The sequence below is a fragment of the Mesorhizobium sp. M0306 genome, assembly GCF_040321655.1.
GTDB lineage: Bacteria > Pseudomonadota > Alphaproteobacteria > Rhizobiales > Rhizobiaceae > Mesorhizobium.
The window spans coordinates 57,672-113,992 of sequence record NZ_JAMYRY010000021.1; the positions used below are offsets into that span (position 1 = coordinate 57,672).

A 56,321-nucleotide genomic window follows, 5' to 3' on the forward strand; every position below is an offset into this window, starting at 1 on the left:
CATGACCGAGGCGAAGCCGGAAGCAACGGTGATCGTCAAGGGCAATTGCGGCATTCCCGAATTTCGCGGTGCCGAGATCTACTATTCCGGCACACCCGAGCTGATGGCTGACTATGTGCGCCTCGCCGTCGATGGCGGCGCCAAAATCGTCGGTGGCTGCTGCGGCACCTCGTTCCAGCACCTTGCCGCCATGCGCAAGGCGCTCGATGCGCACACCAAGTCGGATCGCCCGACCGTCGAGCAGATCGTCGAACGCATCGGCCCGATGCGTAATAAGCAGGCGACGGTCAACGTCGCCGAGACCAGCGAAGCCCGCCGCGAACGGCGCCGCGGACGTGCCTGACGCTTTCGGCTGCGACGCGGTCCGCGAAGCGGTGCAGCCACGAAAAAAAGGCCGGCAAGGTTTCCCTCGCCGGCCTGCCTCACCCGCCCGTAGGCCGGCTCCCCCTATCAGAACGATCCCATCTGAAAGAAACCGGCCGTCATTGCCACTACCGGTTACCGCCGAGCGCCGAGGCAAGGCGCACAAGCGAGAGGAACTCGGACCGGTATCCAAACGGGTCGGCTCCTCTGGCGGCGGTGGCAATCTCCATGATCTTGTCGTAGCCGAACTTCGCGGTCGCATCCTCGTCGCGCAGCTTCTGGCCGAAGGCAGCAACGGCAACGGAGAAACGCTGGTCGGTGCTGGCCTGGTCGAACGACGCCACTTCGTTGGCTGACGTCACCGGCGTGGTGATCAGCTTCGAAGTGTCCTCATTCGGCAGCTTGTAGCGGATCTTGACGAAGGCATATTCGTCAGCATTGGCGACGCCGCCATTGTTCACCGAGGCCTGGCCATAGCGCAGCTGATCAATCTGTTCGCCGCCGCTGCCCTTAGGCGTGATCTCGTAGATCGCGGTGACCGAATGGCCTGAGCCGATCTCGCCGGCGTCGACGCGGTCGTTGTTGAAATCCTCGCGGTTTAACGCACGGGTCTCGTAGCCGATCAGCCGGTACTCCGAGACCTTGTTCGGGTTGAACTCGACCTGGATCTTCACGTCCTTGGCGATGGTGAACAGTGTCGAGGAGGCATCCTCGACCAGCACCTTCTCGGCCTCCGCCAACGTATCAATATAGGCAGCGGTGCCATTGCCGTTCTGTACGATGGTCTGCATCATCTGGTCGTTCAGATTGCCGCGGCCGAAGCCGAACACCGACAGGAACACGCCTGTCTTGCGCTCCTTTTCGATCAGCCGCTTCAGATCGTCATCGTCGGTCTGGCCGACATTGAAATCACCATCGGTGGCGAGCATCACCCGATTGATGCCGTCCTTGACGAAGGATTTCTGCGCCAGCCTGTAGGCTTCCTTGATGCCGGCCTCGCCTGCCGTCGAGCCGCCGGATGTCAGATTGTCGATGGCAGCGAGGATCTTGTCCTTTTCCGAAGCCTTGGTGGGCTCCAGCACGGTACCGGCATCGCCCGCATAGGTGACGATCGAGACGGTGTCGTCAGGTCTCAGCTTGTTGACCAGCAGCCGGAAGGCCGACTGCAGGAGCGGCAGCTTGTCTTGCTCGTTCATCGAGCCCGACACATCGATCAGGAAGACCAGATTGGCCTTGGGCTGCTCGGCCGGCTTCACGTCGAAACCCTTGATGGCGACATGCATCAGCTTGGTATGCTCGTTCCACGGCGTCGGCATGACGCTGACGGTCGAGTTGAACGGCGTCGAGGCGGAGTCCGGGCCTTTCCAGTCATAGGGGAAGTAGTTGACCATCTCCTCGACGCGCACCGTATCGGCCTGCGGGACAAAACCTTCCTTCAGCGAGCGCCGCACGAAGGAATAGGAAGCGGTGTCGACATCGATAGAGAACGTCGAGACCGGGTCTTCGAGTGCGGCATGCACCGGATTGGTCTTGAAATCCTCGACGCGGTCGCGGTTTTCCTCTTGCGGCAGCATCTGGTCGGCCGGCGCAGCGGCAGGCTGCTGTGCCATCAGCTTGGACTCGGCGACCGTGCCAGGCATGCGTCCGACCCGCCCACCGCCATCGACTGCCGGAGCCGCGGAGCTTGCACCCCCATCCAGCGCGAACTCGCCGCTCTGCGCCGGTTCGGGTGCGTTGCGGCTGAGCACATCCTGCTGCGTCAGCCCGCCGACTGCGGTCGATTCCGCCTTCGGCGGCGATGTCGGCGCCACAAGCGCCTCGCCGGTGTCGCGGCTTTCACTGTCGGCGTCCACCTTCTTCTGCTTGTCCGCTTCGGCAACGACCGGCGGTTTGACGGTCGCCGGCTTGTCAGCCAGCGTTTCGGTGATCTTATCGTCCCCGCCGAATTCGGGCCCGCCGAATTTGGATTCCCCCAACATATAGATGGTGGCATATCCGGCGATCGGCAGGGCAACGAGCCCGGCAATAGCCGGCGTGGCGAAGAGTTTCTTTTGCATGATTTCGCTCCAGAGCCTTTGTGCTCGCTCTGTGAGACGAAGCCCGCCTGCCGATCCTTGGGAGGCCGGTAAAGTTTTTTCTTCCATGTCATAGGCGCGCAGCGCGGCCTGGAGGGCACGCGCCTTTGCATCCGCGTCGGGCGCCGGTGCTGCGATATCGCGCAGCCTGTTCAGTTGATTGTCGTCGACCATGGTCACACTTCCCCGGCTGAACGCATCAGCGTCTTCAACCGTTTCTTCGCCTCATGGATGTGCCAGGAAACCGTCGTCTCCGAGATCGCCATCGCCTCGGCGGCGGCTGCGTGGCTGAGCCCTTCGCCATAGACCAGCAGCACCGCGTCGCGCTGCTTGTCCGGCAGCTTGCGCACCGCTGCCCAGAGCGCCTCGGCCGGGTCTTCCGCCTCGGACGACGCCTCTCCTGAAATCAGTGCATAAGCGCCATAGGCATCGGTCTTGACAGTCTCGCGGGCGGTCTTGCGCATCATGTCGCGCGCGGCATTCAACGTCATGGTGTAGAGCCATGTCGTGAAGGCGCCGCTGCCGTGATAGTCGCGGATCGCCCGGCCGAGCCGAACGCACACTTCCTGGGCGATATCCTCGGCGTCGGCCTTTTTCCCGCACCAGCGATAGGCGGCGCGATAGACGAAACCGTAGTGCCTTTCGAGCAACTTGCCGAAAGCACCCCGGTCTCCGCCCTTCGCCCGCCCGATCAGTTCGGCGTCGGAGGCTTCGCTTTCGTCCAGCATCATCGCCAACATTTGCCTGTTGGACGAAGGCTAATGGCGGTTCCTTGGGGCGATGGAAAGAATTTTTTGGCGGGCTGTCACGTCGTAATGGTTGGCGTGCCTTGGCCGAGCGTCTCCGCAAACAGCGTCGTCAGCCGCTTCCAGTGGCGTTCGGCGCCGGCTGCATCGAAGGCACTATGGTCCGGCATGCACCAGCCATGCGCCGTACCGGCATAGTTCTCTATGACATGGTCGACTTCGGCGGCGCGCAGTGCTTCGGCCAGCCGCGCCGATTGCTCAGGCGGAAAGCTGCGGTCCACACCGGCAGTGCCGATATAGACCCTTGCCTTGACCGAGGCGGCCTTCCGGTGCGGACTGTCGGCGGCGTCACCAGCCAGATTACCGCCATGGAAACTTGCCGCGGCAACGATGCGATCGGGATAGCTGGCCGCGGCGTTCAGCGCCCGCGCTCCGCCCATGCAGTAGCCGACAATGCCGACCGGCCCGGTTAGGCCCTGGGCAGCGAGCACATCGAGGAAAGCGCCACTGTCGCGGATCGTCATCTCCTGGGTCGTGCCGCCGAGGAGACCTGTGATGGCGGCCTTGCTCCTCTCGTCGCCGAACGCAGTCTTGGGATCGAACGGACCGTAGGGCGCATTGCGGTAAAAGAGGTCCGGCACAAGCACCGCATAGCCCTCGCCCGTAAGCCGCTCCGCCATCTGATCGAGCGCCGGTCGCGGACCGAAAACGTCCATGTAGAGGATGATCGCTGCCTTGGCTGGGGCCGCCGAACGGAACAGCCGGGCCTTGGCAATGCCGTCGCTTGTCTTGATCTGCATCGCTTGCGTGGCCATCATCCGCTCCGTTGATCTGACGTGCGATAGATACCCGCTGCGACCGTTGCGGCAAGCTGTAATGAGGCGATCTGCTTCAAGATTTCGTGCGGCATTCGGCGACGCTACAGACGCGCGAATGCTGCCATGTGAAAGGCCTGAACCTCGGCCGGATAGCGATAATCGGCACCGTAAGGACAGGCGTTGCGATCGAGGCAGCCGCCGGTCCGGCAAGGCGCGCCGTTTTGCCCGCGCACATGGGCAAGACAGGTTTCATGTGCAAACCCATCCGCAGAATAAGCCTCGACCGGACAGGATCTCAGGCAAGGTTTTGCGACACATGTGTCGCAAAGGTGGATCGCCTCGTGAGGCTCTGAAAGTGCAATCCTATCTTCGAACAGCAGCGCGCCGCGATAGGCATGCCAGAGCCCGTATTGCGGATGCATGAGAATGCCGAGCGGCGACGGCTTCAGCCCCTCCGCACGCATCGCCCATTGCTGGAACGGCAGATAAGGCCTGTCGGACGGCGACACCGCGCGTGCCCCGAATCTTTCGGCCACGGCGCCGATCACTTCGCGAGACCAAGCGTCGAGCGGATCGTCGATCGGCTGTGACTGTCTTTCCAGCCAGCGCAGGAAGTGCGGCCAGGGTGCGGCACCTGCCTGGCCGACCAACAGGGCGGATCTGGCGGCAGCGCCGGAGAGACCGCTAGGTGTTTCCTCACCGCTCGCAAAATTGAAATCGCCGCGCAGGATGAGGCCGTGGGCGGAAAGCGCAACCGCGACTGTTTCAGTCATGCCGCGCTCGGGGATCATCCCTTCTTGTCCGGGTCGGAGAAGGCACTCCGCCAGACTTCCTTGTGGATGATGTTGGCGACTTTAGCCCCGCCTGATTCGGGCTCCTTTCAGGTGAAGGCGTCGGCCATCGACGCCTTCTTCGTCGCGATATAGTCCTTCAGCCCATCGTCGATGCCCGGATCGAGATACGGTGCCTCGTAGCTTTCCAGCCAGCGGCGGGCCAGTTCGTTGGCGCGCTGCGGCGCGGTCTTTTCGCCTTCGGCCAGCCACTGCTCGTAGGAATTGTTGTCGGCGATATTGGAGCGGTAGAACGCTGTCTGGAAATTCGCCTGGGTGTGATCGCAGCCGAGATAGTGGCTGCCCGGGCCGACCTGGCGGATGGCATCCATCGCCTGGCCATTTTCCGACAGGTCGACGCCTTCGGAGAACTTCTGCGTCATGCCGAGCTGGTCGATGTCCATCATGAACTTTTCGTAGCAGGAGGCGAGACCGCCCTCGAGCCAGCCGGCCGAATGCAGCACGAAGTTGGTGCCGGCGAGGATCGTCGAGTTCAGCGTGTTGGCGCTCTCATAGGCGGCCTGCGCATCGGGGATTTTCGAAGCACAAAGCGAGCCGCCGGTGCGGAACGGCAGGCCGAGCCTGCGGGCAAGCTGCGCCGCGCCATAGGAAACCAGCGACGGCTCCGGCGTGCCGAAAGTCGGTGCGCCCGACTGCATAGAGATCGACGAGGCGAAGGTGCCGAACAGCACCGGCGCACCGGGCCGGATCAGCTGTGTGAACGACGCGCCGGCCAGCACTTCGGCGAGAACCTGGGTCAGCGTACCGGCGACCGTCACCGGGCTCATCGCACCGGCAAGGATGAAGGGCGTGACGATGCAGGCCTGGTTATGGCGCGAATAGACTTTCAGCGCCCCCAGCATGGTCTCGTCGAAGACCATCGGCGAGTTGGCATTGATCAGGCTGGTCAGCACCGTGTTGTTCTCGACAAAATCGTCACCGAAAACGATCTTGGCCATCGCCACCGTATCTTCAGCGCGCTCGGGCGCGGTCACCGAGCCCATGAACGGCTTGTCCGAATATTTGATATGGCTGTAGACCATGTCGAGATGGCGCTTGTTGACCGGCACGTCGACCGGCTCGCAAACCGTGCCGCCCGAATGGTGGATCGACGGCGCCATATAGGCGAGTTTCACGAAATTCCGGAAATCCTCGATCGTGGCATAGCGCCTGACGCCGTCGAGATCGCGCACGAAGGGCGGTCCATAGACCGGCGCGAACACTGTCGCATTGCCGCCGATCTGCACCGAGCGCTCGCCGTTGCGGGCGTGCTGGGTATAGACGGACGGAGCGGTCTTCAACAGCGAGCGGCAGAGGCCCTTGGGGAAATGCACCCGCTCGCCCTTGACGTCGGCGCCCGCCTCTTTCCAAAGCTGCAGTGCCTCGGCGTCGTCGCGGAAGATGATGCCGATCTCTTCCAGCACCGTGTCGGTGTTCTTTTCGATCAGCGCCAGGCCTTCCTCGTCCAGCACTTCATAGACGTTGATCTTGCGCTTGATATAGGTGAGCTGTGTGCCGGGGCCGCCGCCCGAACGTGCAGCCCGGCGCGCTGCGGCGCCACCGCTGGCAGCGCGCCCGCGCCGTGCGTTTGACGCTTCCTGATCGACCGGCGCGTTCTCACTCATAATCGTTCTTCCCTGGCTTTCGTTATGGCCTGATTTGCTTTGGCCGGGCTCTTGTTCCGGCCTGAAATCCGTTTGCGGCCGCATATTGCGGTCTCTGGCCGGATCGTAGCCATGCACCCTATTCGAAACGGCCCGCCAGCGCCAACGCCTGTCGCAAAATCGACAAGAATTCCAAGAGATTTACGGTCGCTTTCGTTTTGCGGGAAGTCGCAAATCAGCTATGGACAACCGGCCCGCGCAGGTTAGGTATTGACGCGATATTTTTAAGCTGCCGCGATAGTTGTAGCCGGCAAGGAGCCTGAGAAAAAATGGCCGACGACGAGATCATCCTTTCGGAACTCTCCGACGACGAGTTGGTGCAGCAGATGCACGACGATCTTTATGACGGGTTGAAGGAAGAAATCGAGGAAGGCACCAATATCCTTCTCGAGCGCGGCTGGGCGCCTTACAAGGTGCTAACCGAGGCTCTGGTCGAAGGCATGCGCATCGTCGGCGAGGATTTCCGCGACGGCATCCTGTTCGTTCCCGAAGTGCTGCTATCGGCCAACGCGATGAAGGCCGGCATGTTCATCCTGCGTCCGCTGCTTGTCGCGACCGGCGCGCCGAAGCAGGGCAAGATGGTGATCGGCACAGTCAAGGGCGACATCCACGACATCGGCAAGAACCTGGTCGGCATGATGATGGAAGGCGCCGGCTTCGATGTCATCGACCTCGGCATCAACAATGCGGTCGAAAAATATCTCGATGCCATTGAAAAACACCAGCCCGACATCATCGGCATGTCGGCCCTGCTGACGACGACGATGCCTTACATGAAGGTCGTCATCGATACGTTGAAGGAAAAGGGCATTCGCGACGACTATGTCGTGCTGGTCGGGGGCGCGCCGCTCAACGAGGAATTCGGCAAAGCCGTCGGCGCCGACGCCTATTGCCGCGACGCCGCGGTGGCAGTCGAGACCGCCAAGGACTTCATGAAGCGCAAGCACAACGTCCGCGCTTCGGCCTGAGTCAATAAATTCGGCACCGACGAGAAAAGCCGCGCCTTGCAGTGCGGCTTTTTTATTCCCAAATGTTTGAAATCGTGCAGATCAGGGTTTCTTGACGGTATCGTCAACCGCCTTCGCAGTGGATTTGATATCCTTACCGACGCCGCGCACCGTGTTGGCGCAGGCCGAAACAGCCAAGGCGCAGACGAGAATAGCGATTGGCGCAACGCGGAACAATTTCATGATTGGTGTCTCCCTCAGCATATAAATTCGCTGGACAGCAACGAAGATGGATTAGACTGGTTCCATGACTACCGCGCGAAAACAACAATCCGATCAAGGCGACAGGCTGCTCGTCATCGCCTGCGGGATGATTGCGCGCGAAGTTCTGGCGGTCAAGGAGCAGCTCGGGCTCGACCATCTCGACCTGACCTGCCTGCCGGCGGAGTTCCATTTCTATCCGGACCGCATTGCGCCGGCCATGGACAAGGCAATCGCCAAGGCCAGGGCCGACGGCTACAAACACATCTTCGTCGGCTATGCCGATTGCGGCACGGGTGGCCTGCTCGATCGGATCTGCGAGAAGCACGGTGTCGAGCGCATGGCCGGGCCGCATTGCTTTGCCTTCTACCAGGGCATGGATGCCTACGCGAAGGTCGCTGGCGACGACATGATGTCGTTCTACATGACCGATTTCCTGTGCCGGCAATTCGATGCCTTCTTCATGAAGCCGCTCGGCCTCGACAAGCACCCGGAGCTGATCAAGGACTATTTCGGCAATTACGAGAAGCTGATCTATATCGCTCAGACCGACGACCCGGAACTCGACAAGGTCGCCGAAAAGGCGGCGAAAATGCTCGGCCTCGCCTATGAGCGGCGCTCGACCGGCTATGGCGACCTGACGAAGGAATTGGCTGGGGCCTCAGCACATTCGTAAAAGAAATAGCGTCCTCTAAGCGTTTGCCGGAGGCTGCCGGTCATTTTCGCCCACCGACTCACCGATCCGATGTGACATCGATAATGCGCCCGGTTTCAAGGCGGATCGGCCCCCGCGCGGTTGGATCTTTAAGCAATATTTCGGCAAGCATTGCATCGACATTGTCGAAATTACCTTGCAGAATTGACGGATCACTTAGCTCCCAATACTCCCCTTCATCGACGACATAGAGACTGGAGAACAAGCGAGTAATTTCGCGTAGAAACCTGATGATCTCGATATGAGCGCCTGAACCTGCAAACTGAGTTTTACAATATTGTTGAACGAAGAGGTGCTTGTCGAACTCAAGCCGCAGCGGTTCCGAATTGGGATGCGGTTGAAGCTCTATTCCAAACACGGGGCCAATATAGTCCGAGTTTCGTTCATCAATGACTCGATTGAGCGTCTTCTCGCGCTCATCGATCTCGCGCACCGGCCAGTCTCGCGCAGTGGCGAACGCCTTGGCTTCGTGCAGCAAAGCAGCATATTGCTCGTGACCCCGTAACTGTCCTTCAAAGTGGATTGTTACTCCCAACTACCTCTCCCAGTGACGCGCAGTCCTGACGAATACCTGCGCTCTTATTCCGCCACAAGCCCGGCGAGCACATCGGCAAAGCTCGTCTTGCAGACGAAACCCAGCCGGTCCTTCGCCCGCGACGCGTCATAGACCCGATCGATCGACGAAAACATCGTCCAGCCTTTCTTCGTGTAGAGTGCGGGATAATCCGGAAAATAGCGCGCGACGACCGACGGTGCGTTGGCGATCAATGCCGCGCAATCGTCGGGCTGGAACGGTGTTAGCGCCGAAATGATGAAGATGTCGAAGTCCAATTGCGGCGCTTTCTCCAGAGCAGCGATGTGGGCGTCGGCTGCGTCCTCCACCGTCAGCCGGCGGAACAACAGCTCATTGGCCTTGGTGTTGGCATCCGACTGTTCGATCACATGAGCCATGTCGTCTGCCTCGGGAAAAAACCGGGCGGTGCGCAACACGATCACCGGCAGGCCGAACTGCAAATGATAGAGCCGGCAGAGGTGTTCGGCTGAAAGCTTGGTGACGCCGTAGATGTTGCGCGGTTCAGGCGACATGTCTTCCGTCAGCCATGCCGCCTTACGCGCCCCGCCGGTGAAGCCGGTGCGGATGGTTTGGGAAATCATCAGCGATGTCGTCGACGTGAAGATGAAGCGCTGAACCGCGAATGCTGCTGCCGCATCGAGCAGGTTGAGCGTGCCACGCACATTCGTCTCGACGAAATCCTCGTTGCGATGACGTTCGATGTCGGGCTTGTGCAGCGCGCCGCTGTGAATAATTGCCTCGATACGGTTCTCCTTGACCGCCTGCATGACCAGGTCGCGATCGGCGACTGAGCCGACGATTGGCGTTTCCGAAGACGGAACGAGATCGAGACCGGTGACGTCATGGCCGAGGGCTCGCAGACGCGGTGCCAAGGCGCTGCCCAGCCAACCCGACGATCCCGTCAGCAAGATCCGCATTCTTTCCACCTCGTTTCTGCTGTCGATGCTCAAGCACGGATGACAGAACGCGGCGAAACATTAAGGTATGCGCCAGACAAGAAAACAGGCTGCTCCAGCCATCAAAAAGGGAAACGCCACCGATGATCGTTCGCCTCATGTTTGCCGCAGCAGCTGTCTTCTGCTTGACGTTGCCCGCGTTCGCCGATGGCGAAGTGCAGAAGCTGATCACGACTGCCGACAAGGCGCGGCTCGACAAATATGGCGAGACGCGCAAGGCAGCGCTTGACGAGGCGAAGGCCGGCGATCCCGCCGAGGTCAAGCAGTTCGACGCCTTGCTGGCAAAGCCGCTGGTTTCCTTCTCCGACAAGGACCTGACCGGCAATTGGCAATGCCGCACCATCAAGGCCGGCGGATTGAGCCCGCTCGTCATCTATGGCTGGTTCAAATGCAAGGTGAGCGACGACGGTTCCGGCTGGAGACTGGAAAAGATCACCGGCTCGCAGCGCACGAAGGGCCGCTTCTTCGACGATGGCGAGAAACGCGCGATCTATCTCGGTTCCTTCCACGTCAACGACGATCCGGCAAAGCCCTACGGCAGCGGCCCGGAAAGCGATCAGGTAGGCTATGCCTTCCGCAACAGCGCCGGCGAATGGCGCATCGAGTTCCCGGCGCCCTACTTCGAATCGAAGCTCGACATCCTCGAATTCAAGCGCTGAGCCCTATCACCAACGGTTAACCCGCTCAGCCTAGCATTCGCGCCCAGAGAACAGGTCTTGTTGGGTCGCGAAATATGGCACGGTCGAAACCAAACCAACGGCCGATCGTCGTCGTCACCGAAGGCGGCCCGCATATCTGGGCGATCGTCAACGCCATCGCCGACCACCTCGCGCCTGTCAGCGTCATTCTCGAAGCCCCTGAATCCAAAAAGCAATTGCTTCTCGGGCGGGCGCGGCGGCAAGGCCGGACCTCGGCCATCGGTCAACTCGGCACGATGATGCTGACCCGACTCGGTAAGCGCTTCTTCGCCGCCCACGCAGCACGGCTTGCGGCCGAGCAGAAGCTGCAAACCGAACCGAAGCCTGGGCAAAAGATCATCCATGTCCCGTCGGCCAACGCGCCGGAGTGCCTGCAGGCGATCGCGGAAATCCAGCCGGGTGTCGTGCTGCTCGCCGGCTGCCGCTTGCTGTCGCGGCAGACACTGGCGAAAATCCATTGCCCGGTTCTCAACTATCATGCCGGCATCGCCCCGAAATATCGTGGCATGAATGGCGGCTACTGGGCGCTGGCTTCAGGCGATGCGGGAAATTTCGGCACCACCGTGCATCTCGTCGCCGCCGGCGGCGACACTGGCGGCGTGCTGCGGCAGACGCGCGGCAAACCGCAGCCGGGCGACACAATTTCAAGCTACGCGTTGCGGCAGGCAGCGTTCTCGCGCGACATCTGCGTCGAGGCGGTCAGGGATGCGCTGGCCGGCAAGCTCGGTACGGTCGAGCCCGGCCTGCCTTCGAAACAATGGTTTCATCCGACGGTCTGGTTCTATCTCTGGACCGGGATAAGAAACAGCGTCTGGTAATGCGCGGCGATTTACCCGACAGCCACCCGCCACTAACATTGCATCATGAGCGACATCGACCACCGCACCATCATTGCCGGCCTTTCGGTCGAGGACCGTCGCGACCTCACCGCCAGGCTTGACCGGCCAGGCATTGTCCGGCTGGCCGTCCATGGCGGGCTGGTTGTCGTGCTGGGCGCGCTGACCGCCGCCCGCATCCCGTTCTGGCCGCTTCTCGTCTTGCCGCAGGGGATCCTGATCGTCTTCTTCTTCACGCCGTTGCACGAGACCATCCATGAAACCGCGTTCAGGACGGCGTGGCTCAATCGCGCTGTCGCCGCCGTGGCCGGCTTCCTGATCCTGCTGCCACCCGCATGGTTCCGCTATTTCCATTTCGCCCATCACCGCCACACCCACGACCCGGACAACGACCCCGAACTGATGGCCCCGAAGCCGGAGACCATCGGCCAATATCTGCGCTATCTGTCCGGCGGCCCCTATTGGATCGCCATGGGCCGTGTGATCGCAACCAATGCGGCTGGTCGCAACCGCGACGGCTTCGTACCGGAAAAGGGTCGCGGCAAGGTGGTTGCCGAAGCACGGCTGTTCCTGATCGGCTATGCGGCGTTGCTGGCCGCATCTCTCGCCATGCAGTCGGCGCTGCTGTTGTGGGTCTGGATCGTGCCGGTGCTAGTAGGACAGCCGTTTTTGCGGGCCTACCTGCTGGCCGAGCACGCATTGTGCCCGCATGTCGCCAACATGCTCGAGAACACCCGCACCACCTTCACCACAAGGCTGGTGCGCTTCGTGGCTTGGAACATGCCATACCATTCGGAGCACCATTCCTATCCGGCCGTTCCCTTCCACAGCCTGCCGCGCTTCCATGAGATAGTCGCGGAGCATCTACGCACGACCGAACGAGGTTACGTGCGCTTCCACAGGAAGCTGGTCGGCAGCTACGATGGCCGCGCCGGCTGACCAGTGCTGGAAGAAACTCCGCATTCAACCGCGGCCGTCGATTGCGTCGCTTTTGAAGGCCCCCGCGTCGTCCCATAACAAGCAGCCCAACAGCGCTTCCGGCAATGCTCGAAACCACTGCATTGGCCAAAAGATCGGAATCGATCTTCGCAGGGCACGATGCAGCGGAGTTAGGTGGTAGAGCATCGTTTATGCGTTCGATTGGACGCGCGGCGCTCTACAGGAGCAGGAATTCATGGCCGATCTGATCGTCGTCTACTGGCGCGACATCCCCGCCCAGGTCATCGTCAAAAAGGGCCGGCAGAACGCCAAGCGCGAACTGCCGCTGCGCTTCACTGAGGCGATCGACATGTGCGCCATGCGCACCGGCGCCGGCGGCACCGACGACTATCTTGCCGAATGGCGCAAGGCAGAGCCCATCCCAGTCGGCGACGATCTTGAAGCCGAGGCCGAGAAGGCCCTTCAGGAACTTGATGCGAAATACGACCGTGAGCGGCTGGTCGCTCTGGTCAAGGCGGGCGGCAAAGAAAATGTCTGATCCCCAATCAATGCCGGCGACGACGGCTCAAGCCGGCGTGACCCAGGCGACCATCGTCAAGAAGGCGGCGCCGAAATCCGACTACAAGCCGGCCGACGTGTCGCCGCAGCGGCGTGTGCAGCGCTCTTTCGCGGTGCGCCTTTGGTCTGTGCGGCATTCGCGGCTGCTCGAATGGTTCTACGCCAAATTCGCCGACATGTTCCTGCTCCTCCATCCGCTGTGGAAGGGCATCGGCTACAGCCGTGTCGAAGGGCCTGTGAAATTCGTCGAAAAGCGCGTCAAGGGTTTCATGTTCGACTGCCGCATGTGCGGCCAGTGCGTCCTATCCTCGACCGGCATGTCGTGCCCGATGAACTGCCCCAAGCAATTGCGCAACGGCCCTTGCGGCGGTGTCCGCGCCAACGGCAATTGCGAGGTCGAGCCTGACATGCCTTGCGTCTGGGTCAAGGCCTGGGAAGGCTCGCGCAACATGGTGCATGGCGACAAGATTTTTGACGTGCAGAAGCCGGTGGATCAGTCCTTGCGCGAAACCTCCGCCTGGCTGCGGGTGACCGCGCAGGCCGCCGCCGCCCGCAATGCGGCCCAGAACACTACCAACACCGGAGCGTCGGCATGATCGGCCGCCAGCCAGACGAGAATCCGGCCGGCATCCATTTGCCGCTCGATCCCCTGCCCGGCCACACCTCCCGCGGCCGGCTTGAGCGGGTCCTGCGACGCGGCGAGTTCGCAGTGACGACCGAGCTCAATCCGCCCGACAGCGCCGATCCGGAAGACGTCTACAACCGCGCCAGGATTTTCGACGGCTGGGTCGACGCCATCAATGCCGTCGACGCTTCCGGCGCCAACTGCCACATGTCGTCGGTCGGCATCTGCGCGCTGCTGACCCGCATGGGCTATGCCCCGATCATGCAGATCGCCTGCCGCGACCGGAACCGCATCGCCATCCAGGGCGACGTGCTTGGGGGTGCAGCGATGGGTGTCGCCAACATGCTGTGCCTGACCGGCGACGGTGTGCAGGCTGGCGACCAGCCCGGCGCCAAGCCGGTGTTCGATCTCGACTGCATGTCGCTGCTCGAAACCTGCCGTATCATGCGCGACAACGGAAAATTCCTGTCCGGCCGCAAACTCACGACGCCGCCGCAGCTTTTCCTTGGCGCGGCCATCAACCCGTTCGCGCCGCCGATCGATTTCCGGCCCTATCGGCTGGGCAAGAAGATCGCCGCCGGGGCACAGTTCGTGCAGAGCCAGTACTGCTTCGACGTACCGATGTTCCGCACCTACATGCAGAAGGTCCGCGATCTCGGCTATACCGAGAAATGCTTCATCCTGTGCGGCGTCGGGCCGCTGGCCTCGGCCAAGACAGCCAAATGGATCCGCTCCAACGTACCGGGCATTCACATTCCCGATCAGATCGTCAAGCGCCTGGAAGGCGCTCAGGATCAGAAGAAGGAAGGCAAGCAGCTCTGCATCGACATCATCAATGAGGTGAAGGAAATTCCCGGTGTGTCCGGTGTCCATGTGATGGCCTACCGCCAGGAAGAATACGTCGCCGAGATCGTCGATGAGTCCGGCGTGCTGAAGGGCCGCCGGCCGTGGAAACGCGAAATCCGCCGCGACGACCAGCTCGTTGCCGACCGGCTCGACCACATACTGCATGACGACGTCACCGAAACCCAGGTCGACATGGTCAAGACCGCGCATTGACAGCGCGAATCGTCAGCATTCGCTTGATCAGAAACAGATAACGATATAAAGAACTCTTTATATCACGATGGAGAGATTTCATGACCCGGACCATCGTCGCCTCGGCGACACGAGAAATTATCATCGGCTTCGATCAGCCCTTCTGCGTGATCGGCGAGCGCATCAACCCGACCGGCCGTAAGAAACTGGCCGCCGAAATGATCGCCGGCAATTTTGAGACCGTCATCAAGGATGCGCTGGAGCAGGCCGCCTGTGGGGCGACCATGCTCGACGTCAATGCCGGCGTCACCGCAGTCGATCCCAACGCCACCGAGCCGGCGCTGCTGGTGCAGACGCTGGAGATCGTGCAAGGCCTGGTCGACCTGCCGTTGTCGATCGACTCGTCGGTGACCGCCGCGATCGAAGCGGCGCTGAAGGTTGCCAAGGGCCGGCCACTGGTCAATTCTGTTACCGGCGAGGAGGAAAAGCTCGAAGCTATCCTGCCGCTGATCAAGAAATACAACGTTCCGGTCGTCGCCATTTCCAATGACGAGACCGGTATTTCGATGGACCCCGATGTGCGCTTCGCCGTTGCCAAGAAGATCGTTCAGCGCTGCGCCGACTTCGGTATTCCGGCGCATGACGTGGTCGTCGACCCGCTAGTCATGCCGATCGGCGCGCTGGGCGATGCCGGCCGCCAGGTATTTGCCCTGCTACGCCGGCTGCGCGAGGAGCTCAAGGTCAACACCACCTGCGGCCTCTCCAACATCTCGTTCGGCCTGCCGCACCGTCATGGCATCAACGCCGCCTTCATCCCGATGGTGATCGGCGCCGGCATGACCTCGGCGATCATGAACCCGGTGCGGCCGCAGGAAATGGAAGCGGTGCGCGGCGCCAACGTGCTGAACGGCACCGACGAGAACTGCACCAACTGGATCAGGACCTACAAGGACTACAAGCCTGCTGAAGGCGGCCAGGCCGTTGCCGCCCGGACGCAGGTCAACGCGCCGGGCGATGGCAATGGCAATGGCGGACGCAGGCGCGGCGGCCGCGAAGCGCGGATGGCCCGGGGTTGAGCCATGGCTTGACCGACACGATATGGGGCCTAGGACTGGGGAGGAACCGAAACACAGCGGCATCGCTGCCGTGGCCAAGACCCGGGCAGCGTAGAAAGTAAAGTCTGGAACGTATGAACTCTCCCGTCAACATCACCGATCCGCTCGTGCTGTTCATGCCGTCCGGCAAGCGCGGGCGGTTTCCGGTCGGCACGCCGGTTCTGGATGCCGCGCGCCAGCTCGGTGTCTATGTCGAGAGCGTGTGCGGCGGGCGTGCCACTTGCGGGCGTTGCCAGATCGAGGTGCAGGAAGGCAATTTCGCCAAGCACAAGATCGTTTCCTCCAACGATCACCTCTCGCCCAAGGGCGCCAAGGAAGAGCGCTACGAGCGCGTGCGCGGGCTCCCCGAGCGGCGCCGCCTGTCCTGCTCGGCACAGATCCTCGGCGATCTCGTCGTCGACGTGCCGCAGGACACCGTCATCAACGCGCAGACCATCCGCAAGGATGCCGACACCAGGGTCATCGCCCGCGATGCGGCAATCCGCATGTGCTATGTCGAGATCGAAGAACCCGACATGCACAAGCCACTCGGCGACCTCGACCGCCTGAAGATCGCACTGATGAAGGACTGGGGCCTCAAGAGCCTCGATTTCGATTTCCATCTGTTGCCGCAGGTGCAAGGCATTTTGCGCAAAGGCAACTGGACCGCGACCGCCGCCATCCACAAGGATACCGACAGCGAGACCGCGCGGGTTATCGCTCTGTGGCCCGGCCTCAAGAACGAGGCGTACGGGCTTGCCTGCGATATCGGCTCGACCACCATCGCCATGCATCTGGTGTCGTTGCTGTCGGGTCGCGTCGCCGCCTCGTCGGGCACATCCAATCCGCAGATCCGCTTCGGCGAGGATCTGATGAGCCGCGTCTCTTACGTGATGATGAACCCGGACGGCCGCGAAGGCATGACGGTCGCCGTACGCGAGGCCATTTCGGGCCTCGTCGACAAGGTCTGCGCCGAAGGCAACGTCCAGCGCAACGACATCCTGGATTCCGTGTTTGTCGGTAATCCGATAATGCACCATCTGTTCCTCGGCATCGATCCGACCGAGCTCGGCGGCGCCCCCTTCGCGCTAGCCATCTCGGGCGCCGTGCACATCAAGGCATCGGATATCGGCCTGAAGCTCAACCAAGGCGCCAGGCTCTATATGCTTCCTTGCATTGCCGGCCATGTCGGCGCGGACGCTGCTGCAGTGACGCTGTCGGAAGGCCCGCACCGCCAGGACGAGATGATGCTGATCGTCGATGTCGGCACCAATGCCGAAATCGTGCTCGGCAATCGCCAGCGGGTCGTGGCGGCCTCCTCTCCGACTGGCCCGGCCTTCGAAGGTGCGGAAATCTCCGGTGGCCAGCGTGCCGCACCGGGTGCCATCGAGCGCGTCCGTATCGATCCCGAAACGCTGGAGCCTAAATACCGCGTCATCGGCTCGGAACTCTGGTCCGACGAGCCGGGCTTCCTCGACAGCGTGCAGGCGACCGGAGTCACCGGCATCTGCGGCTCCGGCATCATCGAGGTGGTCGCCGAGATGTATCTCGCCGGCGTCATCTCCGAGGACGGTGTCGTCGACGGATCGCTGAGCGCCCGCTCGCCTCGGGTCGTCGCCAACGGCCGCACCTTCTCCTATGTGCTGAAGGAAGGCGGGCCCAAGATCACCATCACCCAGACCGACGTGCGCGCTATCCAGCTTGCCAAGGCCGCCCTTTATGCCGGCACCAAGCTTTTGATGGAAAAGCAGCACACTGATCATGTCGACCGCATCCACTTCGCCGGCGCATTCGGCTCGTTCATCGACCCGAAATACGCAATGGTGCTGGGCCTGATCCCGGATTGCGATCTCGACAAGGTCTCGGCCGTTGGCAATGCGGCCGGCGCCGGCGCCCGCATGGCGCTGTTGAACCGTGGCTATCGCCGCGAGATCGAGGAAACCGTTAGCAAGATCGAGAAGATCGAGACGGCGCTGGAGCCGAAATTCCAGGAACATTTCGTTTATGCGATGGCGCTCCCGAACAAGATCGACCCGTTCCCCAAGCTGTCGGCGGCGGTGAAACTGCCGCCACGCAAGACGGTGAGCGAAGACGGCATTGCCGGCGACGCTGCCCCGCGGCGGCGTTCGCGCGAAGGCCACGCCGCGCGGCGCGGGCGGGGATGACTCGCCCCCGCTAGGCTGTCATACCTTCCATTTTCATTTGTATGCAAATGTTTCCAGATCGCGCCGATCTGGAAACGAAATCGCGTTTTCGTGAAATCCGCCAGATACATAGGCGGTGCATTTAACCGGCATCGAACGGCAGGCAGAACCAGTTTCCGGCCACCGCAACGCTCCAAAGGAGATCAAGATGTCGATGTTCGAAAGCCTCGGCCGCTATGGTGCGGCCTTCAAGAAAGCACGCGAAGCGCGCAAGTCGCTGCGCATCCTGAACAGCCTGCCGCCTGAGATCCAGAAGGACATTGGCTGGCCGGTGTCGCCGCGATCGAGCAAAAAGCAGCTTTCGGTCGGCTGGGGCATGCAGCGCGGATGAAATTCACCGACAAATGCTAGCTGCTCGGTATTCGCCGGGGCCGCAATGCGGCTCCGGCTGCACCCAGCAATTGGCTGCGCGCCGCATTACTGCCCCGGCGTTGAACTGCGCCGCTGGGCCAGCGACTTCATAGGCCGGACGCTTTGTCGCCAGCCGGGATCAAACCACCGTGTTGAGATCGCATAAATCTTGACTTTTTTGGTGGCGACACAATCTTCGAAATAGTCGGGGGTTCTCTTAGTCGGCTCAGCCGAAGTCCGTGTATCTGCATGCCCAGCCTCAAAAGCCACGTCGTGTCGTTCGTCCTCAGGTACAGCCGCAAGAAGGCGTTTTCCAGCCCGGAGAACCTGCAACGCTGGATCGCCTATGCGCGCAAGACTGAAAACCATCAGCCGCCTGCGTCGCTGCAGTCGCGCCTGGAGATCACAACCCGCACGATCAGCGGCTTCCCCGTCTACGAGATCGCTCCCCAGGCTGGCGAGCGGAGGCGGATTCTCTACCTGCACGGCGGCGCTTACGTCTTTGAAATTACACCCTATCATTGGCGGCTGATCGCCGACATGGCCGACCGTCTCGGGTTCGGCATCACCGTGCCGATCTATCCCATTGCTCCCGAACACGATTTCCACGCCATGTTCGGCATGGTCGGCGCCGTCTACCGCCAGATGTTCGGCGAAACCAGGGCAAATGACATCATCTTCATGGGCGATTCCGCCGGCGGAAACATGGCCGTCGTGCTGACCATGATGGCTGCGCAAGACGGCCTGCCCTTGCCATCACGCCACGTGCTGATTTCGCCCGGCCTCGACGTGTCGCTCGCCAACCCAGAAATGTATGAGGCTGAACGCAACGATCCGTGGCTGGGCATTGCTGGCGGCCGCGAGGCGATCCGGCTTTACAGCGCCGGCATAGATCCCACCGACTGGCGCATCAGCCCGGTTTACGGCGACCTGTCGGTGCTGCCCAAAACGCTGCTGCTGACCGGTTCACGCGATCTGCTCACCCCCGACAATCTGATCTTCGCGGAAAAGGCACGCGCGGCCGGCGTCGAAATTGAGGTCGTCCACGAGCAAGGCATGTTCCATGTCTGGCCGTTGATCGACATGCCGGAGGCGCGACGCGCGCGGGACAGTATAGTGGCCTTCTTGACCAACGAAACTGACAGTTACCATGCCACGGCAGGCGAGTTGTCGCTGCAAAGGACAGACCGCGACGGAACCTCTCGCGATCTGGTTGCGCCGCTCAGGTCGTAGTTTGGGTCAGAACTTCCCAGTTTCCCTGAACATCTCAAACGTCGCGCGGATATGGTCGGCGACTGCCTTCACCGGCGCGCTGGCGTCCGGCGTCACCACCATGGCGAGATTGTAGGTGCCGATGTCAGGCATGCCGTCCTTCGGGCACAGCTCGACCATGTCACTGCCGAGGAACGATTTCGGCAGCGGCGCGACTGCAAGATCCGCCATGATCGCGGCGCGCTGGCCGGCCGTGTGTGCGCTCATATAGGCGATGCGGTAGTTGCGGCCCTCGCGGCCAAGCGCCTCCAACGCCCCTGCCCGCCAGGCACAGCCCTCTTCCCACAATGAGACCGGCAGCGGCTCGCGCAGATGCGCGCAACCGCCCTTGGCACCGGCCCAGACGATCGGCTCTGTGAGCAGCACTTCGGCGCCGATCGCGCTGGTCTTGTAGGAGTTGGTGAGCAGAGTTATGTCGAGTGCCCGGTCGTCCATGCGCCGGCGCAGATTGACGCTCTGGTCGATGGTGACGTCGACGGCGATCGATGGATGCGATTGTGCGAACCGCTTCAGCACATGCGGCAGCACACGTTCGCCATAATCGTCCGGCGAGCCGAGCCGCACCACCCCGACAATGTCTGGAATGATGAACTTCGACACCACCTCGCGATTGATCGACAGCAGCCGGCGCGCATAGCCGAGCAGCATCTCGCCATCGGTGGTCAGCGTCACCGAACGGGCGTCACGCGCGAACACCGAGCGGCCGAGAATATCCTCCAGCTTCTTGATCTGCATGGAGACGGCCGACGGCGTGCGGAAGACCGCATTGGCCGCAGTGGTGAAACTGCCGGTCTCGGCGATTGCAACGAAAGTGCGCAGAACGTCGAGATCGAGCAGCGGCAGCGGATGATTGAGTGGGGCGTTCATGGGAAGCGACCTTCAATTTTTCTGATGCAAACCATCATTCCATTTCGTTTGATTGAACATCAGTTTGGGAGGATAGTCAACTCCATCGAAGGCAGGACGCATAGAAGTGGTCCCGAAACAACCATGACACGGACCTGCAATCGACACGAAATGAAGCTGAAACAAACCCGGTGTACCCCCTGACGCTGCAAGCGCCGGGACAATCCCGGCCCAACGCGAAGGAGAATGAGATGTCTATCCTGTCATCCATCGGTCGGATCGCGACCGAGTTCAGCGAGGCTCGCGCCCGCTACCAGACGGAACGCGCCATCCGCGCGCTGCCGATTGAACTGCAGAAGGATATCGGCTGGCCCGACGCTGCCGATGCCAAGGCCGGCACTCGCCATGGCGTGGGATCCTGGGCTGGAGCAAAGTAAACCGTGTGTATCAACAGCTGAAGGCCTGCCGCGTAGATCAGCCCGGCAGGCCTTTTTGTTTGTATTCAAATGATTTTCCCGAGCCATGTCGCCGTCGCATGCCGCATATGAGCAAGTCGCATAGCAGCCCGCACTGACAATCAACACATTGTAAATAATCGAAAATCCTGGGCAGAATGCCCAAATTTGTCGCATTCCGTGTCGCTTTTCATATCAAGTGCTTCGCTTTTGCGATTTAGTTTCCCCTCACGTAAGCCTATATCATCATCAACAAACGAGCTGCCCCACTCCATCAAGCGAAGGCGACCCGTCTGAGCAACCGAATGGAGATGATCATGAAGCTTTTTGCCCGCCTCTTTGCCCGCCGCGAAATGAACCTGACGACGGCGCTCGAGCGCCAGCGCCTGGCCAACACCATGCCTGGCCAGACCGGAGCCATGGCTGCCGCGCGCCTCGGCTTTGTCGCCTGAGACAGTAATCCTGAGACAGTAATCTTGACGGAAGCAGCCTAGCGCTGCTTCGACGTCGATCCAGCGCCGCTTCGGTTTTGCCGAGGCGGCGTTTTGGTGTGCGCAGACTGCGTCGGCTCGTTTGGTCAATCCGGCGGCATGTCGTGTCCTTCGCCGCATAGCGATTGCCCATTTGCGACCCATGTCGCAAATAAAGTCTTTCCGTTGCCATCTAGCCAATTGACAGGAAACGTTTTTCCTGATGTCGCTATGCTGATCGCGACATCCTGTTCGCGCCATTGCAGCGTGAGGATCTACCCGTGAACGTCGTAAAGCACCCGATCCGGCGATCGTTTGTATTCTTCCTGGTCCCCGATTTCACCATGATCGCCTTCGCGACGGCGCTCGATCCGTTGCGTTCGGCCAACCGCATGCTCGGCTATGAAGCCTATCGCTGGCGGCTCGCCAGCATCGACGGCAAGCCGGTGCGCGCCTCGAACGGCGTCGAATGCGCCGTCAACACCTCGCTGGAGGAAGAGCGCAAGAAAATGTCCGGACCGGACCGGCCGAACATGGCCATCGTCTGCAGCGGCATCAATGTCGAGTGCTATCAGAACAAATCGGCCTTTGCCTGGCTGCGCGAGGAGTACAATCGCGGCGTTGCCGTCGGCGGCCTGTGCACCGGCGCGCATATCCTGGCCGCCGCGGGCCTGCTGTCCAACAAGCGCTGCGCCATCCATTGGGAGAACCTGCCGGGCTTTTCCGAGGCGTTCCCCAAGGCCAATGTCTTCGCCGACCTCTTCGAGATCGACCAGAACATCTACACCTGCGCCGGCGGCACCGCCGCGCTCGACATGATGCTGAAGCTGATAGGCGACGATTTCGACGAGAGCCTCGTCAACCGCGTCTGCGAGCAGGTGCTGACCGATCGCGTGCGCAGCCCGACCGACCGCCAGCGCCTGCCGCTGCGCGCCCGCCTTGGCGTGCAGAATTCCAAGGTTCTGACCATTATCGAGCTGATGGAGGCCAATCTCTCCGAGCCGCTCTCGCTGATCGAGATCGCTGACCATGTCGACCTGTCGCGCCGGCAGATCGAGCGCCTGTTCCGCACAGAGATGGGGCGCTCCCCTGCCCGTTACTATCTGGAGATCCGCCTCGACCGCGCCCGGCACCTGCTGATCCAGTCGTCGTTGCCGGTGGTCGAAGTGGCGGTCGCCTGCGGCTTTGTTTCCGCATCGCATTTCTCCAAATGTTATCGCGAGTTGTACGCCCGCTCGCCGCAACAAGAACGCGTCGACCGCAAGCAGCTTCTGGCGGCTTGATCGGACCATCGGCTGAACGAAGCCTGCCTAGTCAATGCACTTCGGCCGTGCGCATCGCCTCGACGCGGATGTCTTCCGTCAGCCGCGCCTTCAGTGCCGAAAACTCCGGGCTGGTCTTCAGCGTATAGTGGCGCGGATGCGGCAGGTCGACAGCGACATCCGACTTGATGCGGCCAGGCCGCGCCGTCATCACCACGACGCGCGATGCCATGAAGATCGCCTCCTCTATGTCGTGGGTGACGAACAGCACCGTCTTTTGCCGGCGCTCCCAGATGCCGAGAAGCAGTTCCTGCATCAGCCCGCGGGTCTGGTTGTCGAGTGCGCCGAACGGCTCGTCGAGCAGCAGGATCTCCGGATCGTTGGCCAGTGCCCTGGCGATCGCGGTGCGCTGCTGCATGCCGCCTGAAAGTTGCTTCGGCCAATGGTTCTCGAAGCCTTTAAGCCCGACGAGATCGACATAGGACGCGACGATATCGTGCCGCTCTCGTTCGGCCATTCCGCGCTCGCGCAGGCCGAAGGCGATGTTGTCGGCGACCGTCAGCCACGGGAACAGCGTATAGGACTGGAAAACCATGCCACGGTCTGGACCCGGCCGGTCCACCACCCTGCCGTCGAGCAGAACACGTCCCTCACTCGGCGCTTCGAGGCCGGCGACGATCCTGAGCAGCGTCGACTTTCCACAGCCGGATGGCCCCAGGATGGTGATGAAGTCGTTGGCAGCAACCGCCAGATCGACCGGCATCAGTGCCTGGACCGGCTGCCCGCCGCCGACACCGGCGAAGGTGCGCGAGACGCCTTCAATGAGCAGCTTGCTCACGCCAGGCTCCACGGAAACAGCCAGCGGTTGAGCGCCTTGAAGGCGAAATCAGACAGCAGCCCGATCAGGCCGATGACGATGATGCCGAAGATGATCTGCCCCGTCGCCAACCGCGACTGGCTGTTGATGATCATGTAGCCGATGCCCGACGACGAGCCGATCAGCTCGGCGACGATGACATAGGTCCAGGCCCAGCCGAGCACCAGGCGCAGGGTTTCGGCGATCTCGGGCGCATTGGCCGGCATGATCACGCGCCGCACGATGCCGTTGTCGGACGACCCAAGCGTATAGGCGGCCTCGACCAGGTCGCGCCGTGTGCCGCCGACCTTGACCGCGATGATCAGAATGATCTGGAACACCGAGCCGACGAAGATCACCAGCAGTTTTTCGAGCTCGCCGACGCCCGCCCACAGGATGAGCAGCGGGATGAAGGCCGATGCCGGCAGATAGCGGGCAAAGGAGACGAACGGCTCCAGGAACGCCTCCACCGGCTTCCAGGCGCCCATCACGATGCCGAGCGGGACGGCAACGATGGCCGCCATCAGAAACCCGCCGAAGACGCGCCAGATGGTGATGAGGATGTCGAGCCAGAAGCGGTCCTCGACCAGCAGCCGCCAGCCGTCTCTCACCATCGACAGCGGATCGGCAAGGAAAATGCGATTGACGTGGCCGCCAAGCGTGATCCACGCCCAGAACGCCACGAACAGCACGAAGAACGAGATGCCGAGCACGGTTCGAGTGCCCGGCGAGACCGGATGCAAGGGGCGCGGCATCTTCGACCGTCCTCTGATCTGAATGAAAAAGCGGCGGCGCACGCGCCGCCGCCGGGCGACAATCCTGCCGGTTAGTCGGCGACGGCGCTGGTGTCGGCCAATGTCGAGACGTCGGGCGCTTCCTTGATCAAGCCCATCTGCAGCAGAAGCTCGCCGGCGGTCTTGGAAAAGTCCTGGAATTCCTTGGTGAAGAACTGCTTGTTTTCGGCCTTGTCGGCCCATTTCAGGTATTTGGCCGACTCTTCGAACTCCTTGGCCGACTGCTTCACGTCGGCGCCCATCGTTTCATAGGATTTCGCGGGATCGCTCTTGATCAGGTCGAGTGCCTCGAAATAGCTGTCGGCAAGCGCCTTGGCCGCATCCGGATTGGCCTTAAGGAACTCCGGCGTGCAGCCGACTGTATCGAGGACCATCGGATAGTCGAGAGTGGTCACAAGGATATGGCCCTGGTCGGACTTGTCGCGCACCGCCGAGATGAACGGCTCATAGGTCACCGCCGCATCGTTCTGTCCGGCGAGAAACGCCTGCGCCGCCGCGTCCGGCTCCAGGTTGACGACCGTCACGTCCTTGGTCGACATGCCGTTCTTGTTGAGCACCCAGGCCAGCATGAAATAGGGCGACGTGCCCGGCGCCGAGGACGCGACCGACTTACCCTTGAGATCGGCGACGGTCTTGATGTCGTTGCGGGCGACAATGCCGTCGGCGCCGTAGGACTTGTCGAGCTGGAATATCTGCTTGGTCGTCACACCATTGGCGTTCCAGACCAGCCAGGTCTCGACCGTGGTGGCGGCGCATTGCAGGTCGCCGCTGGCGATGGCGAGCGGCCGGCTGGCTTGCGGCACCTTCTTCAAGGTGACGTCGAGGCCGTGCTTTTCGAAGATGCCGGCCTGCTTGGCGAGGGTCAGCGGCGCAAAGCCGGTCCATCCACTGATGCCGATGCTAACCGATGTGGCGGCCATCGCCGGCGCGGACAATCCGACGGCAAGCGTCAAGCCTGCGGCAAGAATTCCGATCCTGTTCATCTCGGTTCCCCTTTTTATGTGTTCGGATGGGGAATTGTGTCACAGACGCCCACAGGCTTGTCAATGAAGCAGATGCTGCACTGCGGTATCTCACTACCGGCAGTAAACTTCGCCATTAGCGGGTGTTGTACATCCAGCTGCGATCGCGCCACATTTTTTCGCCGACCAGGCAGTCGGTGTCGGGGATGTCCTGTGCCAGCACCAATGGCGGATGCGCCGCCTCTTCGGCCGCTCGCTGCGGCGAGGCCGGACCAGCAAGCTCCAGCACCAGCTTGCGGCGGATTGCCTCCGGAAACTGCGTCCAGTCATTGACCGGGATCATGAAGGAGCCCGGCCCGCCGATGACGCAGTCGCTGTAGTAACGGTCGAGATTGTTGACATCATAAGCGCTGCTGAACCCGCCCCTGGTCATCAGCGGCAGGCCGTTGACGGTGATGCCCTGCTTGATCACGGCGTCGCGGGTGATATCGACAGGTGCGCCCTGGTTGTTGGGGCCGTCACCCGAAATGTCGATCACCCGCTTGACGCCCTGGAAGCCGCTTTCGGCAAAGAGATCGCTGGCGAATTCTAAGGCGCCGGAGATCGAGGTGCGCCTGGCACTGGCCGGCGGATGAGCGGAAAGCTGCGCTGCCAGCCGCTCAGCGTCGGCACGATTGGCGATCACCGTCCATGGCACCACGACCTGCTGCCAGGTCGCGCCAGCCCATTCGACGTAGGTGACGGCAATCTTGCCATGAGCGCCTTCGCCGATTGCCTGCAGGACATCGTCGTGCGTCAGCGCCGCCGCATAGCCATGACGCTGGATTTCGAGTTCGTCGGGCGACATGGACAAGGATACGTCGACTGCCAGCACCAGTTGGACATCAACCGGCTCGGCGGCGCGGGAGTTTGCAGTCAGCCACAGCGCCGACGCCAGCGCGGCGGCGCCCGAGACGAGATGTCTTGCACGGGCAAAAGCAGACATGCCGCACGGTAAGCGAAAATCGCCGATCGACAAAGAGAAAAGCCCGGTGGAGAGCCGGGCTCATCCGGTCACATTTTTGCGAACCGCCGGAAAATGAATTTCATTTGTGGATGCGGTGCCCGCCCCGTCCCCGCCACTCCACGGCCTTCTCGACATCCGTCTCAGGGAATGGGTCCGGCTTCGGTTTTCTAGTACCGACCCCGCGCGCTGCCCTCCAGTTCGGCTTGAATGACGGCGGAAGCCACAACAGAATACCTGCACCCGCGGCAGGCAAGATGATCGCAAAACGCAGAATTGAAAGTACGATGCCGCAGATGCCGACGATCTGCGCGGCCCGGCGGACGCCGAAGCGTCTCAGGAACAAATGTCTTGCAATCACGCCGCCATCCAGATCGTAGGCGGGCAGGATGTTGAGAACGATAAGCGACACGTTCAACAATGCGCCAATCCAAAGCGTCCATTCCAGAGGACCGGCCGACCTTGACGGCAGCCACCCGAATGGCCTTTCGGGCGCAACTGGGATGAGTTCTCCAAAAACCAGATAATAGGCCGCAGCGAAAAACGCGGCGAGCGCGACGTTCGCCAGGGGACCCGCTATCGCAATCCGCGCCCAGGCAGGCGATGGCGCTGCGGCGCGTTTGAAACGCGTGAGCCCGCCGAAGAGATATAATTCTATCCTGTCGGTGGCGACGCCTTGTCGGCGTCCGATCCAGGCGTGTGCCAGTTCGTGCAAAAATATCGACGCAAATAGAAGCGCTGCAAAGATAGAGGTATGGATCAGTGCATCCTTGGGTCGGCTCGCCCACTCGTTCAGGAAGGGCAGCACGATGGGAATTGCCAAGGTCCAGCTGACGCGAACCGGGATATTCCGGTTCAGCTGAAACACAAGCGCATCGTTTTTTCTGTCCCAGCCGATCCGCCGCAAAGGCACCCCCCAATCGCAGCGCGACGGTAAGCGAGAATCATCGCTCCACAAAGCGAAAAGCCCGACGATGAATCGGGCTTCTGCATTCAGGTCCTGCTGGCACTACTCGGGCTGCCTGTGTGGAGAATCGGCAAGCAAGCAACGTTCAGCTGCGCGGATTGAGGTTCTCCGGGTCGTAGAGCGGCCTGTAGCCGACGGCGGCCACTTCGACCGGGTATTTCTCGCCGAAATATTCGACGCTCAGCTTGCGGCCCTCCTGGCAATAAGCCCAGGGCAGGTAGGCGAGCGCGATGTTCTTGCCGAGGGTCGGACCATAGGCCACCGAGGTCGTGAACGACCGACGGCCGAGCTCGTCGACCAGCGTCTCACCGGTTTGCGGATCCATCACCGGCATCATGCCGACCGGATAGCGGGGAACGCCGTTGGAATCGGTATTGTCCGTCATGATAAGCGTGCAAAGCATGGCCGGCTGATGCGCCCGGGCGCGATATTCCAGATGCTTTGCCTTGCCGCAGAAATCGGCCTCCTTGACCTTCGGGCGGGCAAGGTCGGCTTCCAGCAGATTGTATTCGGTCAACAGATCCGCGTTCTGCAGGCGCAGGCTCTTCTCCATGCGGCGGCTGTTGGCATAGGTCTCGACGCCAAAGGCCATCACGCCGGTCGACCGCAGCGCGTCCCAGACGGCCAGGCCGTCCTCGTAGCGCATATGCAGTTCCCAGCCTTGCTCGCCGACATAGGAGATGCGGAAGGCGGTCACGTCCTTGCCGGCGATCCTGACGGGCTTGATCGCGGCAAAGGGAAAATTCTCAGGCGTCAGTCCGTCGGGGTTTTCCACGACCTTGCCCAATGTTGCCCGCGCGTTCGGACCCCAGATGCCGACGGTCACATATCTCTCGGTCACATCGGTGACGGTAACGTCGAAGCCTTTGTCCTCTGCCGTCCGGCGCATGTACTGGAAGTCGCGCGGCCCGGCATCAGCGCCGTCGATGACGCGGCAGCGGTCGGCCATGCGGATGACGGTCAGGTCGGCGCGGACCATGCCTTCCTCGTCGAGGAAATGCGTATAGATGCCCTTGCCGATATTGCCGTCGCCGCCGATCTTTGCCGCGCACAGCCATTCCATCAGCGCGACATGATCGGGACCTTCCACGTCGTACATGGCGAAATGCGAGAGGTTGACGATGCCGCAATCCTCGCTCATGGCGAGATGCTCGGCATTCGAGACGCGCCAGAAATGGCGGTTGTCCCATTCGTTTTGGCGCACCGGCACCCGGTTGCCGTATTTCTCGAGCAAATGCTCGTTGGCGGCGTAGCCGTGGGCGCGCTCCCAGCCGCCGAGCTCCATGAAATAGCCGCCGAGTTCCTTTTCGCGCTCCCAGAAGGGCGAGCGGCGGACATTGCGGGCCTTGGAGAAGGGCTCACGCGGATGCACCGCCGGGTTGTAGACCTTCATCGCGGTTTCGGTGCAGCGGTCCCAGATGAACTGCTCTTTGGTCTGGTGCGGATAGAAACGCGAATAGTCGATGGCGTGGTGGTCGATCGCCGTGCGGCCGTCCGTCATCCAGTCTGCGATGAGCTTGCCCATGCCGGGGCCGTCCTTGACCCAGATGGCAACGGCATACCAGAGGCCCCTCACCTTCTGGCTTTCGCCCATCGATGGGCCGCCGTCCGCCGTCACCTGCAGCAGGCCGTTGAAGGAATGGCTCTCATTGTAGCCCAGCTCGCCCAGGATCGGCGTCAGTTCCATGGCGCGCTCGAGCGGCGCCAGGATCTGCTCCATGTCGAGATCGCGTTGCGACGGCGAAAGCCGCGCCTCGTTTTTCTCGAGAATATCGCGCGGATGGCAAAGGCGCGGATTGGTCTCTTCGTAATAACCCCATTCGATCTGCCCGCCTTCGGCGGTCTTGGGGTCGCCGGTATCGCGCATGTAAGCCGAGTTGCCCTGGTCGCGCAGCAGCGGCCAGCCGATCTCCTTGCCGGTGCCGGCGAACTCAGTGTACGGCCCGAAGAAGGTAAGCGGATGGTCGATCGGCATGACCGGCAGGTCCTCGCCGGCCATTTCCGCAATCAGCCGTCCCCAGATGCCCGTGCAGACCACGACATAGTCGGCCTCGATGGTGCCGCGGTCGGTCACCATGCCCTTGATGCGGCCGTTCTCGATGACGAGCGACCTGGCCGAGGTGTTGGCAAACGCCTTGAGTTTGCCGGAGGCTTCCGCCTGGTCGACAAGCTTGCCGGCGACGGTCTGCGAGCGCGGGATGACGAGGCCGGCGTCGGGATCCCACAGGCCGCCCTGTACGATCTGTTCTTCGATCAGCGGGAATTTTTCCTTGATCTCGGCGGGATCGATCAGGCGGGCGCGTGTGCCGAAGGCCTTCGCCGAGGCGATCTTGCGCTTGATCTCCGCCATGCGGGCGTCGTCGCCGACGCGGGCGACCTCAAGGCCGCCGATGCGCGCGTAGTGACCCATCTTTTCGTAGAAATCGATGGAATAGAGCGTCGTCCAGCACGACAGGAAGTCATGGCTGGTCGTGTAGCAGAAGTCGGAAGCGTGCGCCGTCGAGCCGATATCGGTCGGAATGCCTGATTTGTCGATGCCGACAATATCGTCCCATCCTCGCTCGATCAGGTGATGGGCGACCGATGCGCCGACGATTCCGCCCAGCCCGACGATGACGACCTTCGCCTTTTCCGGAAACCCTGCCATTGCCCGCGACTCCAAGATGCTATTGCGGCCGACTATAGGGCGGCGCGGCGGCGCGCTTGCAGCCTGTTTGCGACATCGCAAAAAAAGCCCGCGCCACCAGCCCGTCGAATGCAGTTAGACCTACGCCTACGCCTTCGCCCTGCTCAGTACGAAGGCGCTGCCAGAGGCCGTTCTGCGCAGCTTCGAAGAAAAGTGCATGCCTTCCACGCCGATTACCGATAGCAAATAAAAGGCCGGGCGTTTGCCCGGCCTTCAAAAATCCTGGCGTCGACTTTACTTGATGCGCGCGACGCCGCCCGAGATCTCAATGGTTTCCGAACCGGTCAGCGCCTCGAGGTCGCCATTCGGCAAGGTAACAAAACAGCCGCTCGGGCAAAATTCCACGGTTTCGCCGGCGGCCAGCGCCAGCTCGGTCTTGCCGCCGCCTTCCGTCACGATCAACGTGCGGGTCTCGGCGTCCTTGTTGACCGCGCTGGCGGCATGGGCCGAACCGCCCACGGCCAGAAAAGCGATGGCGGCGACGAGAGACTTCCACATTTTGCAATATCGGTGTTGCCACCGCCCCTGTTGCATTTCGCAAGGCATTCTCGCCGTTTGCAGGTGAGCTTATATGCAATGCAAGCTGAACGGCAACTGAATGCCGCATTCATGCCGCAATTGGTTTCCGAAGGCTTGAAGGCAAGCTCCAAACAGCTAGTCAGGATCGGGCTTCCGCACCTTGCGTCCCGACTTGGCGAGACGTTTCGCCTCGACCGCCGCAAGTGCTTTTGCTTGTTCCCGCTCGGCGAATTCGACTTCGATCTTGTCGTCGTCGATCGGCCACGCCTCGTGCTTTTTGGTCTCGACGACGGCGCGCGGCGTAGACGGAATTTCGATATGCTGGTCGGCGAATACATCGAAGATGGCAAAGCGGATGTCGTTCTGGACGATATTGCCACTAAGAACGTCTGCCAGGAACACGCGAATCTCGAATTCGAGCGCGGCCGGGCCGAAATTGGAAAACAGCACGAAGGGTTCCGGGTTTTTCAGCACCAACGGATGACTGCGCGCAATCTCCAACAGGACGCCATGCACGTGCTTAACGTCGCTGCCATAGGCGACGCCGACCTTGATGTCGACGCGGCCGAGCTTGTTGCGGTGCGTCCAGTTGCCGACCGCATTGTTGATCAGGTTTGAATTGGGCAGGATCACCGATTGCCGCTGGAACGTCTCGATCTCGGTGGCGCGTACGCTGATCTTCTTGACCGTGCCGCTGATGTCGCCGGCGACGATCCAGTCGCCGACCTTGAACGGCCGCTCGGCCAACAGGATCAGACCCGACACGAAATTCGAGACGACATTCTGCAGGCCGAAACCGATGCCGAGGGACAGGGCGCCGGCGACCAGCGCGAGATTGGAGAGGTCGATACCGGCCGCCGAGATGCCGACCAGTGCCGCGACCGCGACGCCCGCATAACCGACCGCCAGCCGGATCGAATTGCGCACGCCGGTGTCGACCCGGCCGCGCGCCATCACCGAGCCGTCGAGCCAGCCCTGGAACCAGCGCGTCAGGAAATAGCCGATGATGAAGACGACGACGCCGGTGAGGATGCCGGTGACCGAGATCGTCACCGAGCCGATGGTGAGGCCGGTCGCCAGCTTGTAGGCCCACGCCTGGATGTCGCCGGGCTGGAAGCCCCACATCAACAGGATCAGCGGCAGGAACACCAGCACGATCATGATGTTGATGGCCGCGCTGACGACAAGCCCGAGCTGGTCGAGCGCGGTCGCTTCATAGCTTGAATTGGCCGATAGCCAGCGCCCGATCGAAGTGTTGGCGAAACCGCCTTCCTCGCCGATCGCCCGCGCCGACAGGAAGCCGATATAGGCAGTGACCAGGATCGTGCCGGTGACCACGACCTGCACCGAGACGAAAATGGCAAGGCCGATAAAGCCGAGCAGCGCCGAGGCGACGGTGAATAGCCCCAGCGCGACGGCGGTGTAGCGCAGCCATGCCGGCCACGGGCGCCAGCTCCCGTCGGCAGCCTTGAACGGCTTCAGCAGGCCCATCAGGATCAGGATGACGCCGACGCTGATGGTGGCGACAAAGCTTCTGGCGATGGTCAGCGACAGCGGCGAGCCCATCTTGTCGTTGACGACCGACAGGAAATAATTGATGCCGATGGCGACGGCCATGGCAGTGGTCAGCCGCACCAGCCAGCGCGCCGGGCCGGTTTCGACAGGGATCAGACGCCAGTTCGGCAGCCGCGGTTCCAGCGCCGCATTGGTCAGCCGGTTGACGCAGAACACCACCGCGATAACGGCAACCAGCGCATTCAGGAAGATGCCGATGTCGCCGCGCAACACGTTATAGTAATTGAAGAAGAAAATGGTCGAGACAAGGAAGACGCCAACCGCCAGCGTCGGCAGCAATGTCGACCAGAACGCCACCGACAAGCGGCTGAGGTAGGAGGGATCCTCGACGGAAGGATCGGCTTCGAAGACGCGGCCGAACAGGCGCCGCCCGCCGACGAAAAGCACAGCAGCCAGCGCGAGCGCCATCAGGGCCGCGGCAAGAATGGCCTGGAACTTGAACTTGAAGGCGAAGCTCAGCCAGGACGACACCGCCTTATAGAAACTGGTAAATTCGTCGTTGGCGTCGGAAATGACCTCGGGGCTCAATGCATCCGACAGCACGTAGCGCTTGGTGAGCTGATTGCGGAACAGCTGGCTGCGCATGTTGCCGATCTGCTCGATCAGCCCGCTGATGCGGATCGACAGGGTTTGCGCCGTGGCGATGACGGCATTGATTTCGGCTTTTTCGGAGGCCAGCGCCTGGCGTTCGCCGGTCACGATATCGGGCTCGGCCGGCTGGCCCGCGGCCGGCGGCGGGCCCAGCTGCTCGAGCCGGCTGTTGATCTCGCTCAGCCGCGGTCGGAAAGCGAGCGCGCTGTTCAGCGACGCACGCGACATTTCTTCCAGTTGCAGCCGAATATCGACAAGGCTGGCGTCGTCGTCGCCGTCCTGCTGGATCTTCTTTTCGAGGTTGTCGGTCTTCGTCGTCAGGTCCTGGAGGATTTTCTGCTGATCGCTGGCCAGTCCCGCAGGCGCCTGGCTAAGCCCTTGCGCCACCGCTCGCAACGAAAGCGGCGCCGTGGCGACAACCGCCAGGACCAGAACGAAACGGAGCAGTCGGAAAAGCATGATTGTCTGGCGACTCACGGGCGATAAGGCGTTCTAAAGGCCCGCTCTTGATAAAGACCGACATATCTGGGGGCAAGCCGTCCCTGACGGCCCGCTTTCGAAGTCGGCCAATCGAAGTCGGGGAGTCGAAAAGCGATGGCGCAATCTTGGCTTTGCATTGGCGGCCTGCTCTATAGTCTGCCGCAAAGCCTGAAATGGATGACAATAAGAATGGCGGAATATTCGGCCTTTTCGCTTCTCAAGAACGCGCTGACCGGAAACAAGGACTGGAAGCCGGCCTGGCGCAAGCCCGACCCGAAAGCGTCCTACGACGTGATCGTCATCGGCGGCGGCGGCCATGGCCTGTCGACCGCTTACTATCTAGCCAAGGAGCACGGCATCACCAATGTCGCGGTGCTGGAGAAGGGCTGGCTCGGCTCCGGCAATGTCGGCCGCAACACCACGGCGGTCCGTTCCAACTATCTCCTGCCGGCCAACACGCGCTTTTACGAGCATTCGATGAAGCTGTGGGAGAACCTGGCCCATGACCTCAACTACAACGTCATGTTCTCGCAGCGCGGCTGCCTGAACCTCGCCCACACACCTGCCCAGCTCGACGACTATGCCCGGCGCGGAAACGCCATGCGCCATCTCGGAGTCGACGCCGAACTGATGACCACGGCCGAGATCGCGCGCCTGGTGCCGGCGCTCGACGTCTCAGCCACCGCGCGTTTCCCGATCGTCGGTGGCCTGATGCAGCGGCGCGCCGGCACCGCCCGCCACGACGCCGTCGCCTGGGGCTATGCGCGCGGCGCAGATCGCCGCGGCGTCGACATCATCGAAAACTGCGAGGTCACCGGCTTCCTGCGCGACGGCGACCGCATCACCGGCGTCACGACGACGCGCGGCGAAATCCGCGCCAAAAAGGTAGCGGTGGCGGTGGCCGGCAGCACCGGGCGGGTCATGGGACTTGCCGGCATCGAGACAATGCCGATCGAGAGCCACGTGCTGCAGGCCTTCGTCACGGAATCGCTAAAACCCTTCATCGATACGGTCCTGACCTTCGGCATGGGCCATTTCTATATGTCGCAATCGGACAAGGGCGGCCTCGTCTATGGCGGCGACCTCGATGGCTACAACAGCTACGCCCAACGCGGCAGCCTGCCGATCGTCGATGAGGTGATGAGCGAGATGCTGGCGCTGTTCCCGGGGCTCGCCCGCGTCCGCATGCTGCGCTCCTGGGGCGGTGTCTGCGACATGTCGATGGATGGCTCGCCGATCATCACCACCGGCCCGTTGCCGGGCATGTATCTCAATTGCGGCTGGTGCTATGGCGGCTTCAAGGCGACGCCGGCTTCCGGTTGGTGCTTTGCCTGGACCATCGCCAAGGACGAGCCGCACGATCTCAACGCGGCCTTCACGCTCGACCGCTTCTACCGTGGCCTGGTGATCGACGACAAGGGCCAGGGCGCCACGCCCCGGCTGCATTAGGCCATGATCCCGAAAAGTGGAAACCGGTTTTCGGAAACGATCATGGTCAAACGAGAAGTTTAAGAAATCCATGCTCATCACCTGCCCCTATTGCGGTCCGCGCGACGTGATCGAATTCACCTATCAGGGCGACGGCAACCGCCAGCGCCCACAGCCCGCCTCGCAGAACCTCGACGCCTGGAATGCCTATGTCTACGACCGGCTTAACCCGGCCGGGGACCACAATGAGATCTGGCAGCATTCGGGCGGCTGCCGCGCCCATCTCAGGGTCGTGCGCAACACGCTGACGCACGAGATCTCCGGCACCGCGTTCGCGCGCGGCGACCACAACTCGGTTGCGCGGCACCGGGCCGAGGACAAGCCATGAGCCCGCGCCGTACCGAGGCCGGCGGCCGCATCGACCGGCTGCGTACCATCCGTTTCACCTTCGACGGCGCGCCCTATACCGGCCATGCTGGCGACACGCTGGCTTCGGCGCTGCTGGCCAACGGCGTCACCCTGTTCGGGCGTTCGTTCAAATATCACCGCCCGCGCGGCGTGCTGACTGCCGGCGTCGAGGAACCAAACGCGCTGGTCACCGTGTTGAGGGGCGAGGTTCGCGAGCCGAACATTCCTGCCACCATGGTCGAGATCTATGACGGGCTGGCAGCAATCAGCCAGAACCGCTTCCCCTCGCTTGCCTGGGACGTCAGCGCCGTCAACCAGCTCGGCGGCAAGCTTTTGTCGGCCGGCTTCTATTACAAGACTTTCATGGGACCGGTTATCGGTCCGCTGAAAGGCACGCGCTTCTGGATGTTCTGTGAGCATTTCATCCGCCGTGCCGCCGGCCTGGGCAAGGCAGGCACGGCTCCCGATACGGCGCGCTACGAACGTATGAATGCGTTTTGCGATGTGCTGGTGGTCGGCTCCGGCCCGGCCGGGCTGATGGCCGCCAAGGCGGCTGCCGATCAGGGTGCACGCGTCATCCTGGCCGAGCTCGAGCCGCATTTCGGCGGCTCGGCCAATTGGTCGGGCGAGACGATCGATGGCATGCCGGCCGCCGACTGGGTGGCCCGCGCCGCTGGCCAGCTTGAAGGCCGTGACAATGTCCGCCTGCTGCCGCGCACCACCGTCTGGGGCTATTATGACGGCAACACGCTTGCCGCGATCGAACGTGTCACCGACCACAAGGAAACGCCCGGCAAGGGCGAGCCGCGCCATCGCTACTGGACGATCCGCGCCAAATCGGTGGTGCTGGCTACCGGCTCCCTGGAGCGTCCGCTGGTCTTTCCAGGCAATGATCGGCCAGGCGTAATGCTGGCGCATGCTGCCGAGCGTTATGCCAATGAATATGGCGTGCTGCCCGGCGACAGGATCGGGGTGTTCACCAACAATGACAGCGCCTATCGCGCGGCCCTGGCGCTGAAGAAGGCCGGCGCCGTCGTCGTCGCCATCGTCGACGTGCGCCCGGAGCTTTCGAGCGAAATGCGCAAGCTGGCCCGCGAAGCGGAGGCCGAGATCTTTTCTGGCCACGCGGTGATCGCCACCGAGGGCGGCAAGGCGCTTTCCGGCTTCAAGGTGCAGCGCTTCGACATGGTCAACGGCGCGCTTTCCGGCGATGCGCGCAGCATCCACGCCGACTGCCTGCTGATGTCGGGCGGCTGGTCGCCGACCATCCATCTGGCCAGCCAGGCCGGCGCCAGAGCGGAGTGGAACGAAGCATTGCAAGCTTTCCTGCCGCCCAAGCCGACGACACGGCAATGGATCGGCGCCGGCGCCTTCACCGGCAGTTTCTCCACCGCCGAGGCGATCGCCGAAGGCCGCGCCGCCGGTCTTTCCGCTGCGGGCGCAACCGCCACGCCGGCGGCCTTGCCTGCCGTTGAGGCAGCACCTGGTGATCCCGATCCGGCGCCCGTGTTCGAGATCAAGGCCGAAGGAAAGAGCTTCGTCGATTTCCAGCATGACGTGACGGCGGATGACGTGCGGCTAGCGCATCGCGAAGGCTTCGTCTCGGTCGAGCATCTGAAGCGCTACACTACGCTCGGCATGGCGACGGACCAGGGCAAGAACTCCAACATACCCGGCCTCGCCATCATGGCCGAGGCGCTGGGCAAGCCGATCCCGCAGGTCGGCACGACGCGCTTTCGCCCGCCCTTTTCGGCGGTGTCGATCGGCTCGCTTGCCGCCGAACGCTTCGGCGATCTGAAGCCCGAGCGGCTAACGCCGATGCATGACTGGCACGTCGCCAACGGCGCCACCATGTATTCGGCCGGCCTGTGGTACCGGCCGATGATCTACGGCCATCCCGGCGAGACGATCGAGCAGGCCTATGTGCGCGAAGCGAGAGCCACGCGCGAGAGCGCCGGCATCGTCGACGTCTCGACACTGGGCAAGATCGCGGTGCAAGGCCCGGACGCTGCGGAATTCCTCGACCGCGTCTATACCAACATGTTTTCGGCGCTGGCCGTCGGCAAGGCGCGCTACGGGCTGATGCTGCGCGAGGACGGTCTCGCCTTCGACGACGGCACCACATGGCGGCTCGGCGAGCAGGATTTCCTGATGACCACCACCACCGCCAATGCCGGCAAGGTAATGCAGCATCTGGAATATTTCCTCGACGTGATCTGGCCGGAGCTCAAGATCCACGTCACCTCGGTGACCGACCAATGGGCCGGTGCCGCCATCGGCGGGCCGAAGGCCAGGCAGATACTGGCTGCTTGCGTCAGCGGCTCCGCCGTCGAGAATGCCGCCCTGCCCTTCATGGGCATCGTCCACGGCGAGATCGCCGGCGTGCCGGTGATGATCTGCCGGCTGTCCTTCTCCGGCGAAATGGCCTTCGAGGTCTATTCCGGCGCCGGTTACGGCACCCATGTCTGGGAGGCGCTGATCGAAGCCGGCAAGCCGTTCGGGCTGGTGACCTACGGGCTGGAGGCGCTGGGCACCATGCGCATCGAGAAAGGCCACGTCACCGGCGCCGAGATCGACGGCCGCACCACGGCACGCGATCTGCATCTCGACTGGATGCTGTCGAAGAAGAAGCCGTTCATCGGTTCGGCGATGATGGACCGCGAGGGGCTGATCGCACCCGACCGCCTGGAACTCGTGGGTATTGTCTCGCTGGACAACCAGCCGCTAAACGGCGGCGCGCACATCGTCGAGGAGCTTGACGAAGCCAATCCGCACGGCTCGCTTGGCCACATCACCGCTTGCTGCTATTCGCCGGCGCTTGGCAAATATATCGCGCTTGCCCTGGTCAAGGGCGGCAAGGCGCGGCGCGGCACGCGCGCTTATGTCTCCGATCCGCTGCGTAACCGGTTCGGGCCGGTCGAGATCGTCTCCAACCACTTCTTCGATCCGGACGGGAGCCGCATGCATGGTTGAGCGCCAATCACCGCTTGAGCCGGTACTGCATCCAGGCTCGCATGGCAAATTCGAGCACGGCGTCGAAATCATCCTCTCCGAAACCAGGCCGGGTTCCATCCTGCAGCTTGCCGCCTGGCCCGGCGAGGAGAAGAAGTTGATGGCCGGCATCCATGCGGTCACCGGCCTGGCTTTGCCCGACGGCGCCGGCGGCGGTGTCACGGACGGCATCAGGTCGGTGTTTGGCTTTGCGCCGGGAAAGTTCACTGTGGTCGATGAAGCCGAGGGATTGGCGTCGGCCTTTGCCAGTGTCGTCACTTCGGCCATCGGTACGGTGACCGACCTTTCGCACGGCCGCACCGCGATCCGTATCGCCGGGCCGAAGGCCGAGTGGGTGCTGGCAAAATTCTTCGCTATCGACTTCGCGCTGCCGGCCTTCCCGATCGGCGCCGGCCGCTCGACCATGCATCACGACGTCTTCGCGCAGATCCAGCGCACCGGCGCCGATCAGTTCGACATCTATGTGTTCCGCTCGTTTGCCCGCTCGTTCTGGAAGGCGCTCTGCCACGCCAGCGAGGAAGTCGGCTACGAAGTGCAGTAGCTAGACGGCGCGTCGTCACCTTACTCGGCGAACGTCACCCACTCTTCCAGCGGCGCGCGGTCGGTGCGGAAGGCATTTTCGGGCTTGGACGTATCCTCATGGCCGAGCGCCATGCCGCAGACGACGATCTCCTCGTCGGGGATGTTGAGCACCGGCCTGATCTGCCGGTGATAGGGCGCGAAGGCGGCCTGCGGGCAGGTGTGCAGGCCCCTGCCCCGCGCCGCGACCATGATGTTTTGCAGGAACATGCCGTAGTCGATCCACGACCCCTTGTTCAGCCGCCGGTCGACGGTGAAGATCATGCCGACCGGCGCATCGAAGAAGACAAAGTTGCGGTCATGCTGCGCACGCATCCTGTCGACCTCGCGCCGGCCGATGCCGAGCACGCCGTAAAGGCCGAAGCCGTTGGCCCGCCGTCGCGTCAGATAGGGTTCGAAGAACTGGTCGGGATAGTAGCGGTACTCGTCCCACTCGGCCTTTTCGGCGCGGATGCCCGAACTGAGGATGGCGTCGGTGATGCGCTGCTTGACCTCGCCTTTGGTCACATAGACCTTCCAGGGCTGCATGTTGGTGCCTGAGGGCGCGCGCGCGGCAACGGCGAGAATATCGCGGATGGTGTCGTCGTCGACCATGTCGGGCAAGAAGGCGCGTACGGACCGGCGCGAGGTGATCGCGTCATCGACGATCGCCGCCGCAATCCGGGAGTTGTTTTCCAGCATGGGCTGTCCCTTTGCGCATAATCCTGGACCCGGCTATCCGGAAAGGATCATGCGCCGACTAGAAGTGATGGAGCATCCTTGTGAGTTTCTATGAACGCTCGACGCCCTATCCGCCTCGACCGGACGCCCCACTCGCCGCTCGTGCGCCGAGCCTTTGCCTGAACCGTCAAAATGGCGCAAGTAAATCTTGTGGGTTCATGAAAATCATCTTGATTTTTTCACAGACCTGCGGTCACATGAAATTTGCCCAGAATTTTTCATCGAGTTTCTTCATTTTTCACCAAGCGATTCATCAAAGGGAGTAGCTTTGCCCTCGATCGCCGCAAGACCGGAACAAGATAACGGCGAACGACTGCTGGCCAGCGACATTCGCGCGTTGCGCAAGGCGCGCGGCCTGACGCTTGCCGAAATCGGGCTGAAGCTCGGCCGTTCCGTCGGCTGGGTCAGCCAGGTCGAGCGCGGCCTGTCGGTCCCGTCGCTCGGCGATCTCAGGGCCTTCGCCGAATTGTTCGGCGTGCCGGTCAGCCTGTTCTTCAGCCATGACGTGCCTGTCGAGACCGAACGCGGCGTGGTCGTGCGCGCCGGCAACCGGCGTACGCTTGGCACAAGCGATTCCGGCCTGGTGGAGGAGCTTCTGTCGCCGGATCTCGGCGGTAGCTTCGAGATGCTGCGTTCGGTCTTCGCCCCCGGTGCCGAGCTGAAGAGCGAGGCGCGCCGGCCGACTGAGGAAGCCGGTTACGTCGCGTCCGGCAGCTTCGACATCGAAATTGCCGGCGTCTGGCACCGGCTTGGAGAAGGCGACTCCTTCCGCTTTGACGGCAAGCCGTTCCGCTGGCGCAATCCTGGAGCGGAACCGGCTGTGGTGATCTGGGTGGTTTCGCCGCCCGTCTATTGATCTGGAGAAGAACATGGCCGGTTTGCCGACCACGGCGCGCGTGGTGATCATCGGAGGCGGTGCCGTCGGCGCCTCCTCGCTCTACCATCTCGCCAAGGCGGGCTGGACCGACTGCGTGCTTCTGGAGAAGAACGAGCTGACTTCCGGCTCGACCTGGCATGCCGCCGGCAACGTGCCGACTTTCTCCTCGTCATGGTCGCTGATGAACATGCAGCGCTATTCGACCGAGCTCTATCGCCGGCTGGCCGACGAGGTCGGCTATCCCATGAACTACCACGTCACCGGCTCGCTCAGGCTCGCCCATACGACCGAGCGTATGCAGGAATTCCAGCGCGCCAAGGGCATGGGCCGCTACCAGGGCATGGACATCGACGTGGTCGGCCCGGACGAGATCAAACGCCGTTATCCCTTCATCGAGAGGCATGAGCTGAAAGGCGCGCTCTACGATCCCAATGATGGCGATATCGACCCGGCGCAATTGACCCAGGCGCTGGCCAAGGGAGCCCGCGACATGGGCGCGAAGATCATCCGCTTCTGCCCGGTCACCGGCGTGCGCCGCGAGAACGACGAGTGGGTGGTCGAGACGGCGCAAGGCGAGATCCGCTGCGAGATCGTCGTCAACGCCGCGGGCTACCGCGCCGCCGAAGTCGGCAGGATGTTCGGCCGCGAGGTGCCGATGATGGTGATGAGCCATCAATATATCCTGTTTGAGGAAATCCCCGAACTGGCGGCGTGGTCGAAGGAACAAGGCAAGAAGCTGCCGCTGCTGCGCGACGTCGATACATCCTATTATCTGCGCCAGGAAAAGAACGGCATGAACCTCGGCCCTTATGAGCGCAATTGCCGCGCCCACTGGGTCGGCCACAACGATCCGATGCCCGACGACTTTTCGTTCCAGCTGTTTCCCGACGATCTCGACCGGCTGGAACACTATCTGGCCGATGCTGTCGCCCGCGTGCCGATCCTCGGCACCGCCGGCCTGTCCAAGGTCATCAACGGGCCGATCCCCTATGCGCCCGACGGCAACCCGCTGATCGGGCCGATGCCCGGCGTGCCGAACGCCTTCGAGGCCTGCGTCTTTACCTTCGGCATCGCCCAGGGCGGCGGCGCCGGCAAGGTGCTGGCCGAATGGGTGACGCAAGGCCAGACCGAATGGGACATGTGGTCGTGCGATCCACGCCGTTTCACCGCCTTTGCCTCGGCCCCGGATTATTGCGTCGCCAAGGGCATGGAGATCTACGGCAACGAATATGCCATCCAGTTCCCGCGCCATGCCTGGCCGGCCGGGCGCGACCGCAAGCTGTCGCCGATCCACGACCGCATCAAGGCACTCGGCGCCCGGTTCGACGCTTATAATGGCTGGGAACGCGCCACCTGGTATGCGAAGGCAGGCGACGACATCTCCGAAGAATCCACGCTGACCTTCCGCCGCGACGGGCCGTGGCAGCATCGCGTGCGCGAGGAATGCCTCGCCGTCCGCGATGCCGCCGGCATTTTGGACCTGCCGGGGTTTTCCCGTTTCAATCTCGACGGTCCGGGTGCCGCCGAATGGCTCAGCCTCCAGGTGACAGGCCTGGTGCCGAAACCCGGCCGCATCGGCCTCGTCTATTTTGCCGACGACAAGGGCCGCATCGTCACCGAAATGTCGGTGGTCCTCCACGACGAGAACCTGATGACGCTGATCACCGCCGCTGTGGCTCAGTGGCATGATTTCGAATGGCTGAAGTCGCGCATCCCGAAGGACGCCACATTCAAGCTGGTCGACAGGACGGAGGAATACTCCACCCAGATCCTCGCCGGCCCCAACTCGCGAAAAATCCTCGCCGAACTCTGCGCGGCCGACCTCACCCTGCCCTGGCTGACGCATCAGGAAACCAGTATCGCCGGACGTTCGGCAAAGCTGGTGCGCGTGTCCTTCGCGGGCGAGCTCGGCTGGGAAATCCACAGCAAGGTCGACGATACCGCAGCCATCTTCGACGCCATCTGGGCGGCCGGGAAGAGGCATGGCCTAAAACCGTTCGGCATGTACGCGCTGGATTCGCTCCGGCTCGAAAAAGGCTACCGTACGTGGAAGGGCGATCTGTCGACCGACTACTCGATCCTGCAGGGCGGGCTGGAGCGCTTCGTCAGATGGGACAAGCCCGACTTCCGCGGCAAGGCGGCGCTACAGAACGAGAAGCAGCAGGGCGTCAAGAAACGCTTTGTCACGCTGATCATCGAAAACCCCGGCGACTGCGATGCGCCCACCATGTCGACGCTGTGGCATGACGGCCGGATCGTCGGCGAGACGACATCCGGCGGCTGGGGTCATCGCATCGACAAGTCGATCGCGCTCGGCATGCTGCGCGCCGACCTCGCCGAGCCGGGAACCGCGGTCGACGTCGAGATCTTCGGCGAACGTTTTCGGGCGGTCGTGCAGAAGGATGAGCCGTTATGGGATCCAAAGAACGAGAGGCTCAGAGCATGAAGAAAGTCATCCTCACCGATGGCGGCATGGGCCAGGAGCTGGTCCGCCGCAGCAGTTCCGAGCCGACGCCGCTGTGGTCAGCCAGGGTGCTGATCGACGAACCGGATCTGGTGCGCGACCTGCATGCGGAATTCATCCGCGCCGGCGCCCGCGTCATCACCGTCAACACCTATTCAGCCACGCCGGAGCGGCTGGCGCGCGAGGGCGCGGAAGAGCTGTTCAAGCCGCTGCAGAAGCGCGGCATAGAACTGGCAAGGCAAGCACGCGACCAGGCCGGCGACGCGGCGATCGCCGGCTGCCTGTCGCCGCTGTTCGGCAGCTATGCGCCGGCGCTGACGATATCCTTCCAAGATACGCTTGACATCTATCGCCGCATCGTTGCCGAGCAGGCGGACGGCGTCGATCTGTTTCTGTGCGAGACCATGGCGTCGGCCGAAGAGGCGCGCGCGGCTGTCATCGCGGCGTCGGAAAGCGGCAAGCCCGTATGGGTGTCGTGGACGCTTGCCGACCACGGCACGCCGCGCCTGCGCAGCGGCGAAGCCATTGCGGCGGCCTCGGGCGCTCTTGACGGCCTGCCGGTCGCGGCCCGGCTGATCAATTGCTGCCGGCCCGAAGCGATCGCTGCAGCGCTGCCCGAACTGATCGCTCTCGGCGGTCCGGTCGGCGCCTATGCCAACGGCTTCACCTCGATTGAGGCGCTCAAGCATGGCGGTACCGTGGAAGTGCTGCACGCCCGCCACGACCTCGATCCGGACGCCTACGCCGGCCAGGCGATCGGCTGGGTCGAGGCCGGCGCCGGCATCGTCGGCGGCTGCTGCGAAGTCGGCCCCACCCACATTGCCACCCTGCGCGACCGGCTCGAACAGGCCGGCTACGAAATTTCGGGAGTAGCATAATGCCCAGACCATCATCGCGCATTTCCGGCATCGTGCCTTCCGGCAAGGATGGCTGGGAGGTTCATTCCGCTGCCTGGGCACGCAAACAGGCGGGCGAGGACATCATCATGCTGTCGGTCGGCGACCATGATTTCGACACGCCGAGCGAGACGATCGAAGCCTGCGTGACGGCGGTCCGCGCCAGCAATCACCACTACACTCCGCTTGCCGGCGTTCCGCGCCTGCGCAAGGCGATGGCCGCGGCGTCGACGCTCTGCACCGGCGTTGCGACAAATCCCGACCAGGTCATCGCCACGCCGGGTGGGCAAGCCGCGCTCTACGCGGCCATTCAAGCGGTTCTCGACCAGGGCGACCATGCCATCGTCGTCGCGCCCTATTACGCCACCTATCCCAATACCTTCAGTGCGGCGGGCGCCGAGTTCAGCATCGTCGAGACCCCCGCCGAGGATGGCTTTCAGCCGCGCGCCGCCGACATCCGCGCCGCCCTTCGGCCGAACACCCGCGCCATCCTGATCAACACGCCGAACAATCCCACGGGTGCCGTCTATTCGCGCGAGCGCCTGGAAGATCTGGCGCAGATCTGCCGCGAGCATGACCTCTGGCTGCTGTCGGACGAAGTCTACTGGACGCTGGGCGGCGGCGAGCACGTCTCACCACGCTCGCTGCCCGGCATGGCGGAACGCACGCTGGTCATCAATTCGATGTCGAAGAGCCACGGCATGACCGGCTGGCGCATGGGCTGGCTGACCGGGCCGGAACCGATGGTCTCGCTGTTGACCGACCTCAATCTGGTGATGACCTACGGCCTGCCGGCCTTCATCAGTCTCGCCTGCGCGGAGGCGCTCGAAAATGGCTACGGCGTCAAGGAGATCGCCGAGCGCTACGCCGCGAGGCGCACCGTCGTCCTCGATGCCATGCGTGGCATGAACAACATCACGGTGCGCGGCTCCGAGGGCGGCATGTACGTCATGCTCGACATATCGGCCATCGAGCCGGACGATGAGAAATTCGCCTGGGCTTTCCTCGACCAGGAAAAGGTCGGCGTCATGCCCGGCTCGAGCTTCGGCGAGGCTGCAGCCGGCCACATCCGCTTCAGCCTCTGCCAGCCTGAGCCGGTGCTGATGGAGGCTGCCACGCGCCTGCGCCGCTTCGCCTCAAGCTATCGCCGTGAGGCCGCATGAGCGCCCCGCCTACCAAAACCATTCCGACCAAGGCCATTCCTCCCAAAGCGAGGGCGGTCATCATCGGCGGCGGCGTCTCCGGCTGCTCGGTCGCCTATCATCTGGCCAAGCTCGGCTGGACCGATATCGTGCTGCTGGAGCGCAAGCAGTTGACGTCGGGCACGACATGGCACGCCGCCGGCCTGATCGGCCAGTTGCGCGGCTCGCAGAACATGACGCGGCTGGCGAAGTACTCGGCCGACCTCTACGTCAAGCTGGAGGCCGAGACCGATGTCGGCACCGGCATGCGCCAGGTCGGCTCGATCACCGTGGCACTGACCGAGGAGCGTAAGCACGAGATTTATAGGCAGGCGTCTCTCGCCCGCGCCTTCGATGTCGACGTGCGCGAGATTTCCCCCAACGAAGTCAAGGAGATGTACCCGCATCTTAATGTTTCTGATGTTGTCGGCGCCGTGCATCTGCCGCTCGACGGCCAGTGCGATCCGGCCAATATCGCCATGGCCTTGGCCAAGGGCGCGCGCCAGCGCGGTGCGACGATCCTCGAGAACGTCAAGGTCACCAAGGTCCATACCAGGGCCGGCCGCGTCACAGGCGTCTCCTGGGCGCAAGGCGACGAGCAAGGCACGATCGATACCGATATCGTCGTCAACTGCGCCGGCATGTGGGCACGCGAGCTTGGCGCCCAGAACGGCGTCACCATCCCGCTGCACGCCTGCGAGCATTTCTATCTCGTGACGGAACCGATCCCCGGGCTCTCCCGGCTGCCGGTGCTGCGCGTGCCCGACGAGTGTGCCTACTACAAGGAAGATGCCGGCAAGATGATGCTCGGCGCTTTCGAGCCGGTGGCGAAGCCCTGGGGCATGAACGGCATAAGCGAGGAGTTCTGCTTCGACCAGTTGCCGCAGGACATGGACCATTTCGAGCCGATCCTAGAAATGGGCGTCAACCGCATGCCGATGCTGGCCACCGCCGGCATTCACACCTTCTTCAATGGCCCCGAGAGTTTTACCCCCGACGACCGCTATTATCTCGGCGAGGCGCCGGAGCTTTCCGGCTACTGGATGGCGACCGGTTACAATTCGATCGGCATCGTCTCCTCCGGCGGCGCCGGCATGGCGCTGGCGCAATGGATCAATGACGGCGAAGCGCCTTTCGATCTCTGGGAGGTCGACATCCGCCGCGCTCAGCCGTTCCAGAAGAACCGCCGCTATCTCAAGGAGCGCGTCTCCGAAACGCTCGGCCTGCTCTATGCCGATCATTTCCCCTACCGGCAGATGGCAACCTCGCGGAACGTGAGGCGCTCGCCGCTGCACGAACATCTGAAGGCGCGCGGCGCCGTCTTTGGCGAGGTCGCCGGCTGGGAGCGCGCCAACTGGTTCGCTAGGCCCGGCCAGGAGCGCGAATACCGCTATTCCTGGAAACGGCAGAACTGGTTCGACAACCAGCGCGAGGAGCATCTGGCGGTCAGGAGCGGCGTCGGCCTTTTCGACATGACCTCGTTCGGCAAGATCCGCGTCGAGGGTCGCGACGCCTGCGCTTTCCTGCAAAGACTCTGCGCCAACAACATGGACGTGGCGCCGGGCAAGATCGTCTACACCCAGATGCTCAACCAGCGCGGCGGCATCGAGAGCGATCTCACCGTCTCGCGGCTGTCCGAAACCGCCTTCTTCCTCGTCGTGCCCGGCGCGACGCTACAACGCGACCTGGCGTGGCTGCGAAAACATCTTGCCGAGGAGTTCGTCGTCATCACCGATGTGACCGCGGCCGAAGCGGTGCTCTGCCTGATGGGCCCGGATTCGAGGAAGCTGATCCAAAAGGTCAGCCCGAATGATTTCTCCAATGACAACAACCCGTTCGGAACGTTTCAGGAGATCGAGATCGGCATGGGCCTGGCCCGCGCCCACCGCGTCACCTATGTCGGCGAACTCGGCTGGGAGCTTTATGTCTCGACCGACCAGGCTGCCCATGTCTTCGAGGCGATCGCGGAGGCAGGCACCGATGTCGGCCTGAAGCTATGCGGCCTGCACACTTTGGATTCCTGCCGCATCGAAAAGGCGTTCAGGCATTTCGGCCACGACATCACCGACGAGGACAATGTGCTGGAGGCCGGCCTCGGCTTCGCAGTGAAAACGGCCAAGGGCGATTTTATCGGCCGCGATGCAGTGCTGAGGAAGAAAGAAACCGGCCTGTCACGCCAGCTGGTGCAGTTCCGCCTGAACGACCCCGAGCCGTTGCTCTTCCACAATGAGGCGATCCTGCGCGACGGCACGATCGTCGGGCCGATCACCTCCGGCAATTACGGCCATCATCTCGGCGGCGCAATCGGGCTTGGTTACGTGCCTTGCAAGGGCGAGAGCGAGGCGGATGTGCTGTCGTCGTCCTACGAGATCGAGATCGCCGGCGAGCGCTTTGCGGCGGAAGCGTCGCTTAAGCCGATGTACGATCCGAAGGCGGAACGGGTGCGGATGTAGCGCACCTCAGAATGCGTCCATCCTGGCCGCGACCTTCGCCACGAACCTCGTCCGAGTCTCGTCGGTCGACAGGTTCATCGAATAATGCGCGATGTATGAAACCGACCCGCCGGGCTTGATGGTCGCACGCAGCACCCGCTTGACCAGCTTGCGCGGCGGGTCACCCATCAGCATGGCGCGGAACCGGCTGCCGCCATAGGTGGTGACCGCGACCACCTTGCGGATGTTGTGTAGTGACGGCTGCACCTTGCCGTCGACCAGCTTGAACGACACGCCGGGCAGGAAGACGCGATCGAAAAAGCCTTTCAGAATGGCCGGATAGCCGAAGTTCCACACCGGAAACGACAGCACCAGAGCGTCGGCCCGCAGCAAGCGCTCGACATAAGGCGACGCCGGATCGCCGTCGTTGCGCTCGCCGTGGTAGGACAGCCGTTCGGCCCGCGTCAGCCTGGGATCGAAACCCTCGGCATAGAGATCGCAGTCGTCGACCACATGGCCGGCGGCCTTCAGGCGCTCGACGATGGTCCGGTGCAGACCGGCATTGAAGCTGGTCTCGACCGGATGAGCGTAGAGGACGAGGATGTTCACCGGAGAACATCTCGCAGGTCAGCGCGAGGCACCCCCCTCTGCCCTGCCGGGCATCTCCCCCTCAAGGGGGGAGATCGGCTGTCAGTATCGCTTTCGCCAGTTGACGACGTTGGAAGATGGTCGAGACGATGGAACTGCCAATCTCCCCCCTTGAGGGGGAGATGGCCGGCAGGCCAGAGGGGGGTACAGCACCACACGCCCGTCATCGTCTCAACCCGTCTTCTCCAGCCCCTTAAACAGAAACGACTTGCCGGAGCGATAATCATAGTCCGGGTTTTCCCAGGCGATCATCTTGCCCGGATTGAGCAGCCCTTGCGGGTCGGTTTCGCGTTTGAAGGCGAGCTGCACCTCGTCGGTGCGCTTCATGCCGCCTTCTTCCAGCGTGTAGCGGTGCGGGTTGAAGATCCAGCAGCCATTGTCTTCGTGGATGCGGATGATCTCGTCCAGCCGCTCCGCCGTGGTGAAGCGCACCAGCGGCAATCCGGCGATGCCGATGGCGCCGTCGAAGCGGATAAATTCAAGATGCGCCGGCACCTCGTCGCCGAAGCGTTCGACCATCGCCTTGACATGACCGAGGTGGTCCGGCGACGGATAGCGGGTTTGCAGATAGGTGATCGTCGGATCGACGCGGATGGCGCGCAACGTGGTGTGGTTCCAGGTCAGCTCATAGGCCGGCGGTAGCCCCTTGAGATCGGCCTCCTTGTCGGCGCGGAAGACGATCTCGCCCTTGCTGCGCGTCGTGAAGGCGAGGAAGGCATCCATCGCATGCGGCGCGATCATCAGGACGACGATGCTTTGGCCGCGCCGGAAAAACCGCTGGTGCCGCTTGAAGTAATCGTAGGGGATGGGTGCTGCGATCGGCGTGATCAGTTTCGCCAGTATGCCGTCCTGGATGGCGAGGTCGTTGCCGAAGCCGGCCGCATCCATGAAATCGTCGAAGCCGACGATGACGTCGATCCAGTCATAGCTGGCGGTCAGCGGCATCTCGACTTCGGTGATGATGCCGTTGGTGCCATAGGCGTGCATCACCTTCAGCACGTCCTCGCCGGTGAGCTCCATGACACGTGGCTGTGCCTCCATCGTCACTGTCCTCAGCCGGATGACGTTGCCGAGGTCGCGCAGTCCGCCCCAGCGGATCGAGCCGATACCGCCGGAGCCGCCGGCGACGAACCCGCCGATCGATGCGGTGTTGTAGGTCGACGGCGACATGCGGAGTTCCTGGCCGGAATGCGCCCGCGTCGCTCTGTCGATGTCGGCGAGCACGGCGCCGGGGCCGGTGACGACACGGCCCGGCGCGATCATCTTGACCGCGTTCATCTCGGCGAGATTGAGCACCACACCGCCGGACAAGGGCATCGCTTGGCCGTAGTTCCCGGTGCCACTGCCGCGCGGCGTTACCGGGACGCCATGCCGATGACAGGCGGCGAGAATGCGGACGACCTCGTCTTCGGTTTTCGGCGTCACGATCAGGTCACCGGTGACGTGCTCGAGCTGCTGCTTCAGCACCGGGCTGTACCAATAGAAGTCGCGGCTCTTCTGCTGGACGATCGCCGGATGGTCGTCGACCTTGAGGCCGTCCAGGTCGCGCTTGAGCGCCGCAATGTCCATCATTCCACCATCAGATCATCGAGTTCGGCATAATCGGGCAGCTGGCGCTCGATCGCATGCCCGTCGCGCACGACGATGCGATCCGATTCGGGCCGCGACAGCAATTCCGTCCAGCTTCGCCCCCTGAAGACGACGAAATCGGCCGTCCCTCCGGCGGCAAGCGTGCCGAAACCATCGAGCCGCATCACCTTGGCCGGCGTTGCGGTCACAGCTTGCGGCCAGTCGGCAACGGGATGGTCGAAATGCAGGATGCGCGTCGCCATGCGATAGACCTCTAGCATGTCGAGATCGCCATAGGCGTAGAACGGGTCGCGCGTATTGTCGGAGGCGACGGCGACGGCAATGCCGCGCGCTTTCATCTCGTGCAGCAGCGTCACCCCGCGCCAGCGCGGCGTTGTCTTGTCGCCGCGCCGGTCCTGCAGATAGAGATTGCACATCGGCAGCGACACCACCGCCAGGCCGGCTTTGGCGACCTTGTCCAGCGTGTCGAGCACGTCGAGGTCGGGCTGGCGCGCCAGCGAGCAGCAATGGCCGACCAGGATGTTCCCGTCAAAACCGTTCCAAAGGGCTGCTTCGGCGATTTTCTTCAGCGAGATCGCCGAGACATCGTCGGTCTCGTCGGCATGGAAATCGAGGTCGAGGCCGTGCTTGATCGCCTGCGCAAACACCTGGTCCAGCAGTTCTTCGAGATCCGGCACCATGTAGGTGACGACGCCGAGGACACCCTTGGCCGCAGCCACCCGCTTGGCCAGCCTCTCGAACCACTTCCTGTCGCGCACGCCCTCGATGCCGAGTAGGCAGGCCGCCTGCAGCTCGATGCGGCCGCGCCATTTTTCCCGCATCGTCTCGAACACCGGCCAGGAGATCTCTTCCTGCGGCGCAACGCTGTCGAGATGCGTGCGCAGCGCCCTGGTACCGTGCGCATAGGCCGAGCGCAGCGAAAAATCCATGCGGCGGGCAACGTCGTCGGCGCTCCAGCGCGCCGCGCGGTCAGCTCCGGTTGCATTCAGCGCGCCCATGAAAGTGCCGTCGGGATTGGGCTTTCGAGGCCAGATATGGCCCTTGTCGATATGGGTGTGGCAGTCGACGAAGCAGGGCAGCACGATTCGGCCGGCGAGGTCGATTGCGTCTGCCGGTGCATTGGATCGGCTATGTCCGACAATATTGGAGATTCTGCCGTCTGCGACGGCGATATCGGCAAGCGCAAATCCGTCGGCGTCGAAGCCTCCAGCAAGGCCCGGCGTCAGCGACGCGTGAAGCCGGACATTGGAAAGATGGTAGGAACCAGAAGCTGGTATCAAGGCGTACCCCCCTCTGTCCTGCCGGACATCTCCCCCTCAAGGGGGAAGATTGGCAGCTTCGCCGATGGTGTTCGTCTTGCAACGTTGGTAATTGGCGAAATCCTGGATGGCATCCAATCTCCCCCCTTGAGGGGGAGATGTCCGGCAGGACAGAGGGGGGTGCTGGCGCTGCCCACCATCACCGCTCCTGCCTCAGCGCGCTCTCGTGCCAGCGCCGCAAAATGAGATGCGAAATCAGCGACAGCACCAGGAAGATCAGGATGCCGGTGAGCGAGATCAGGATCAGCGCCGCGAACAGCCTTGGTGCGTTTAGCCGGTAGCCGGCCTCGATGATGCGCGAGGCGAGGCCGGACGACTGGCCGGTGGCGCCGGCGACGAACTCGGCCACCACCGCGCCGATCAGCGACAGGCCGCCGGCGATCTTCAGCCCACCGAGGAAATAAGGCATCGCCGCCGGCAGCCGCAGATAGCGCAGTTGCTGCCAGCGGGTGGCGCCGTTGAGCTTGAACAAATCGCGCAGATTGCGGTCGACGGAATTGAGGCCGAGCGTGGTGTTGGACAGGATCGGGAAAAAGGCGACGATCCAGGCGCAAAGCAAAAGCTTCGTCGTCTGGTTATCGACATAGATGTTGATCAGCGGAAAGATCGCGACGATCGGCGTCACCTGCAGCACGATGGCAAAGGGAAAGAACGACATCTCCACCCATTTCGACTGAGCGAACAGCACTGCCAGCCCGACGCCGCCGACCACGGCGAGGAGCAGGCTGAGGAAGGTGATCCGAAGCGTCACCAGCAGCGAGGAGAACAGCAGCCCGGCGTCGTCATGCAGCGTCTGCAGCACCACGCCGGGGCGCGGCAGGATGTATTTCGGGATGTCGTTCCAGACACAGATGCGGTCCCACAGCCAGATCGCCAGGATCATGATCGCCAGCGGCAGCAGCCATCTGCCGATGCGCTCGAAGCGCTCCTGGCGGACGCGACGCGCCTCCTCCGGGTCGAGCGCCAGGATTTGTTCTTCAATGGCCGTCATGATGCGGTCCGGCAGTTGAGTTTATGGCGCCGATCAGGACGTCGGACGCCTGGCGGCAGAGCGCGGCATAGTCGGGCGAGGTGCGAAATGCCTCGTCGCGCGGATAGTGCGCGTCGACGGCAAGCTCCGCGAACACCCGGCCCGGCCGCGCCGCCATGACGACAACGCGGTTGGAGAGGAAAACGCTTTCGAAGACGCTGTGGGTGACGAAAACGACGGTAAAGCGCTCATCCTGCCATAGCTCCAGCAGATCGTTGTTGAGCTTGAAGCGGGTGATCTCGTCGAGTGCCGCGAACGGCTCGTCCATCAACAGAATCCGCGGCTTGGTCACCATGGCCCGGGCAATCGAGACGCGCATCTTCATGCCGCCTGACAATTCGCGCGGCACGGCATTCTCGAAGCCAGTCAGGTGAACCCGCGCCAGCATCTCCATCACCGCCGGCGCCGCCTTGGCCCGCGACACGCCCTTCAGCCGCAGCGGCAGCCAGACATTGTCGAAGACGTCGGCCCAGGGCAGCAGCGTCGGCTCCTGGAAGACGAAGCCGATATTCGAACGGTCGCCGATATTCGAACGATCGCGGGCGCCGCTGCCGCGCCAGTCGAGCACGCCCGAGGTCGGCATCGACAGGCCGGCAATCAGCCGCAGCGCCGTCGATTTGCCGCAGCCCGACGGCCCGAGCAGGCTGAGGAAATCGCCCTCCCGGATCGTCAGCTCGACATTGCTGAGCGCGGTGACGCCGTTGGAAAACACCTTTCCGACGCCACGCAGCGCCAACAGCATCGGCCCCGGTACACTTCCTGGCTGTTGCGCCACTTTCTCCAGCTTCACGGCCTACTTCTTCAGGTCGAGCCCGACGCTCTTGTTGACGAAGGAAAGCGTGTAGGCCTTCTTGATGTCGACGCCCGCCGGCGCGACCTTGGCCTTGACCATCTTGTCATAGAAACTCTGGATGCGTGCGTCGGTCATGGCGCCGATGCCGAGCTTTTCGCTGTCGCCGGAATCGACCACGCCGAATTTCTTCAGCTGCTCGATCGAGAAGGCGATCTGCTCATCCGTCATGTCCGGATTTTCCTTCTTGATCATTTCGTTGGCGGCCTTGTTGTCGCCGTAGAGATAATTGTACCAGCCCTTGGCCGAGCCATCGACAAAGCACTGGACCACCTCGGGCCGCTTGTCGATCGTCTCCTGCATGGTCTCGACCGTCGTTGCATATGTGTCCCAGCCATAGTCGGCCAGCAGAAACTGGTTCGGCGTGAAACCGCCCTGCTTCTGGACGGCGAATGGCTCCGAGGTGACGTAACCCTGCTGGATCGACATCTTGTTGGCGATGAACGGCGCCGGGTTGAAGGTGTAGGGCACGCGCTTGGCTGCGTCGAAACCCAGGTCGGTGACCATCCACTGGAAGAAGGTCTGCGCACCTTCGTCGCCGAGGATGTACTGGTCGGCGTTCTTCAGGTCTTCCCATTTGTCCAGTCCCTGCCCGGGATGGGACATGATGACCTGCGGGTCCTTCTGGAAGTCGGCGGCCACGACGCGCATCGGTATGCCTTGCTGCACGGCATCGAAAGCCGACAGCAGATTGCCGCCCATGTAGAAATCGATCTTGCCGGCCAGCAGTAGCGGCCGGCCGCTGACCTGTGGGCCGCCCTGCATGATCGTCACGTCGATGCCGCAGGCGGCATAGGTACCATCCACGACGGCCTGATAGTAACCGCCATGTTCCGGCTCGGCCAGCCAGTTGGTGCCGAAGGTGACTTTTTCGTTCGCTGCCGCGGCAAGCGTACCTGCGCCAAGCAGCAAGATCACGCCCGCCGAAATCTTGAGTCTTCCGTACATCCACACCACCCTTTGTTCGCTCCGGCGCATCACGCGCCGGGCTAGACACCATTGTTTCAAGAAGCAAGACACATGCCACCGGCGCGTTGCGTCGGGACCGCCCGCTTGTGCAATGCCCGCCTGTGCAATGGCGGCGCGAAGGCCGGACGGGTCATGCTGTACGAAAGGCATCGTGCCTATTTTTTGATCGCCTGTCCACAATCGCCCTCGTGACATGCACCGCCATCTTGATGCCCGCCTACATCCAGCTTTACGCTGCCGGGAACCGGAGATTGCCATGTTCAAATTCCTCACGCCGAAGTCGATCAAGCCGCCCTTCGCCCGCTACAGCCACGGCGTCGAGCTGCCGCCCGGCAAGCGGCTGGTGCTGTGTTCGGGCCAGGTCGCCATCACAGCGGACGACCAGATCCCCGAGGAGCCCGGCGCACAGGCCGAGCTCTGTTTCCAGAACATAGCGGCGATTCTCGGCGAGGCCGGGCTCGGCCTGTCCGACATCGTCCGCATCAACGCCTATGTCACCGACCGCGCGTTCCTGCGGCCCTATATGGAAGTTCGCGACCGGCTGTTCGCCAGCCCGGCGCCGGCCTCGACGCTGATGATCGTGTCCGGCTTTGCCCGGCCGGAATTCAAGGTCGAGATCGAGGTCATTGCGGCGGGATGAGCAGCGCTGGCCAGCGGCTGGAATCGACAGGCCGATGATCTCAAGTTACACGACAAAGGTTGGCGCCGCCCCTCATCAAGCGCGCATTCAGTCTCTCTTTGAGGTTCAAAATGGCCGGGACAAAAAAACGCGTATGGTGGGGTGACTACCGGACCACCGAATACGCGACCATCGATCCGGAGGCGACCATTGCCGTTCTGCCGCTGGCAGCGATCGAACAGCACGGGCCCCATCTGCCGGTTTCGACCGACACCTCGATCATGAACGGCATGCTCGACACGGTGATCGCCCGCCTGCCCGGCGATCTCGACATCCGCATCCTGCCGGTGCAGGCGATAGGCAAGTCGAACGAGCATTTGCATGCGCCCGGCACCCTCACTTTGCCGGCGACGACCTTGGTCGAAGCATGGACCGAACTCGGCCTGTCGGTCGCGCGCGCCGGCATCCGAAAACTGGTCGTCGTCAACTCGCATGGCGGCAATGAGGAGATCATGGGCATTATCACCCGCGAATTGCGCGTGCGGGCAAAGATGCTGGCGGTAAAGACCAGCTGGCAGCGTTTTGGCCGGCCGGCCGGCATGTACACCGAGCTCGAAGACCGCCACGGCATCCATGGCGGCGACGTCGAGACCTCACTGATGCTGCATTTCCGGCCCGACCTCGTCGATATGGCCAAGGCCGACAATTTCGTGTCCAAGGTCGCCCGCGCCGAAAAGGAATTTTCGCTGCTGCGCCACACCGGAACGCACGCCTTCGCCTGGATCGCCAGCGATCTCAACCCGAATGGCGTGGTCGGCGACGCCAGCATTGCCACTGCCGAAAAAGGCCGGCTGACCGCCGAACATCAGGCCGACGGCTTCATCGGCCTGCTGAGGGACGTGCGCAAGGCAAAGCTGGCGGATTGGCTGACGTAATCAAGCGTCGATCTTCAGCGCAAAAGGCGTGCCCTCAAACGCTTCGGCGCCGCGCCCGATCGCCTCGATGGCGCGGCTCATGCGGCCGTCGCGCTCGAGCAGTGCGTCGGCAATGGCGATCAGCCGCGGATTGGGCGTCGCCGTGGGCGACAGCGCGCGCAGCGTCTCGGCCAACTCGGCCTCGTCGCGCTTCGGCGCCAGCGCTGCCGCGATGATGTAGGCCGAGGCAGTCGAGCGGCTGATGCCGGCATAGCAATGCACCACCAGCGGCCGCGAGCGGTCCCATTGGCGCGCGAAATCGAGCAGGGTCAAGACATGCTCCTCGCCCGGCATGGTCATGCCCTCCTGCGCTACCGCAATGTCGTGCATGACCAGATGCAGATGGTTTTCCCTGGTGATCGAGGCCGGCCGCATCACCTCCGTGCCGGCGGCAAGCAGCGAAAGCAGCCGCCCGGCCCCGGTCTTCGTTACCGTTTCCTCGACTTTGGACAGCGAGCAGACATGGATCATTGGGTAGTTTCTCCCTTGGCATCATCGTCGCGCCGCGAGGCCCAGCCGGCAAGCGCGGATTCGAGCCGCCGCCATTCTTCGTCGGCTCCCGGCAGGCCGGCGCGCAGCACATCCGGACGGTCGGCGAAATGCCGAAGCAGGATGCCGCGCTGGCCGAGCACCGAAAACAGGCCGGCGGCGTCCGCCAGCCTGATATAGCGGAACAGCGAGGTGCCACCGGCGACAGGCACGCCGAAGCGGCCGAACAGCGTATCGAGCCGTGCGGCATCCTCGGCCAGACGGCGCCGCATCCCGGCCTGCCAGCCGGTATCGGCAAGCGCCCTTATGCCATATTCGAGCGCCGGCCCGGCAACAGCCCATGGCCCGAATTGCGCCTCCAGCCGCTCGACCGTCAGCGCGTCGGCCAGTGCAAAGCCAAGCCGCAGGCCGGCCAGGCCGAAGAACTTGCCGAACGAGCGCAGCACGACGATGCCGCCCTGGTCGACGTCGCCGGCCAGGCTTTCGCTGCGCGGGCCGACATCCATGAAGGCCTCGTCGACCACCAGCAGCCCGCCTCTGGCACGCAAATTTGCGGCAAGTCGAAGCAATCTTTCGCGCTCGACGACGCGCCCGTCCGGATTGTTGGGATTGACGACGACGGCAAGGTCGGCCGCCGCCAAGGCTTCGAAATCATCGACTTCGGCCGCCGCATGGCCGGCGATCGCTGCTGCCCGCCGATGCTCGGCATAAGTCGGCCCGAGCACCAGCGCCGTGCCCGGGCTGACCAGCGAAGCGACGGGCGGCAACAGGATCTGCGTGCCGGGCGCAGCCGCGACGTTCGCCGC

54 protein-coding genes (2 of these 54 cut by a window edge) are annotated in these 56,321 nt (G+C 62.8%); 28 read left to right on the forward strand and 26 right to left on the reverse strand.

Features of this window, described 5'->3' with window-relative positions; all coding sequences use genetic code 11:
• Nucleotides 1-343, forward strand: partial view of a betaine--homocysteine S-methyltransferase gene (gene bmt, locus NKI95_RS23985; protein WP_352719677.1) — the end only. 674 nt of this gene lie to the left of the window's left edge; 343 of the gene's 1,017 nt are visible here — the last part of the coding sequence; its start codon lies beyond the left edge, outside the window; it ends in the stop codon at nt 341-343.
• Nucleotides 344-491: 148 nt separating this feature from the next.
• On the opposite strand, the gene NKI95_RS23990 is transcribed toward bmt, so the two are convergent.
• From NKI95_RS23990 to NKI95_RS24010, 5 genes are all read right to left on the reverse strand, one after another.
• Nucleotides 492-2,612, reverse strand: coding sequence for a vWA domain-containing protein (locus NKI95_RS23990; protein ID WP_352719678.1), 2,121 nt, complete (start codon nt 2,610-2,612; stop codon nt 492-494).
• 2 nt (nt 2,613-2,614) lie between these two features.
• Nucleotides 2,615-3,178 (reverse strand): RNA polymerase sigma factor, encoded by a 564-nt coding sequence (locus NKI95_RS23995; protein ID WP_352719680.1) that lies wholly within the window; start codon nt 3,176-3,178, stop codon nt 2,615-2,617.
• A gap of 65 nt (nt 3,179-3,243) precedes the next feature.
• Entirely contained in the window at nt 3,244-3,999 is a 756-nt protein-coding gene (locus NKI95_RS24000) for a dienelactone hydrolase family protein (RefSeq protein ID WP_352719682.1), read from the reverse strand.
• Between the two features lie 104 nt (nt 4,000-4,103).
• Nucleotides 4,104-4,775 (reverse strand): hypothetical protein, encoded by a 672-nt coding sequence (locus NKI95_RS24005; protein WP_352719684.1) that lies wholly within the window; start codon nt 4,773-4,775, stop codon nt 4,104-4,106.
• A gap of 107 nt (nt 4,776-4,882) precedes the next feature.
• On the reverse strand, nt 4,883-6,457 hold the full coding sequence (locus tag NKI95_RS24010; protein ID WP_352719686.1) for a trimethylamine methyltransferase family protein: 1,575 nt from the start codon (nt 6,455-6,457) through the stop codon (nt 4,883-4,885).
• Between the two features lie 308 nt (nt 6,458-6,765).
• Here NKI95_RS24010 and NKI95_RS24015 point away from each other — a divergent pair, with 308 nt between their 5' ends.
• A complete protein-coding gene (locus NKI95_RS24015) occupies nt 6,766-7,464 on the forward strand; it encodes a cobalamin B12-binding domain-containing protein (protein ID WP_352719687.1) in 699 nt (232 codons plus the stop codon).
• Nucleotides 7,465-7,545: 81 nt separating this feature from the next.
• On the opposite strand, the gene NKI95_RS24020 is transcribed toward NKI95_RS24015, so the two are convergent.
• Nucleotides 7,546-7,686 (reverse strand): EncA/B family entericidin, encoded by a 141-nt coding sequence (locus NKI95_RS24020; protein ID WP_352719689.1) that lies wholly within the window; start codon nt 7,684-7,686, stop codon nt 7,546-7,548.
• Nucleotides 7,687-7,750: 64 nt separating this feature from the next.
• On the opposite strand from NKI95_RS24020, the gene NKI95_RS24025 reads away from it, so the two are divergent.
• The gene (locus NKI95_RS24025; RefSeq protein WP_352719691.1) at nt 7,751-8,380 is read left to right on the forward strand and encodes a DUF1638 domain-containing protein; all 630 of its coding nucleotides are present in this window, start codon (nt 7,751-7,753) and stop codon (nt 8,378-8,380) included.
• A gap of 58 nt (nt 8,381-8,438) precedes the next feature.
• On the opposite strand, the gene NKI95_RS24030 is transcribed toward NKI95_RS24025, so the two are convergent.
• Nucleotides 8,439-8,954 carry a hypothetical protein gene (locus NKI95_RS24030; protein ID WP_352719693.1) on the reverse strand — a complete coding sequence of 172 codons (516 nt, stop codon included), beginning with the start codon at nt 8,952-8,954 and terminating at the stop codon, nt 8,439-8,441.
• Between the two features lie 44 nt (nt 8,955-8,998).
• On the reverse strand, nt 8,999-9,910 hold the full coding sequence (locus NKI95_RS24035) for an NAD-dependent epimerase/dehydratase family protein (protein WP_352719695.1): 912 nt from the start codon (nt 9,908-9,910) through the stop codon (nt 8,999-9,001).
• Nucleotides 9,911-10,032: 122 nt separating this feature from the next.
• On the opposite strand from NKI95_RS24035, the gene NKI95_RS24040 reads away from it, so the two are divergent.
• The 10 genes from NKI95_RS24040 to NKI95_RS24085 all read left to right on the forward strand — a co-directional run bounded on the left by NKI95_RS24040 (nt 10,033) and on the right by NKI95_RS24085 (nt 19,525).
• Nucleotides 10,033-10,608 carry a DUF4893 domain-containing protein gene (locus tag NKI95_RS24040; protein WP_352719697.1) on the forward strand — a complete coding sequence of 192 codons (576 nt, stop codon included), beginning with the start codon at nt 10,033-10,035 and terminating at the stop codon, nt 10,606-10,608.
• 74 nt (nt 10,609-10,682) lie between these two features.
• Nucleotides 10,683-11,465 (forward strand): formyl transferase, encoded by a 783-nt coding sequence (locus tag NKI95_RS24045; protein ID WP_352719699.1) that lies wholly within the window; start codon nt 10,683-10,685, stop codon nt 11,463-11,465.
• A gap of 45 nt (nt 11,466-11,510) precedes the next feature.
• The gene (locus tag NKI95_RS24050; RefSeq protein ID WP_352719701.1) at nt 11,511-12,422 is read left to right on the forward strand and encodes a fatty acid desaturase; all 912 of its coding nucleotides are present in this window, start codon (nt 11,511-11,513) and stop codon (nt 12,420-12,422) included.
• Between the two features lie 235 nt (nt 12,423-12,657).
• Complete coding sequence (locus NKI95_RS24055; RefSeq protein ID WP_352490721.1) at nt 12,658-12,960, forward strand: virulence factor; 303 nt, start codon at nt 12,658-12,660, stop codon at nt 12,958-12,960.
• Complete coding sequence (locus NKI95_RS24060; RefSeq protein WP_352719703.1) at nt 12,953-13,576, forward strand: methylenetetrahydrofolate reductase C-terminal domain-containing protein; 624 nt, start codon at nt 12,953-12,955, stop codon at nt 13,574-13,576. The genes NKI95_RS24055 and NKI95_RS24060 overlap by 8 nt, the downstream gene beginning before the upstream one ends.
• Complete coding sequence (locus NKI95_RS24065; RefSeq protein ID WP_352719705.1) at nt 13,573-14,664, forward strand: methylenetetrahydrofolate reductase; 1,092 nt, start codon at nt 13,573-13,575, stop codon at nt 14,662-14,664. Before NKI95_RS24060 ends, NKI95_RS24065 begins: the two co-directional genes overlap by 4 nt.
• Nucleotides 14,665-14,744: 80 nt before the next feature.
• Entirely contained in the window at nt 14,745-15,719 is a 975-nt protein-coding gene (locus tag NKI95_RS24070; protein ID WP_023676516.1) for a methyltetrahydrofolate cobalamin methyltransferase, read from the forward strand.
• Between the two features lie 113 nt (nt 15,720-15,832).
• On the forward strand, nt 15,833-17,902 hold the full coding sequence (locus NKI95_RS24075) for an ASKHA domain-containing protein (RefSeq protein WP_352719706.1): 2,070 nt from the start codon (nt 15,833-15,835) through the stop codon (nt 17,900-17,902).
• 187 nt (nt 17,903-18,089) lie between these two features.
• Nucleotides 18,090-18,272 carry a hypothetical protein gene (locus NKI95_RS24080; protein WP_023719927.1) on the forward strand — a complete coding sequence of 61 codons (183 nt, stop codon included), beginning with the start codon at nt 18,090-18,092 and terminating at the stop codon, nt 18,270-18,272.
• A 269-nt stretch (nt 18,273-18,541) separates the two neighbouring features.
• Nucleotides 18,542-19,525 (forward strand): alpha/beta hydrolase, encoded by a 984-nt coding sequence (locus tag NKI95_RS24085; protein WP_352719707.1) that lies wholly within the window; start codon nt 18,542-18,544, stop codon nt 19,523-19,525.
• Nucleotides 19,526-19,531: 6 nt separating this feature from the next.
• Here the strand turns inward: NKI95_RS24085 and NKI95_RS24090 are convergent, their stop codons facing one another.
• Complete coding sequence (locus tag NKI95_RS24090) at nt 19,532-20,431, reverse strand: LysR substrate-binding domain-containing protein (RefSeq protein ID WP_023676521.1); 900 nt, start codon at nt 20,429-20,431, stop codon at nt 19,532-19,534.
• A gap of 230 nt (nt 20,432-20,661) precedes the next feature.
• Here NKI95_RS24090 and NKI95_RS24095 point away from each other — a divergent pair, with 230 nt between their 5' ends.
• The 3 genes from NKI95_RS24095 (at nt 20,662) to NKI95_RS24105 (ending at nt 22,618) form a co-directional block, all read left to right on the forward strand.
• Nucleotides 20,662-20,847: a hypothetical protein gene (locus tag NKI95_RS24095; protein ID WP_352719709.1), complete on the forward strand. Its 186-nt coding sequence runs from the start codon at nt 20,662-20,664 to the stop codon at nt 20,845-20,847.
• A gap of 335 nt (nt 20,848-21,182) precedes the next feature.
• Nucleotides 21,183-21,317, forward strand: a complete 135-nt coding sequence (locus NKI95_RS24100; RefSeq protein WP_013894968.1) for a hypothetical protein — start codon at nt 21,183-21,185, stop codon at nt 21,315-21,317.
• A gap of 362 nt (nt 21,318-21,679) precedes the next feature.
• The gene (locus tag NKI95_RS24105) at nt 21,680-22,618 is read left to right on the forward strand and encodes a GlxA family transcriptional regulator (RefSeq protein ID WP_352719753.1); all 939 of its coding nucleotides are present in this window, start codon (nt 21,680-21,682) and stop codon (nt 22,616-22,618) included.
• 31 nt (nt 22,619-22,649) lie between these two features.
• Here NKI95_RS24105 and NKI95_RS24110 read toward each other — a convergent pair whose 3' ends face one another.
• From NKI95_RS24110 to NKI95_RS24145, 8 genes are all read right to left on the reverse strand, one after another.
• Nucleotides 22,650-23,435, reverse strand: a complete 786-nt coding sequence (locus NKI95_RS24110; protein ID WP_352719710.1) for an ABC transporter ATP-binding protein — start codon at nt 23,433-23,435, stop codon at nt 22,650-22,652.
• Entirely contained in the window at nt 23,432-24,208 is a 777-nt protein-coding gene (locus NKI95_RS24115; RefSeq protein ID WP_292654712.1) for an ABC transporter permease, read from the reverse strand. The genes NKI95_RS24110 and NKI95_RS24115 overlap by 4 nt, the downstream gene beginning before the upstream one ends.
• Before the next feature lie 71 nt (nt 24,209-24,279).
• Complete coding sequence (locus NKI95_RS24120) at nt 24,280-25,230, reverse strand: ABC transporter substrate-binding protein (protein WP_352719712.1); 951 nt, start codon at nt 25,228-25,230, stop codon at nt 24,280-24,282.
• Between the two features lie 115 nt (nt 25,231-25,345).
• Nucleotides 25,346-26,194, reverse strand: coding sequence for a DUF1194 domain-containing protein (locus tag NKI95_RS24125; RefSeq protein ID WP_352719713.1), 849 nt, complete (start codon nt 26,192-26,194; stop codon nt 25,346-25,348).
• A gap of 100 nt (nt 26,195-26,294) precedes the next feature.
• On the reverse strand, nt 26,295-27,119 hold the full coding sequence (locus NKI95_RS24130; RefSeq protein WP_352719714.1) for a site-2 protease family protein: 825 nt from the start codon (nt 27,117-27,119) through the stop codon (nt 26,295-26,297).
• A 145-nt stretch (nt 27,120-27,264) separates the two neighbouring features.
• Entirely contained in the window at nt 27,265-29,826 is a 2,562-nt protein-coding gene (locus NKI95_RS24135) for a GcvT family protein (RefSeq protein WP_352719715.1), read from the reverse strand.
• Between the two features lie 273 nt (nt 29,827-30,099).
• Nucleotides 30,100-30,363, reverse strand: a complete 264-nt coding sequence (locus tag NKI95_RS24140) for a hypothetical protein (RefSeq protein WP_023676533.1) — start codon at nt 30,361-30,363, stop codon at nt 30,100-30,102.
• A gap of 156 nt (nt 30,364-30,519) precedes the next feature.
• A complete protein-coding gene (locus tag NKI95_RS24145; protein WP_352719716.1) occupies nt 30,520-33,009 on the reverse strand; it encodes a mechanosensitive ion channel family protein in 2,490 nt (829 codons plus the stop codon).
• A 210-nt stretch (nt 33,010-33,219) separates the two neighbouring features.
• Between NKI95_RS24145 and NKI95_RS24150 the strand changes: the two genes are divergently transcribed.
• The 4 genes from NKI95_RS24150 to NKI95_RS24165 all read left to right on the forward strand — a co-directional run bounded on the left by NKI95_RS24150 (nt 33,220) and on the right by NKI95_RS24165 (nt 38,419).
• Nucleotides 33,220-34,479: a sarcosine oxidase subunit beta gene (locus NKI95_RS24150; RefSeq protein ID WP_352719717.1), complete on the forward strand. Its 1,260-nt coding sequence runs from the start codon at nt 33,220-33,222 to the stop codon at nt 34,477-34,479.
• Nucleotides 34,480-34,549: 70 nt separating this feature from the next.
• Nucleotides 34,550-34,846 carry a sarcosine oxidase subunit delta gene (locus NKI95_RS24155; protein ID WP_352719718.1) on the forward strand — a complete coding sequence of 99 codons (297 nt, stop codon included), beginning with the start codon at nt 34,550-34,552 and terminating at the stop codon, nt 34,844-34,846.
• Nucleotides 34,843-37,839 (forward strand): sarcosine oxidase subunit alpha, encoded by a 2,997-nt coding sequence (locus NKI95_RS24160; protein WP_352719719.1) that lies wholly within the window; start codon nt 34,843-34,845, stop codon nt 37,837-37,839. The genes NKI95_RS24155 and NKI95_RS24160 overlap by 4 nt, the downstream gene beginning before the upstream one ends.
• Entirely contained in the window at nt 37,832-38,419 is a 588-nt protein-coding gene (locus tag NKI95_RS24165; RefSeq protein WP_352719720.1) for a sarcosine oxidase subunit gamma, read from the forward strand. The genes NKI95_RS24160 and NKI95_RS24165 overlap by 8 nt, the downstream gene beginning before the upstream one ends.
• Nucleotides 38,420-38,439: 20 nt before the next feature.
• Here NKI95_RS24165 and NKI95_RS24170 read toward each other — a convergent pair whose 3' ends face one another.
• On the reverse strand, nt 38,440-39,138 hold the full coding sequence (locus tag NKI95_RS24170; protein WP_352719721.1) for a nitroreductase: 699 nt from the start codon (nt 39,136-39,138) through the stop codon (nt 38,440-38,442).
• Nucleotides 39,139-39,218: 80 nt separating this feature from the next.
• Here NKI95_RS24170 and NKI95_RS24175 point away from each other — a divergent pair, with 80 nt between their 5' ends.
• The 6 genes from NKI95_RS24175 to NKI95_RS24200 are packed head-to-tail and all read left to right on the forward strand — an operon-like array spanning nt 39,219 to nt 47,048.
• The gene (locus tag NKI95_RS24175; RefSeq protein WP_352719723.1) at nt 39,219-39,443 is read left to right on the forward strand and encodes a hypothetical protein; all 225 of its coding nucleotides are present in this window, start codon (nt 39,219-39,221) and stop codon (nt 39,441-39,443) included.
• A gap of 2 nt (nt 39,444-39,445) precedes the next feature.
• Nucleotides 39,446-40,033, forward strand: coding sequence for a helix-turn-helix domain-containing protein (locus tag NKI95_RS24180; protein ID WP_352719724.1), 588 nt, complete (start codon nt 39,446-39,448; stop codon nt 40,031-40,033).
• Nucleotides 40,034-40,046: 13 nt separating this feature from the next.
• Complete coding sequence (locus NKI95_RS24185) at nt 40,047-42,500, forward strand: GcvT family protein (protein ID WP_352719725.1); 2,454 nt, start codon at nt 40,047-40,049, stop codon at nt 42,498-42,500.
• A complete protein-coding gene (locus tag NKI95_RS24190) occupies nt 42,497-43,396 on the forward strand; it encodes a homocysteine S-methyltransferase family protein (RefSeq protein WP_352719727.1) in 900 nt (299 codons plus the stop codon). The genes NKI95_RS24185 and NKI95_RS24190 overlap by 4 nt, the downstream gene beginning before the upstream one ends.
• Complete coding sequence (locus NKI95_RS24195; protein WP_352719729.1) at nt 43,396-44,577, forward strand: pyridoxal phosphate-dependent aminotransferase; 1,182 nt, start codon at nt 43,396-43,398, stop codon at nt 44,575-44,577. Before NKI95_RS24190 ends, NKI95_RS24195 begins: the two co-directional genes overlap by 1 nt.
• On the forward strand, nt 44,574-47,048 hold the full coding sequence (locus tag NKI95_RS24200; protein WP_352719731.1) for a GcvT family protein: 2,475 nt from the start codon (nt 44,574-44,576) through the stop codon (nt 47,046-47,048). Before NKI95_RS24195 ends, NKI95_RS24200 begins: the two co-directional genes overlap by 4 nt.
• Nucleotides 47,049-47,054: 6 nt before the next feature.
• Here NKI95_RS24200 and NKI95_RS24205 read toward each other — a convergent pair whose 3' ends face one another.
• The 6 genes from NKI95_RS24205 to NKI95_RS24230 all read right to left on the reverse strand — a co-directional run bounded on the left by NKI95_RS24205 (nt 47,055) and on the right by NKI95_RS24230 (nt 53,412).
• Nucleotides 47,055-47,636: an NAD(P)H-dependent oxidoreductase gene (locus NKI95_RS24205; RefSeq protein ID WP_352719732.1), complete on the reverse strand. Its 582-nt coding sequence runs from the start codon at nt 47,634-47,636 to the stop codon at nt 47,055-47,057.
• Between the two features lie 210 nt (nt 47,637-47,846).
• Nucleotides 47,847-49,244 (reverse strand): FAD-binding oxidoreductase, encoded by a 1,398-nt coding sequence (locus NKI95_RS24210; protein ID WP_352719755.1) that lies wholly within the window; start codon nt 49,242-49,244, stop codon nt 47,847-47,849.
• Entirely contained in the window at nt 49,244-50,545 is a 1,302-nt protein-coding gene (locus NKI95_RS24215) for a cytosine deaminase (RefSeq protein WP_352719734.1), read from the reverse strand. The genes NKI95_RS24210 and NKI95_RS24215 overlap by 1 nt, the downstream gene beginning before the upstream one ends.
• Nucleotides 50,546-50,723: 178 nt before the next feature.
• Nucleotides 50,724-51,575, reverse strand: coding sequence for an ABC transporter permease (locus NKI95_RS24220; RefSeq protein ID WP_352719735.1), 852 nt, complete (start codon nt 51,573-51,575; stop codon nt 50,724-50,726).
• Nucleotides 51,562-52,404, reverse strand: coding sequence for an ABC transporter ATP-binding protein (locus tag NKI95_RS24225; protein ID WP_352719736.1), 843 nt, complete (start codon nt 52,402-52,404; stop codon nt 51,562-51,564). The genes NKI95_RS24220 and NKI95_RS24225 overlap by 14 nt, the downstream gene beginning before the upstream one ends.
• 3 nt (nt 52,405-52,407) lie before the next feature.
• Nucleotides 52,408-53,412 (reverse strand): ABC transporter substrate-binding protein, encoded by a 1,005-nt coding sequence (locus tag NKI95_RS24230; RefSeq protein WP_352719737.1) that lies wholly within the window; start codon nt 53,410-53,412, stop codon nt 52,408-52,410.
• 277 nt (nt 53,413-53,689) lie between these two features.
• Here NKI95_RS24230 and NKI95_RS24235 point away from each other — a divergent pair, with 277 nt between their 5' ends.
• Together NKI95_RS24235 and NKI95_RS24240 are read left to right on the forward strand one after the other, a co-directional pair.
• Nucleotides 53,690-54,073 carry a RidA family protein gene (locus tag NKI95_RS24235; protein ID WP_292662997.1) on the forward strand — a complete coding sequence of 128 codons (384 nt, stop codon included), beginning with the start codon at nt 53,690-53,692 and terminating at the stop codon, nt 54,071-54,073.
• Between the two features lie 110 nt (nt 54,074-54,183).
• Nucleotides 54,184-54,987, forward strand: a complete 804-nt coding sequence (locus NKI95_RS24240) for a creatininase family protein (protein ID WP_352719739.1) — start codon at nt 54,184-54,186, stop codon at nt 54,985-54,987.
• Here the strand turns inward: NKI95_RS24240 and NKI95_RS24245 are convergent, their stop codons facing one another.
• Complete coding sequence (locus NKI95_RS24245; RefSeq protein ID WP_352719740.1) at nt 54,988-55,497, reverse strand: tyrosine phosphatase family protein; 510 nt, start codon at nt 55,495-55,497, stop codon at nt 54,988-54,990.
• Nucleotides 55,494-56,321, reverse strand: the 3' portion of a protein-coding gene (gene cobD, locus NKI95_RS24250) for a threonine-phosphate decarboxylase CobD (protein WP_352719741.1). The gene runs 231 nt beyond the window's last position; 828 of the gene's 1,059 nt are visible here — the last part of the coding sequence; its start codon lies off the right edge, out of view — the gene reads right to left on this strand; its stop codon occupies nt 55,494-55,496. The genes NKI95_RS24245 and cobD overlap by 4 nt, the downstream gene beginning before the upstream one ends.

What these genes read in the sequence shown, in the direction of transcription:
- NKI95_RS23990 (WP_352719678.1), bottom strand. Translation starts at nt 2,612, where the DNA reads ATGGTCGACGACAATCAACTGAACAGGCTGCGCGATATCGCAGCACCG.
- NKI95_RS23995 (WP_352719680.1), bottom strand. Translation starts at nt 3,178, where the DNA reads ATGTTGGCGATGATGCTGGACGAAAGCGAAGCCTCCGACGCCGAACTG.
- NKI95_RS24000 (WP_352719682.1), bottom strand. Translation starts at nt 3,999, where the DNA reads ATGGCCACGCAAGCGATGCAGATCAAGACAAGCGACGGCATTGCCAAG.
- NKI95_RS24005 (WP_352719684.1), bottom strand. Translation starts at nt 4,775, where the DNA reads ATGACTGAAACAGTCGCGGTTGCGCTTTCCGCCCACGGCCTCATCCTG.
- NKI95_RS24010 (WP_352719686.1), bottom strand. Translation starts at nt 6,457, where the DNA reads ATGAGTGAGAACGCGCCGGTCGATCAGGAAGCGTCAAACGCACGGCGC.
- NKI95_RS24015 (WP_352719687.1), top strand. Translation starts at nt 6,766, where the DNA reads ATGGCCGACGACGAGATCATCCTTTCGGAACTCTCCGACGACGAGTTG.
- NKI95_RS24020 (WP_352719689.1), bottom strand. Translation starts at nt 7,686, where the DNA reads ATGAAATTGTTCCGCGTTGCGCCAATCGCTATTCTCGTCTGCGCCTTG.
- NKI95_RS24025 (WP_352719691.1), top strand. Translation starts at nt 7,751, where the DNA reads ATGACTACCGCGCGAAAACAACAATCCGATCAAGGCGACAGGCTGCTC.
- NKI95_RS24035 (WP_352719695.1), bottom strand. Translation starts at nt 9,910, where the DNA reads ATGCGGATCTTGCTGACGGGATCGTCGGGTTGGCTGGGCAGCGCCTTG.
- NKI95_RS24040 (WP_352719697.1), top strand. Translation starts at nt 10,033, where the DNA reads ATGATCGTTCGCCTCATGTTTGCCGCAGCAGCTGTCTTCTGCTTGACG.
- NKI95_RS24045 (WP_352719699.1), top strand. Translation starts at nt 10,683, where the DNA reads ATGGCACGGTCGAAACCAAACCAACGGCCGATCGTCGTCGTCACCGAA.
- NKI95_RS24050 (WP_352719701.1), top strand. Translation starts at nt 11,511, where the DNA reads ATGAGCGACATCGACCACCGCACCATCATTGCCGGCCTTTCGGTCGAG.
- NKI95_RS24055 (WP_352490721.1), top strand. Translation starts at nt 12,658, where the DNA reads ATGGCCGATCTGATCGTCGTCTACTGGCGCGACATCCCCGCCCAGGTC.
- NKI95_RS24060 (WP_352719703.1), top strand. Translation starts at nt 12,953, where the DNA reads ATGTCTGATCCCCAATCAATGCCGGCGACGACGGCTCAAGCCGGCGTG.
- NKI95_RS24065 (WP_352719705.1), top strand. Translation starts at nt 13,573, where the DNA reads ATGATCGGCCGCCAGCCAGACGAGAATCCGGCCGGCATCCATTTGCCG.
- NKI95_RS24070 (WP_023676516.1), top strand. Translation starts at nt 14,745, where the DNA reads ATGACCCGGACCATCGTCGCCTCGGCGACACGAGAAATTATCATCGGC.
- NKI95_RS24075 (WP_352719706.1), top strand. Translation starts at nt 15,833, where the DNA reads ATGAACTCTCCCGTCAACATCACCGATCCGCTCGTGCTGTTCATGCCG.
- NKI95_RS24080 (WP_023719927.1), top strand. Translation starts at nt 18,090, where the DNA reads ATGTCGATGTTCGAAAGCCTCGGCCGCTATGGTGCGGCCTTCAAGAAA.
- NKI95_RS24085 (WP_352719707.1), top strand. Translation starts at nt 18,542, where the DNA reads ATGCCCAGCCTCAAAAGCCACGTCGTGTCGTTCGTCCTCAGGTACAGC.
- NKI95_RS24090 (WP_023676521.1), bottom strand. Translation starts at nt 20,431, where the DNA reads ATGAACGCCCCACTCAATCATCCGCTGCCGCTGCTCGATCTCGACGTT.
- NKI95_RS24095 (WP_352719709.1), top strand. Translation starts at nt 20,662, where the DNA reads ATGTCTATCCTGTCATCCATCGGTCGGATCGCGACCGAGTTCAGCGAG.
- NKI95_RS24100 (WP_013894968.1), top strand. Translation starts at nt 21,183, where the DNA reads ATGAAGCTTTTTGCCCGCCTCTTTGCCCGCCGCGAAATGAACCTGACG.
- NKI95_RS24105 (WP_352719753.1), top strand. Translation starts at nt 21,680, where the DNA reads ATGATCGCCTTCGCGACGGCGCTCGATCCGTTGCGTTCGGCCAACCGC.
- NKI95_RS24115 (WP_292654712.1), bottom strand. Translation starts at nt 24,208, where the DNA reads ATGCCGCGCCCCTTGCATCCGGTCTCGCCGGGCACTCGAACCGTGCTC.
- NKI95_RS24120 (WP_352719712.1), bottom strand. Translation starts at nt 25,230, where the DNA reads ATGAACAGGATCGGAATTCTTGCCGCAGGCTTGACGCTTGCCGTCGGA.
- NKI95_RS24125 (WP_352719713.1), bottom strand. Translation starts at nt 26,194, where the DNA reads ATGTCTGCTTTTGCCCGTGCAAGACATCTCGTCTCGGGCGCCGCCGCG.
- NKI95_RS24135 (WP_352719715.1), bottom strand. Translation starts at nt 29,826, where the DNA reads ATGGCAGGGTTTCCGGAAAAGGCGAAGGTCGTCATCGTCGGGCTGGGC.
- NKI95_RS24140 (WP_023676533.1), bottom strand. Translation starts at nt 30,363, where the DNA reads ATGTGGAAGTCTCTCGTCGCCGCCATCGCTTTTCTGGCCGTGGGCGGT.
- NKI95_RS24145 (WP_352719716.1), bottom strand. Translation starts at nt 33,009, where the DNA reads ATGCTTTTCCGACTGCTCCGTTTCGTTCTGGTCCTGGCGGTTGTCGCC.
- NKI95_RS24150 (WP_352719717.1), top strand. Translation starts at nt 33,220, where the DNA reads ATGGCGGAATATTCGGCCTTTTCGCTTCTCAAGAACGCGCTGACCGGA.
- NKI95_RS24155 (WP_352719718.1), top strand. Translation starts at nt 34,550, where the DNA reads ATGCTCATCACCTGCCCCTATTGCGGTCCGCGCGACGTGATCGAATTC.
- NKI95_RS24160 (WP_352719719.1), top strand. Translation starts at nt 34,843, where the DNA reads ATGAGCCCGCGCCGTACCGAGGCCGGCGGCCGCATCGACCGGCTGCGT.
- NKI95_RS24165 (WP_352719720.1), top strand. Translation starts at nt 37,832, where the DNA reads ATGGTTGAGCGCCAATCACCGCTTGAGCCGGTACTGCATCCAGGCTCG.
- NKI95_RS24170 (WP_352719721.1), bottom strand. Translation starts at nt 39,138, where the DNA reads ATGCTGGAAAACAACTCCCGGATTGCGGCGGCGATCGTCGATGACGCG.
- NKI95_RS24185 (WP_352719725.1), top strand. Translation starts at nt 40,047, where the DNA reads ATGGCCGGTTTGCCGACCACGGCGCGCGTGGTGATCATCGGAGGCGGT.
- NKI95_RS24190 (WP_352719727.1), top strand. Translation starts at nt 42,497, where the DNA reads ATGAAGAAAGTCATCCTCACCGATGGCGGCATGGGCCAGGAGCTGGTC.
- NKI95_RS24195 (WP_352719729.1), top strand. Translation starts at nt 43,396, where the DNA reads ATGCCCAGACCATCATCGCGCATTTCCGGCATCGTGCCTTCCGGCAAG.
- NKI95_RS24200 (WP_352719731.1), top strand. Translation starts at nt 44,574, where the DNA reads ATGAGCGCCCCGCCTACCAAAACCATTCCGACCAAGGCCATTCCTCCC.
- NKI95_RS24210 (WP_352719755.1), bottom strand. Translation starts at nt 49,244, where the DNA reads ATGGACATTGCGGCGCTCAAGCGCGACCTGGACGGCCTCAAGGTCGAC.
- NKI95_RS24220 (WP_352719735.1), bottom strand. Translation starts at nt 51,575, where the DNA reads ATGACGGCCATTGAAGAACAAATCCTGGCGCTCGACCCGGAGGAGGCG.
- NKI95_RS24230 (WP_352719737.1), bottom strand. Translation starts at nt 53,412, where the DNA reads ATGTACGGAAGACTCAAGATTTCGGCGGGCGTGATCTTGCTGCTTGGC.
- NKI95_RS24235 (WP_292662997.1), top strand. Translation starts at nt 53,690, where the DNA reads ATGTTCAAATTCCTCACGCCGAAGTCGATCAAGCCGCCCTTCGCCCGC.
- NKI95_RS24240 (WP_352719739.1), top strand. Translation starts at nt 54,184, where the DNA reads ATGGCCGGGACAAAAAAACGCGTATGGTGGGGTGACTACCGGACCACC.
- NKI95_RS24245 (WP_352719740.1), bottom strand. Translation starts at nt 55,497, where the DNA reads ATGATCCATGTCTGCTCGCTGTCCAAAGTCGAGGAAACGGTAACGAAG.